We start from the raw sequence: 57,671 nt of genomic DNA, 5'->3' as shown, positions 1-57,671 counted from the left end.
GTAGATTTCCAGTAATATGACAGCCGTTATCGCGCATGATTTTACTACCAAAGTTTATTCGCCCTGGGCTATCATGGTTGCCAGCAATAGCCAACACTGGTGTTTTTAGCTGTAGCACAATTTTATCCAACGTGTCATTAAGCAAATGAACAGCATCGGTTGGGGGGACGGCTCTGTCATAAAGATCGCCGGCGATAATAACGGCATCTGGTTTTTCCTCTTCAATTGCCTGAACAAATTGCTTCAGTATGTACTCCTGGTCTTCTGTCATGTACACACCTTGCACAAGTTTCCCAAGGTGCCAGTCTGCTGTATGAAAAATTTTCATCGGGTAGTCCTCCTTTATATCTATCTTGTTTAGTTACATTGTGTTTGGGGAGCTCATTAAGTGTGGGGTCTAAGAAAAGGGTACTAAAAAAGAATGATTGCACAAAGGCATCACATTTAACCATTGTGCAATGATTAGCTATGCTGCTGTTTTAATTTGTAAATTTCTTTCTCAAGGTGAAGCGTCTTATCTGCCCAGAAGGCTGTCTCTACAAGAGGCGTGAAATTTTGTGTTATGTCTTCCTTTTGATTGGTAATGATTTCAACAAGATCCCGATATGCCTGTGTAGTTTGCGAAGTTAGCAGCTCTATCTTTTCTTCTACCTTGTCGAGGCGTTTTTCTACTTGCGCAAAACGCTCTTCCATTTGTACAAAGCGATTTTCCACCTGTGCAAATTGCTTGTCCACTTGACCAAATCGTTCTTCCATTCGCGCAAATTGCTTGTCCACTTGGCCGAATCGTTCTTCCATTCGTGCAAATTGCTTGTCCACTTGGCCGAATCGTTCTTCCACCTTTGCAAAACGTTTTTCCATGTTGGCTTCTAATACTTCTATTTTTTTATTTGTTTCGACCTGATTATCAAGAATTTGCTGTAATATTTCGTTCGTCTCCAACTCATCACCTCCTATATTTATTATAAAGTGAAACTTCAATCTGTGGGGGATTTTTGTTCTACTCCCACTGATTGTTAGTTGAACCAATCAGGGTGTTAGCATCCGTTTACTGCCACTCAAAACTACGGCTTCACTTCATGTTTTAAAGGGATGACTTACGGACGCTTACACCGGGATAAATTAATTTTCATCCACACACCATATCAATCTACGAACCTTTTGCCAGTTATAACGAGATAAAACTTCTAGTTCTAACGTTAAGCTATTCTAGTAAAAATGTAAAATGAATAAAAGGCCATTTCTCCGTCCAATTTTATCCTTAAAATACAATTATCTATTAGGGAAAACAACAAAATGAGAGTGCCTAATTCCTTTAAAATAAAAAGATCAATCTGCACATTTTATTAGTTACCATTACCAAGCTTTGCGAACCCTTTCTCCTCAAAATAAAAAACAGAGAAAAGCAACAGGCAGCCTCTCTCTGTTTGTACGTTATTTCCTATCATTACCCAATAAAGTGAAACTTCAATCAGTGGGGGTTTTCATTCTTCCCCCACTGATTGTTAGTTGAACGAATCGGGCATGTTAGTCCGTTACTCCCACTAAAAACGAACTGTTTCACTTCATGTTTTGAAGTGGGAGTCTTACGGACGGTTACTCCGGGAGAAATTTCACACACACAACTTCTGGTACATCTATTACTTCATCTGTCTGCGTTAATTTCCCAGTTGATTCGTCTCGTTTAAACAATACGACATTTCCGGTATGTTGATTGGAGGCAAGCAGGAATTTTTCGGTTGGATCTAGTACGAAATCCCGTGGCCAGTCCCCTCCTGAAGGAGTACGCTCAACTAGAGAAAGTTCACCTGTCTCTTCATTAACAGCAAAAACGGCAATACTGTTATGTCCTCTATTTCCTGTGTAAACGAATTTCCCATCTGAAGTAACGTGAATTGCGCTAGCATCATTTGTTTCGTTGAAATCTTCCGGAATCGCTTTAATATACTGCTTTTCGGTAAAGCTTCCAGTTGCTGCATCATAATCCAAAACAATAACTTCTGAGCGAAGCTCTGTAAGCAAGTATGCTGTCTTGCCATTTGGATGGAAGGCAATATGACGTGGGCCACTTCCCTCTTTGACAGTCAACGTGTTTACATGAACCAGCTCGTCCTTTTCCTGTTTATACGTGACAAGCTTATCAGTCCCAAGATCAGCCACTACTATATATTTTCCATCTGGTGTATAGCCTGTGAAATGTACATGCGGTTTCTCCTGGCGATCGTGTGGGCCACTTCCTTCATGTTTTAAAAACTTACCTTGCTCCAGTTCATGATTGCTGTCAACCTTGTGGAGCCCGATTTCCCCTTTATGATAATTTCCTGTTACGACTACTCCGTCCTTCTCGTCCACATGACATGGTGGCGCACCTTCGACAAGCTGACCATTGATCGACTTTAGTTCACCTGAATCCCGCGCAATTTCATAGGCATGAATCCCGCCCAAGTCTCCATCCTGAGCAACAGAATATAGATACTTTTTATCTTCACTAATGGTTAAATATGTAGGACTACCTACCTTAGCGGCAACCTCTGCTTTGCTCAATGTTGCTTTTTCCGTATCCAGTACAAACCGATAGATACCTTCGCTCGTCTTTCGTGTGTATGTTCCTGCATAACCGATAAATTTTGCTGTCATACGTATCTTCCTTTCTAAGTTTGTTGAGTATAGACTAATTGTATCATGTTACCCTCTAACTAACGAAAATATCGCTCGCTTTTTGTTATGATAGTAGTATGAAAGAAAATGGAGGGGGTCAATTTGAATCACATTGGAATTGATGCAGGAGGAACTCTTATAAAACACAGCAAAAAGCCATGAACTTTAAACGTTACATGGCTTTTTTCTTCTAAAAATTAATCCAACGCTAATGCCAAGGACCCTTTTAAACCAGCTTGGGAACCAAGACCAGGCAAGGAAATATAATCCTCAATATGTTCAGTGATTTGAGGCTTTTTGATATACCCATTCAAAAGTTCCACTGTTTGCTTTTGAATCTGCTCTAGCAAACCTGGGTGCTGTGATACTCAATGAATCGCTTTTGGCTTAAACATCTATTCGTAACGTATTGGGATAATCCCATACTTTTTCCACATTTGTGCCATTCACGTTCCTACTCTTTTCCCTATAGTAAGACCACACGCATAAAGTGAAACTTCAATCAGTGGGGACCGTTTTTTAAACCACTGATTGTTAGTTGAACGAATCGGACTTTTACTAGCAGTTGACCCTCTTAAAGTTAGAGGTCTTACAGACAGTCTAGCCGAGATAAATCAGCGAAAGATGGTGAAAAGGATGGAATTACTAAGCTTTCAAGGACTTTGTCATATCGTTGGAATCCCTCAGCAAACAGGGAAACATTGGATAAAGGAGTTCTCGATGTACATTCCAAAGACCCAACAAGATGATACAACCTACTTTCTCACTGAAGCAATTGATGTGATGCGTTTCATTAAAAAGTGTAAATATCAAAATATGGGAACCACAAAAATCACAAAACAGCTTGCAGGGAGAAGTTTTCCAATGCGTGTAGACAATTCACAAACCGAAGTTTATATAGAATGCGAACATAAAATTAATTATGATACTGCTAATATTGCAGCATTTATGCGTAATATCGGGACAACCATATCGCATGTGGCAGCACATAAAAAGATGCTTCAAGATATAGAAGAAACACAAATTCATCATCAGGAACAGATTAGAATAATTCAAATTTATAAAGAAGAAATCCGTCAGTTAAAGAAAGACAACTATCTGTTAAAAAAGCAACGTATGTTGGCAGATGAGAATACGTTGAAGAAGCAGCAGTTAGCAAAATTGTTTGAACCAACAAAAAGTTAAAAACAAATAATTTGAACCCACTTTCCTAAGAGAGTATATTGAATTTGCTTAAGTAAAAAGTAAATTAGAAGTATTCCTTAATCTAAAATCGGAGGTAGAAGATATGGAAACAAACACTAAAGTAGCCATTGTGACTGGTGGCGGAAGTGGACTAGGAAAAGAAACAGCATTGAAACTTGCCGAGAATGGGGCTTCCATTACAATTGTTGATGTATCTGAGAAAAGTGGTAAGGAGACCGTTGAACTAATTAAAGCTAAAGGAGGAGAGTCCATTTTTGTAAAAGCGGATGTTAGTAAGGCGGAAGAAGTGAAAACATATGTAGAAAAAACAGTGGCAGAGTTTGGGCGGATCGATATGTTCTTTAATAATGCAGGAATTTCCGGACCAGGTCTAAAATTAGCTGACCACACTATTGAACAATTCGACCAAATCATTGACATTAATTTAAAAGGTGCCATTTATGGTATGAAGTATGTTATTCCGGAAATGCTTAAAACAGGCGGCGGTTCGATCGTAAACACTGCTTCAACTGCAGGTGTTGTTGGTGTCTCAAATGTTAGCCCATATGCAGCAACCAAGCACGGGATTGTCGGACTAACTAAAACGGCAGCAATAGAATATGGTAAAGAAAACATTCAAGTGAATGCAATTGCACCAGGAACAACCGAAACACCAATGGTAAAAGAATTTGGGGAACAAAATCCGGAAACAATGAAAGCCACGGTTGATAGCATTCCAGCAGGACGACTAGGAAAACCAGAAGAAGTTGCAAATCTAGTGTCCTTCCTGCTTGGAGGACAAGCACCTTACATTACAGGTGTGGTTGTACCAATCGATGGCGGTGTAACAGCACAATAATTGATAGGAGTGGAAAATTTTGCAATTTAAAGATAAAGTCGTACTTATTACAGGCGCTGCCGGCGGTATTGGAATCGCAGCAGCAAAAGCTTTTCAACAAGAAGGAGCAAAACTTGCCCTTGTGGACTTGAAGAAAGAAGCATTAGAAGAGGCTGCAAGCTCTCTTGAAGACTCTAATGTCCTACTCCTTGATGCCAATGTAACAAAAGAAGAAGAAGTTAAAAATTATGTAGAGAAAACAAAAGAACATTTTGGCCAAATTGATGTGTTCATCAATAATGCCGGGATTAATGGAGCGTTTGGAAATCTTACAGAACAAACAGCAGATAACTTTAATGCTGTATTTGGTGTAAATGTGATGGGCGCCTTCTTTGGCTTGAAATATGTGCTAGACATAATGAAAGAGCAAAAATCTGGTGCTGTCGTGAACACCGCATCAAATGGTGGATTACTTGGTGCTCCAGGCATGGGAGCTTATGCTGCTTCTAAACATGCAGTCATCGGTTTGAATAAAACTGCTGCATTAGAAATGGCAGAATACGGTGTTCGTGTTAATGCTGTTGCTCCTTCTGGTGTCGATACAGCAATGATGAAATCTATTGAAACAAACGCAATGGGTGAAAACACCGAAGAAGCCAGAAAACAATTTGAAGCATCTGTTCCAATGAACCGGTATGCAACAGCTGAAGAGATTGCAGACTTAATGGTCTTTCTATCATCTGATAAAGCTTCCTTTATTAGTGGTTCTTATTACAGAATTGATGGCGCACAAGGTGCTACATCTGTATAATATGAACAAGTTCAACCCCCAGTAGTTTTTAGCTGCTGGGGGTTTTTAAGAATTTTTTCGTTCCACTATGTTTTTATGGCGTTTTCCGTTTTATTCTTAATTACCTGGTGGTCGATTACGCTTGTATTTGTTGTCGTTTTTCATGTCATTAATTTCTTCCTTGCTTTTGTTCTTTGTTTTTGTTTTTCCTTTTGCCATCTATTATCCCTCCTTCACTTCCTTTCTAGTCTGATCCGAATTTTAAAATTCATGTAAAGTTATATTGAGAGGCAAACCCTTTAGTCTTTTTTCTTTAAATATCTATAATTTTCAGATTGCGTCCAGGATGAACAGGATAGAAGTTTAGACATAGCTAAAGCAGTCCATTAGACTGCTTTTTTATTTCGCCCTTATCAACCTGTTTCCTGGAAAAATAACTCTGCTGTATGTAAATGTTCTATTGATATTGCCTTTGAAATTTCTCTACCCAAGCAGTATCTATTGGACCATTTACTACCTTATAGTAATCTCCCCCATTATAAACATGAATTCGATCCTCATAAACGCCTGCAATCTGGGGTTTCCCGTTATTATAAATGGTAACCTCAAAGCCTTCTACTCCTGACACATCACTAAACCACTCGGCATCTTTCATCTTTTTCACTTCGTAGTTACTGAGAAAAGCAAATAATTCTTCAGCTGCTTTTCTTTCCTCCGTTTTCCAATAATTAAACTCCTCATGATTAGAAAAATACAAGTAATCAAAATTCGAAACATCTGAACCCATAACCTCTTCTAATCCCTTTTCTCTATATTCATTCACTAAAAAAAGACCATATAGACTAATGGGTACAACGGCCAAGAGCACAATAAATCTCTTGAAATTTCGACTCTTTTCCAGTCCATTCCCAAGACACAAAATAACCAGCTTCTCTGAAATAAATGCAGCAATGGGAATGATGATAAGCAGATAAAGCACAAAAAAGATAATAGTAAAAAAGGATGAATACCAGGATAAAAATCCATCTACAAAAGAAAAGGTACTATATGTAATGATAAAACTTAAAGTGATGAAAAATATCCAAAATAAAACCTTTCCTTTATTCATTTACTCAACTCCTTCTACGGCCTTTTTCATTTATTTTAACATTCGGATTATGAATCGTATACGTTACCATTTACTTTTTTTGGAATTTTTGTGAATTAATTCACAATCAGTTTAATCCACTTATAAAACAGGTATAGTACAATAGTACTGAATTCTAGAAGTTATTTTACTAGGAGGTCGTTGTAATGAAAGCAGCAGTATGGTATGACAAGAAAGATATGCGAATTGAAGATCGTGAATTGAGACCATTAAAAGATACAGAAGTAAAAGTAAAAGTAGCCTGGGCAGGAATTTGCGGAAGTGACCTGCATGAATATGAGCACGGACCAATCACTGTGCCAGTAGATGAAAAAGAACCACTAACTGGTGACAAAGCGCCTTTTACATTCGGGCATGAATTTGCTGGTGTTGTAGAAGAGATTGGCGTAGATGTCACAGAATTTAAAGCAGGCGATCGCGTCGCGGTGAACCCTACCTTAACTTATGGGAATAAAGAAGAAGGTTTGGACATATATGACGGGTTTGCATTTATAGGACTTCATACAGACGGCGGTTTTACAGACTACGCCAACGTGCCTGCAACAAACGTGTATCATTTACCAGATTCATTAACATTACAAGACGGTGCGATTACAGAGCCGACAGCAGTTGCAGTACAGGCGGTTAAAGAAAGTGAAATGTCCTTCGGTGATACAGTTGCCGTATTTGGTGCTGGTCCGATCGGATTACTCACTATCATTGCAGCCAGAGCAGCAGGTGCTACCAACATTATTGCACTTGATTTATCTGAAACCCGCTTACAAAAAGCAAAAGAACTCGGAGCAACCCACTGTATTAATTCGGGTGAAACAGATCCAGTCAAAGGCATTTTCGAAATTGAACCAGAAGGCGTCGATGTATCCTTTGAAGTGGCTGGCGTAGAAGCTACTTTCCAACAATCTATTAATGCAACAAAGCCACGTGGGATGATGGTAATCGTATCTATTTTCTCTAAACCAATCACATGGAACCCATTCCAACTAACTGGAAAAGGCGTGCGCATCACATCATCTGCAGCATATGCGCCATCTACTTTCCAGAAAACCATTGACTTGATGGCAGCAGGACAGCTCAAGCCACAAGGTGTGATTACAGATAATATTAAGCTTGATGATATTGTGGAAAAAGGTTTTGAGGCTTTATCCAATGATAAATCCCAAGCGAAAATTCTTGTGGAGTTAAGTGGAGAGAAATAAGTAGAGAATCTTATTTAAAGTAAATTTAACTTTCCTAAAATAGAAAGGGCAAGTATAGAAGTATACCTACTATACTTGCCCTTAGCTATTTAACATAATGTGCATTCGTCTATAATTATTGCTGCTTTTACTATTAACTCCTATCCAACATTCATTGTCTCAAGAGAATCTAGGAAAGGTGCAAAAATTTAAATATTTTCTTTACTAAAATAATAGCATATACCAGTTGCGCAAGTTGAAAAAATAACCATTCCTGTAATAAAGTCTCTATCAGAAAGAATATTAATTATTATTTGAGCAATGGTAGCAAGTAAAACCAATATAAACATTACATTAAATATTGATTTTGAAGTAATTGTCCAATTTCCAACTTTAATTTCCATTTTGTTCCCGCCACCCTTGGTAAATCGGATCTTTATTAAATAGAAGAACTCTAGAAAAATACCTAGTTCAAATAAAACAACAATTAGTTAATCAATACAAACCTCTAATTTTAAAACCAACTCTTCATAATGAAGAAAAAAGTCTTTAATCGGAAGAACAGCAAAATATGAGGAGAATTGGGTATCAGCTAATAAAGATTCATCATATATCAGACTTATCTTCAATCGGCTTTTTGGTTCCATTCTCTTTTGAAGCAACAAGTCTGAAATCTCTTCATATAATTGTTGTCCCTTTTCTTCAATAGACCTTTCAATTGCGAAATATCCAGCAAAGCTATTCCACCACACCTCGAATGTTTTATATGCCTCATGAAAGTCCATTAAACTAACTTCATCATTCACAAAAAGCCTTTGAAAAAATAAATCCTTCTCTCCATAAAATGGTGTTGGCCCATTTCTATTGTCGTTACCTATTCGTTCTGCTACTTCTTCCCAAAGTTCTTTATACTGTTTTTCAAAATCATTTTTAAACGCCATTCTTGTTGATAAATAAGGAAACCTTAATTTTTCTTCCTCTTCATTTTGATTCAAATATATATTTTGTATGTAAATTAAGAAGTTCAAAGCAAAGGATGTATCCGTCACCATCACGAACGAATTTTTCAAATGTCTCTCTCCTCCCTGATACTTTGATATATAAGCAAAATTATGCATAGAAAGAAAACAGGATTTCATATCCCCCCTTCAACAATTTCACTTCCCAACACTGCAATAATCAAAAAAGCAAAGTTGAGACTGCAATTGTTTTCCTGTTGCACCCGCTCACTTATTAACGACTTTACTTCGGAAGTTCCCTAAAGAATTTTCTAATGTCATCTGGTAATTCTTCTACCGCAAGAACCTTTAGTTTCTCAGTTCCTGGGGAAGTCATAACTACATATGACTTATCCTTATAATCAAAAAGAGAGAATTGTCTTACCGAGTCCGCTGTGTTGGCTTGAATAAAGTTGAAGTCTTCTTCTTTAAAATTAGCTTCGTAACCATCTAAAGTTAGTCCTTCCGCTTCCTCAAAACTCTCTGCAAAAGCTAATTCCTGATACAGTTCAAGTGAGTTTTTAGGTGTAAAGAAATATACGTAATACAATGAACCGACAACTACTATTAAGACTAAGGCAAAAAGAACAATCCAATTTTTCAGTATCTTTTTCTTGGGGACTACCAATTTCTCTCCCTCCTTATCTTGCACTAACCTGCCATTTTAGTACAATACTACCACTACAAAAGCAGCGTTAATCCTCCTGGAATTAACGCTTTCCTTAATCGCATCCACCGCTACAACTGAAATTCAAATCCTTTGTAGTTGAATATGTTTCTAAATCCTAATTTCTCTGCAACAGCAACGGAAGGCTTGTTAGACTCCATACAATCCCAATACGGTGTTAAGTTATGATTCAAGCAATCTTCTACAAAGCTTTGAGCAACTTTTTGCGCCAGTTTTTTCCCTTGATGTGCTTCTAACGTTTCAATGTCTATACAATGAACATTTCCAGCAACAAACCCTGAAAAGCAGACACTTACCATTTCATTTTCGTGAATCACACAGTAACCAACACCTTTGTTAAAAAACGCTTCATGAGTAGACCAAAATTCTAATATTTTGGAACGTAAAAACTCAATATTTTTAACAGCGTTACCCCTATTGTGAAATAGTGTTTCGTTCATTTTCAGAACCTTATACTCTGACCCGATATTCTGTTCAAAGTTGGCTTGATAATTTTCTTTTTTTAAAATATAAACCTTTTGGTCCCAGCAACCTAATTTTCGATGCTCAAATACATCCTTAATAACCTTATCCCATCCTTTATGATTCCCAACCATCTCAAACCAGGTTAGACCAACCTTCCTAGCTTCTGGAGTTAATATAGAATCAATAAAATCATTTAACTGGGTATGAAACGCTTCGTTTTTTTCATCTCCAATAAAGATAAAACCATCGTTATTACCTAACCAGATAAGTCCTGTGGATGCTGACTCCAGATCATCTACAAACACCCGCCCTGGGTTGGTGCCTTCGATAATAGCCTTTGCTTCCAATTGTCCTTGCTCATATAATAAACCTCTACACATATAGAATTTGGACTTATGTAATTCTGAAATCATAAGCTAACACCTCACTTTATCGCACACTGCATCTCGATTAGACACTTATTTTTCCTTATTCTTATTCCAATCATAAGGTATCTTTGTCCAATTATAAAAAAGAAAGATTAAAAATATAAACGTAACTTGAAATATATTTTCAAACCAGCGAATCTCTTGATCTTTAATAATCTGCCAAACTGTTAAAACAACAAAATATATTATTGGATATCTGATGCTTTCCTTAAACATATTGTTACCAGCCTTCCTCCCTCGCTAGTTATTTTACTCCACTCAATAATACCATAATTTTCAAATAATATTCCCGTAAAAAAAGCGACTGTTTCAATGAGCGTCTTGATAAGCCCTTGCATCACCAAGTGATGAAAAGCTGAGACGCTATATGAAGCAATCGCATTGTAATTAAAGTTTTTTTACAAGGTCGTAATGATCGGACCTTCTTTTGTTAGTATAATCGTATGCTCGTATTGAGCGACAAAGCTTTCATCGGTTAGATAGGTCCACCCATCATCAGATTGAAAAACTTCCTCTTCTAATGTAGAGATAAAAGGTTCAAAGGCAATTACCATACCCTCTTTTAAAATTTCGTCGTCCCAGCGAGTGCTGTAATTGAAGATATGATCTGGTGCTTCATGAATGGATCGCCCTACACCATGCCCAGTAAGGTTTGTGATCACCGTTAAGTTATGCTGTTTTGCTACACTTTGTACAGCTTTCCCAAGTGCATTCTTTCTTGATCCCGGTTTTGCCTTCTTTAGTCCAGTGTCGAATGCTTCTTTTGCAACATCACATATCTTTTGTAAAATGGCCTCTCCCTCTCCAACTACAAAAGAAACCCCAGTATCTGCGAAATAACCGTTTTTTGAACCGGAAACATCAATATTAACAAGATCCCCTTCCTGGATGATTCGATCACCAGGAATGCCATGCGCTACTTCTTCGTTTACGCTTATACATGTATATCCGGGGAAATCGTATTCCCCTTTTGGTGCAGATTCGGCACCTTCTTTATCAAACATCTTTCCCGCTATTTCATCGAGTTCTTTCGTGGTTACTCCAGGTTTAGTAGAACGGACTAATTCATTTCGAATTGCTCCACATACTTTTCCAATTTCTTTTAATCCATTAAAATCCTCTTCTGTCTTTGCAATCATCGTATACCCTCACTTTTGAAGTGTTTTATGATCTGTACTTCATTTTAATTTTAGTATAGTCATGGTTTTATTATACATGGATATATTAATCCATGACAGTTGCTTTTAATTAAATGAAATAGTTGTTCATCATCTACCGGTTGGTGTCGTCACTTTCGCTTGGTGTTGCGCCACTTCAGGTCATTGGTGCGTCACTTTGACTTGGTGTTGCGCCACTTCAGGTCATTGTTGCGTCACTTTGACTTGGTGTTGCGCCACTTCAGTCATTGGTGCGTCACTTTCGCTTGGGGCTGCGCCAATTCAAGTGATTGGTGCGTCACTTTGACTTGGTGTTGCGTCACTTGAACCGCTAATCTGTGTCGCTAACAATATTCCTGCTCACCCCCACTTAATTTCTAAATAGCGACAAAGGTGAACAAACTTGGTAAAATGAATACCATTATATTGGTTAGAAGGTGTCCTTTTGGAAAATATTGTTTTAGTAAGTATGGTTGTTATTCTCGTAGTCGGTATTTTTTCGCAATGGCTCGCATGGCGGATTCAGTGGCCATCCATTGTCATTATGTCGATAGCAGGATTATTGCTCGGTCCTGTCTTTGGTCTATTCAATCCCCAGGAGGCATTAGGTGAACTATATAGTCCACTTATCTCGCTTGCCGTAGCCATTGTCCTATTTGAGGGCAGCTCAACACTTGATGTTAGAGAAATAAAGGGTGTTTCTAAATCTGTATTCCGGATTGTGACAATAGGTGCTGTTATTGCCTGGATCTTTGGGGCACTCGCAGCGCATTACATTGCAGGTCTCAGCTTGGAAATTTCCTTCATCATTGGTGGGTTATTTGTAGTTACAGGCCCAACTGTAATTATTCCACTGTTACGGAATGCTAAGCTGAGTCCGCGGATTGCTGCTGTTTTTAAATGGGAAGGAATTATTGTCGACCCATTCGGTCCATTGCTTGCCCTGTTTGCTTATGAAGTAATTAAAGTCATCAACACAGATGGTTTGCATGCAGATTATATACTTACCTTCTTCTTCAGCGCATTAATTGCCATTCTATTAGGATTAGGCATTGGATTGTTAGTAAGTATCATGGTAAGCAAAGGGGTTTTCCCAGAATATCTTAAGTCACCAATTATTTTAGCCTTTGTCCTACTTTGCTTTACCGTAGCTGAGGTCATTATGCATGAGACGGGAATGCTCGCTGTAACGGTTATGGGGTTAACGATGGCGCGCACAAAGCGATATGTTTCGTCCATTGGTAATGTGAATCATTTTGTGGAAAATATATCAGTGCTTTTGACCTCCACGATCTTCATTTTACTAACAGCATCTCTTTCCAGAGATACAATAGCAGAAATTTTCACATGGCCCATTATTGGGTTCGTACTCGTGATGCTGTTTCTCGTTCGTCCATTATCTATCTGGCTTTCGACCATTGGAACAGAGCTGACGAAACAGGAGAAGACGTTAATTGGGTGGGTCGCTCCCAGAGGTGTGGTTGCACTGACCGTTTCCGGTTATTTCGCTGCAATTTTACTTGAAGACGGGCATGAGGGTGCAGCCTTATTAACAACGCTAACCTTTGCCTTAGTTTTCATCACGGTTTGTGCCCATGGCTTCACGTTACGTCCTATGGCGAAAGCACTTGGACTAGCAAACAATGCACCACCCGGCGTTCTTATTGTAGGTGCAAGCAGCTTTTCCGTTGCTTTTGCCAAATATATTAAAGAACTAGGCATTCCTGTTCTAATTAGTGACTCTTCCATTGGGAGGTTGCAGGCAGCTATCGATAAGGACATCCCGTTTTATCACGGCCAGATTTTATCAGAGCATACGCAATATGATGTAGATCTTACGCCATATGAAACGATATTGGCGATGACAGGGGATATGGCCTACAACGCTCTTGTCAGTCAAACGTACGCTCCAGAATTTGGTTTTAACAATACCTTCTCCTTACCAGCAGGAAGCACTTTGGGTAAAAAGGAAATAACTACATCCCATAAAGCACATCTGCTATTCGAAGAGAATGCCATCTTCACTGAGCTAAATCGGAAAATAAATACAACGTATGAAATAAAGCCTATTGCAATTAAAGAGAATTGCAAGCTGGACAAGGACGCTATACCGGAGGAATCTACTCCTCTCTTTGTTCAAAAAGAAAACAAAACGATCCAGCTCGTGAGCTTGCGTAAGAAAATCAACTTAAGCAAGGGAGAGCAACTTGTTTTATTGAAAAGAAAAGATAGCTAGAGACAGCGCCCATTGCTTGAATGCATTTGGGCGCTTTTTTGATGGATTTGAGTTGCATTGCTATGGATATGACAACTTTCCAAAAACCGAACATTAATTAGTATATAAATTATAAGATTCGGTATTGACTCGAATTTTGTCGAATGCTAAGATAATAACAGGCTTTAATACGTTAGCGTGATTATCGGAGGTATAAACTATGATTTTTAAAAATCAATACGATGAAATCAAGAGTATTGCAGAAGACATTTATTACCACCCAGAACTTGGATATAAAGAAACAAGAACGAAAGGAAAAGTAGTGGATTCCCTTAAAAAAGCAAATCCGAACATTCAACTAGAAGAGTTCAGTACAACTGGAATTAAGACGACACTTGGAAATGCAAACAGTGATACACATATCGCTTTCATAGCAGAGCTAGATGCTGTTTATGCACCAAGTCATATGTATGCTGATAAAAATTCCGGTGCAGCGCATAATTGTGGCCACTATACGCAGGTCGCTATTGCCCTTGCCCTATACAATCACCTTTTTAAATCTGGAGCACATGAGAACTTAACGAACAAAATTAGTTTTATCTTTATACCCGCTGAGGAATATTTAGACCTTGATTATCGGGATGGTTTAATTAAAGACGGTACAATTTCTCATTATGGAGGCAAACCTGAAGCAATGAAGCTCGGCATCTTTGATGATATTGACCTTGGCATTTGTGTACATGCCATTGGCGGGGAATTTGAAAAAAGGACAGTTGAAATAAATTGCGATCTGGCTGGATTCCTTTATAAAAAATATACATTTGAAGGAAAAGCGACTCACGCCGGGTTTGATCCTTTTTCAGCAAAAAATGCCTACAGCATGTCAACATTATTTAATACAGCAGTAGCACTTGGTCGCCAACAATTGGATGAGGCAGAACATGTAAGAGTAAACCCAATCGTCATGCAATCCGATATGTCGACAAACGTTGTACCTAACCAGATTACAGTAGGTACGGACTTACGTACAAAGACAGTCGATTATCTAAAAGCAACTGCGATAAAGCTTGATGATGCTGCAAACGGAAGTGCGCTTGCGCTTCAAGGCAAGGTGGATACACATACGCAAATGGGCTACCTTCCATTTGTGCAGGATAGGTATTTATCTACTTTTGTAAAAGAGGCATTCGATGAATCCGGTGAGATAGAAGAATTGTTAAACAACAACTTTATTAGCGCTGCTGGGGATATTGGAGACCTTTCTTACATGATGCCATGCATTCAAATTGGCTATAGTGGCTTTACTGGCACCATTCACGGTGATGATTTTATTGATGTCGATCCAGAATATATTTATGAAACGTTCCCAAGGTTCCTTGCTAATGTACTAGAGAAAATGGACGGTAATATAGACAAAGAGAAACTTTACCGAAAATCATATGCAGAGTATAAGGAACTTATTGCTGGGATTGTAGAGTAACAAACTTCCTAGTTTGCACGAGAGTGGGAGGGTTATTTTCACGCGAGTTCGTATGGCTGTCACGCGCCTTTGTGGGGGACGCGACTTTGCGGTGCCTCACGCGACTCTTCAAGAATTTTAATCTACTGAATGAGTTACTCACTTAAATAATAGAGACATATAACGAAATCAACTAATCTATCTAAAAAAGAAATTTCCAGAATTGAGGGGTATACGGTGTTTAAAAACTTTTCTTATTTCCTTATTTTCATCTTTGCTGTCATTACCATTTCAGAGATGATAGGCTTTCAAAGCATACCAATCGGCCCTTTTAACATTGGGTTATTACCTTTAGTTTTTGCCATTATTATTACAATGGTTCTTGGCCTGCAAATTTTCCGAAAAGGTTTCTGGAAAAAGGTTTACAGTGATCGAAACATTAGCTTTGCCGGAAAGTATCTCATCTTTATTATGCTTCCATTGATGGCTAGATACGGGGCAGATGTTGCACCACAGATCAGAGAAATTCTTCAGGTTGGCTGGGTATTTATCATCCAGGAAATCGGAAATTTGGGAACCGTTCTAATCGGGCTGCCGATTGCATTGCTACTCGGATTACGGAGAGAAGCAATTGGGGCAACACTTGGCATAGGCCGTGAAGGTGAATTAGCGTATATCTCGGAAAAATATACACTGGAATCCAAGGAAGGCCGTGGCGTGCTTTCTATTTACATTATTGGAACATTGTTCGGCGCTATCTTCTTCAGCGTGTTTGCACCAATCCTGCTAGACCTTGGAATTCGTGTGGAAGCATTGGCTATGGCCTCAGGAGTTGGTTCTGGAAGTATGATGAGTGCAGCATCCGCTACTCTCGTTGCACGTATCCCAGAAATGGAGAGCACAATTCTAGCATATGCATCGGCTAGTCAGCTGCTTACCAGCTTTCTTGGAACATTCACAATGGTATTTTTAGCCGCTCCACTACAGCGATTTATGTATAAAACTCTCGTTAGAGGTGACAAATAATGAGCCCAGCTTTACGCAAATATATTAAATACGGACTGATTCTTTTGTTGAGTGTTTCCTTAATTTTATTCACTCAAGAAATCAAATTAATAAAAAATCCGGAGTCCACTCCTGTAACCAGCATGACATTCGCAGGTCTCGGCGTATTATGGTTATTTTCTATGATCGGAATTGCCATTTCAAACTTCCTGCAAAAATCGCCGGTTAAATTTATTCGTGAATTCCCAATCTTAGGTTGGGTATCTATCACGTCCTTGGTACTATGTCTAGTCTCAGACTTTTTTGTCCAAGCTATCCAGGCTGTTGACTTTCTTTCCATTACAACGCCTATCCTTACTTTTGCAGGGTTATCTGTTGCCAACCGCCTTGTTGATTTGCGTAACACTTCATGGAAAGTTGCCATTGTAGCGGTCTTCGTATTTACCGGAACTTATGCTGGAAGTGCATTACTCGCTCAGCTCGGTCTCCTCTTATCAGGAAATTAAGTCATGAAAAAATCCGCGCCATTACGGTGCGGATTTTTCTTTAAACTCTTACGCCGGCCTCATCTTCATTTTTACGGATGAAGCACATTAGTCCAGCAATCAAATATAGGATTGACTGAAATGCTACACCAGTGAATAAGAGCCAGCTACTAATGGCAGCGGAAGCAATAAATAATCCGCCGGCAAGCTTGGCGTTTTGCTTCACCTTTATAACAGCAATAAGTCCTAATATAAAACTAACCACACAGCTAAGCACTGGAAGCCAAAGTAAATTATTTATAATATACAGTACGTTGGATATAAAATCCCATTCCACGGTATTAATAGAGTTCCCAAACCAACCAATACCTGAGTTCACAATCAGGATGATAATAGCGCCTAGTATAGCGAACAGAAAATCCATAGCAATACCAACAGAACCTAAAATCCTTTCAATCGTACGATTCATCATCTCTTCTCCTCCTCCCATGAAATTAATATTTCTAACGTATCATACGGGAAACGCTCTACGTTGGTTTCAAATTCCCGACTTTTGAGATGATTAAACTGACTGGTTGTTTATTGGAGAAACATAGTGAAAAAAAGAATCTTTTGCATGACTAACGGTCCCCTAGTTATTCCACCCTAAAAATCCTCGTCTCTCTCTGCTCGTTTCCTTCTTTATCTGCAGCTAGAAAGGTGACAACATGGAATTTCTCTTTTAAGGACTCTATAGGTGTAAAAGATATGGTAGCTGTTTCCTTATCATACGTTGCCGGGTTTGGAATGCCATCCACGATAACTTCTAAACTTTCCATATCGAGTTCTGTTCCTTCCTCCACCTTCAGTTCCGCAGTTAGGGTAGGTGTTCGCTCAATAAGATTTTCTCCCATTTCTACTTCAGGAATGATAGAAAGCCCCTGGGCACGATTTATTTGGTCAGCCGCCCCCTGGATCTCATTTAGCACTCTTAATGTATTAAGACCCATGATTTTGCTGACCTCTTCCTCTGAGTATCCTCGTTCGGTCAGTGCTTCTTTTATTTTTCCAATTTCACTGGAGTCGTTTAAATCACTCGGCAGTTCGGCTCCATCAAAATCAGAGCCGATCGCTACATGGTTTACTCCCATGATATTAACAGCATGATCAATGTGATCTACTATATCAGAAATCGTGGCTTCACCCGAATTTGTAAGAAATTCCGGATAAAAGACAATTCCGATAACACCGCCATTTTCTTTTAATGCGACGAGTTGCTCATCTGTCAAATTACGTTGATGATCTTTTAATGCCTTCACACCAGAGTGGGTAGCAATAACTGGTGCCTCCGTTGTTTCCACTACATCCCAAAACGTGCTCTCGGCCATATGAGAAACATCGACTGCCATCCCTAGCTTATTCATTTCTTTAACTACCTTCGCTCCAAGCTCTGTAAGCCCTCCTGATGAGGCTGTCTTCGCCTGGTCGTCAAAAATTTGATCTGCCCCTTCTCCAAGGGCGTTGGAATAGTTCCATGTAAAGCCCATGGTGGTGATACCAAGATCGTTATATTGGCGTGTCAACTCCAGTGCATTTTCCTCATTTAAGGAGTATGCCCCCTCAATTGTTGGGACAGCTGCAATTTTTCCACGATTTGCAGTGGCAAGAATATCAGGTGCGCGTGAAACAATTTGAAGCTGTTCGGAATTATTTTCTTCTGTCCAATATAGAGCAGAAATTTGCGCAAGCGTGTGACTTATACTCCGAGCATCATTTCCGTAAAAGCCCGGCGTATAGGCAGCGAAAAAAGGTACGTTTAATCCTCCCTTTTGTAGTTTCGGGATATCCACTTCAAAATTTGTTTCTTGCCCGATATCTGTAGTTGGCAACCAAGTCTCAGAGTCTATTGATTGATACATAGTATCCTGGTGCCCATCCACGATAATGTCTGCTGTGTTCGAACCCATCATCCCTTTTCCCCCCTTCACTTCGCTAAGCAATGCTCTCGAATTAGGAAGCACAAGGAAGATAGACAGGATGATATAGAATAATTTCATGTTCATGATGATGCTTCCCCCCTTTTTTGGTACTCTTTTTCTTTTGTTTCATGGATGAACTTGTTAGGAATCTGGATATGGATTCACTTTTAGATGTTCTCGATTCACTTTATCGTGTTCTCGATTCACTTTGCCGTGTTCTCGATTCACTTTATCGTGTTCTCGATTCACTTTGCCGTGCTCTCGATTCACTTTGCCGTGTTCTCGATTCACTTTGCCGTGTTCTCGATTCACTTTGCCGTGCTCTCGTTTCACTTTGCCGTGCTCTCGTTTCACTTTGCCGTGCTGTCGATTCACTTTACCTTGCTCTCGTTTCACTTTATCTTGCTCTCGATTCACTTTATCGTGTTCTCGATTCACTTTGCCGTGTTCTCGATTCACTTTGCCGTGTTCTCGATTCACTTTACCTTGCTCTCGTTTCACTTTACCTTGCTCTCGTTTCACTTTGCCGTGCTCTCTTGTCACTTTACCGCCCCTCCACCACTCATCATCTCAACAAGGACTCTGCTCCGTCAATGAATAGTTCGGTTCCTGTAATATGGCTGGATTTGTCGGATAGGAGGAAGTGAACAAGGTCTGCCACTTGTTCTGGTTTTCCTGGGCCATGTTCGAGTGGCTGGCCGCCTTCTGGAAACTCAATTGGTATCTCGACCTTTTTCAGGTTATCCTTTTCTGGAAATGTGTTCTTACCAATATTCGTTTCAATTGCCCCAGGGCAGATGATGTTGACTCGAATGCCATATTCCGCAAGCTCTAGTGCAGCCATTTTTCCGAAGGCCATCTGTCCCGCCTTCGATGAGCTGTATGCACTCATGCCAAACCCTGTGAAGGTACGATTTCCATTGATGGAGCTGGTGATCACAATGCTGCCGCCATTTTCTTTCATATATGGAATGGCGTATTTCACTGATAGGAACGTGCTCCGGAGATTTGTTTCCAATGTCTTATCCCATTCCTCTGGATCTAGATCCTCAATAGGCGCAACTGTGCCGTTGATCCCTGCATTGGCAAACACTGCATCTAAACGCCCCCATTTACTGGATACCTTTTGAAAGCTCGCTTTCATCTCTTCAGGCTTGGAAACATCTGTCTCACAGACAATCGCTTCCCCGCCTTCTTTTTCGATTTCCTGTTGTACTTTCGTTGCATTCTCTTCCTTAAGATCAAACAATGCCACTTTCGCTCCAGAACGAGCCAATTGTAAAGCAGAAGCTCGACCTATTCCGGATCCAGCGCCTGTAATGATTGCAACTTTATTTTCCATTACCGTATACCACCTTTTTTATAGGGAGTATACCCGTTTGGAGAAGATGTATGTATTTAGCTGTTTCTATCTTCCTTCAGCCATTTATCTAATATAGAATTAAAAAGAAGTGGGTTTACTAACGGAGCCCCGTGCCCTGTTTTCGCTAGAATGATACCCTGTCCGTTTTGACTGTTTGTTAAAATATCCTCCGCTGATTGCCTCATAATACCTCTTTCCTTCTCTCCTACTGTGACAAGAATTTTCGTTTTCGCATCCTTAAACTCTGAAGGTATTGAAAACGTCATATTTTCCTGCAAAATTCTTGTCAGTGTCTCTGGCGTCATTTTGATGCTTTCCTGAAAATAGGTTTCGAATAAATCCTTTGGAATGGCAAGTGTCTTAGCCTGTGCCTGAGCAAAGGAACGCCACTTGGTAAGAGGATGCGTCAGTCTTACAGTAGGACCTATGAAGGCTTCTAATCGCTTCATGGGTCTAACTAAGGCACTATTAATCATGGCATAGTCAATGAGATCTGGCCGCATACTGAGCATTTGTACGATAATTTGGGCACCAAGGGAAAAGCCGACCACGACCACTTTCTTTCCATCTGCTTTCTCTTCGATAACATTTAGTAACGATTCTGCACTGCTTTTTATTGAAAAGAGATCTGTCCCCGCGCTTTTCCCCTGTTCAGGTAAATCAGGTACGATGCAATGATAGTCCCTGAAGTAAGCTAACTGCTCCTGCCACATCCAACCACTAACTCCACCGCCATGGATAAAAAGCATTAGCGGGCCATCTTTATTACCTGTCCCTTTTATATAACAGTCCATCCATCTCCCCACTTCCCGTAAAACATTTCTCCCTTTTTATACGAAAAATAGAGAAAAAAGTTCCATTTAAATAGCGCCCCAATGCTTCAGACAATTGGGGCGCTATTTTTAATCTGAACTTAATTTGGCATACATGGCGAGGTCGACGAATCTACCCTTTGCTTTCTCGGCATCACGCAATGTACCTTCAAACGTAAACCCGAGCTTTTGTAACAATCGAATAGAATTGTCATTTTCAGGCTCCACCTTCGCTTCAATACGGTGAAGACCTAATTCTGTGAATGCATACCTGGAAAGTTCACGAATAGCTTCTGAGGCATAGCCATTGCCCCAATGTCCCTTTGCTAGTTCATAACCAAGCTCTGTTCTTTGGTTATCAAAATCGAGTACGTTGTAACCGCAACTCCCAATAATTTGTCCACTGTCCTTCATGCGGATAGTATACCGGAGAGCCTTATTTTCTTTCGCTAACGCAGCTAAAATGGTGATCATTTCTTTAGCCTGGTCTTCCCCAGTAAAGGCGGGAATGTTCATAAACCTGGTGACATCAGGATCTGACCAGACAGCAAACAGACCAGCCGCGTCGTTCTCTTGAATCTTTTTTAAAGTTAATCTTTCTGTAGTAAGGTCGTTCATCAATTTCTTCCTCCATTTTTTAGTAGAATATGAGAGTAGAATATTGATATCTGTGCATCGTTCAGTCCCTTCATTTTACATCTTCTTCTATTATATACGTTTTCATGCTTATTACATCAAAAAAAAGCTACCGGAAATCATTCCGATAGCTTCCTTTCTATGAAACAAAGAAACTAATTGTGAATACAACAGCGAACCCAACTAACCCAATAATTGTTTCCATCACTGTCCAGGTCTTTAATGTCTGTTTTTCTGTCATGCCAAAGAATCTATTTACAAGCCAGAATCCAGAATCATTAACATGAGAGAAAACAGTGGCACCACTTGCGATGGCAATAACGATTAATCCAAGCATTGGTTGAGAAACTTCCATCATCCCGATGATCGGTGAAACTAATCCTGCTGCCGTAATCATTGCAACTGTAGCAGAACCTTGTGCAACACGAACAAAGGTAGAGATTAAAAATGCGGCCAGTACAAGTGGCATGCTGGATGTCGCCATCATTTCACCTAATACATCACCAACACCGCTGTCGATTAACGTTTGTTTAAATACGCCACCAGCACCTGTAATTAGAATGATAATCCCGGCAGGTTCCAATGATTTGGTCGCAATATTTTGTACTTCCTCTTTTGTATAACCGCGTTTGGTTCCAAGTAGATAAAACGTAAGCAAGGTAGAAATAGTCAATGCAACGAACGGATGTCCAATAAATGTTAGCAAGGAATGTATAAACGTTCCTTCTTCAAGAATTAATCCGAATACTGTGTTGATCAGAATCAATACGAGTGGAATCATAATTAGAGTCGCAACCATTTTAAAACTAGGCATGTCCCGATCATTTTGATCCACTTGCTCTTGTAATTGCTTTTCCGTAATATAAGCCGGAGCCTCTAAATGTATTCTCTTCGCAATAAACTTCCCAAACATAGGTCCCGCAATAACCATTGCCGGAATACCAGCTAGCACACCAAATAAAATGACCCAGCCTAGATCTGCACCTAAAATAGAAGCTACCGAGATTGGTCCAGGTGTTGGAGGCACGAAGCTGTGTGTAACAGCTAGTCCTGCTAAAAGTGGTATCCCGAAATAAAGGAGTGATTTCTTCGTCTTTTGTGCTAAGCTGTACACAATTGGAATTAAGATAACGAGCGCCACATCAAGAAATACTGGTATGGCAACAATAAATCCAGTCAAACCAAGTGCCCATTGTACTTTTCCGTCCCCAAATTTATGAATTAAAGTGAGAGCTAGTCGTTCGGCACCTCCTGAGACTCGTAACATTTCACCGAACATGGCCCCGAGACCGACCACAACGGCAATAAATCCAAGAGTTCCACCCATTCCTTCTTCCATGGTGGTTAGAATCTCGGTAAGCTCCATTCCGGACAAGACACCGATAAATAAACTCGATATGAGCAAGGCTACAAACGCTTGCAATTTTGATTTCATTACTAAAAACAGTAACAACGATATACCAAGTATTGTAACTAAGATTAACATTGTCGTATTAGACATTCTCTCTCCCCCTTATACTTTAGCGTTTTCATTAAGTGAAACTTCAATCAGTGGGTTTTCTTTTTCCCCACTGATTGTTAGTTGAACGGATCGGGGTGTTAGCGCCCGTATCTCCCACCGCTTCAATTCATGTATTGAAGTCGTAGTCTTACGGACGGTTGCACCGGGATAAATGGACTTATTCTACCATTCGGCAATCGAACCGTCTTGATGTCTCCAAATTGGATTTCTCCAATGTGTGGCTTTTTTCTCCATTTCTTTAACATGCTCTTCATTTACCTCGATACCTAATCCAGGTCCGTCTGGAATGTTTACAAATCCATCTTTATAGGTAAATACATCTTTATCCGTAATATAATCCAACAGATCGCTGCCGACATTGTAGTGGATGCCCAAACTTTGCTCCTGAATAAACGCATTGTGTGAGGTTGCGTCGACCTGTAAGCATGCAGCTAGTGCAATTGGTCCAAGTGGACAATGTGGTGCAACTGCTACATCAAAGGCTTCAGCCATCGATACAATTTTCTTACACTCTGTTATTCCACCAGCATGTGATAGGTCTGGCTGGATAATGTCCGCATATCCTTCTGTTAACAGGGATTTAAATTGCCATCTTGAAAACATGCGCTCTCCTGTAGCGATTGGTGTTGTTACATGATTCGCAATGTCACGAAGTGCTTCATTATTTTCCGGCAAAACAGGTTCCTCGATGAACATTGGGCGGAAGGTTTCGAGCTCTTTTGCTAATGTTTTGGCCATTGGCTTATGTACCCTTCCATGGAAATCAATTCCGATTCCGACATACGGTCCAACTGCGTCTCGAACAGCTGCAATTCGTTCAATAACCTGATCAATTTTTTGATGGGAATCTACGTATTGTAATTCCTCTGTTCCATTCATTTTAATTGCCTGGAATCCTCGGTCCACTACTTCCTTGGCAGCATTTCCTACATCTGCCGGTCGGTCTCCCCCAATCCAGGAATACACCTTAATGGAGTCACGGCATGCTCCTCCAAGTAATTGATGAACAGGAGCATTATAGTATTTTCCTTTAATATCCCAGAGTGCTTGATCAATCCCTGCAATGGCACTCATTAAAATTGGACCACCGCGATAGAATCCAGAACGGTACATCATGTTCCAGTGATCCTCAATCCGTTGTGGATCTTTTCCGATGAGGTTTTCCATTAATTCTTCTACCGCTGCTTTTACTGTCGCAGCTCTTCCTTCGATAACGGGCTCTCCCCAGCCAACGATTCCTTCATCTGTTTCGATTTTTAAAAATAACCACCTTGGCGGTACTTGATATAATTTATAACCTGTAATTTTCATTGTTCTTCCTCCCCTATTCTTGATTTACTGCTTGTACAAATGCCGAAGCTCGTTTTGTAAGTTCATTTAAAAATTCATCTGTTACTTTTTCCACAGAAGATACTAAAGAACTTCCAAGTCCTACTCCTACCGCTCCGTTTTTAATAAATGATGCAACGTTTTCTACTGTTACTCCACCGGTAGGCAACAATTTCAGCTGTGGAAGTGGACCACGTAAATCCTTTACGTAACTTGGTCCTAATGTAGAAGCTGGAAATACCTTAATGATATCTGCGCCTTCTTCAAAAGCGTTCAAAATCTCGGTTGGCGTATATGCTCCAGGAATACTCACCTTGCCATAGCGCTTCGTTAATTTAATCGTTTCCCTATCAAAGGTAGGGGACAAAATAAACTGAGCCCCTGCTGAAATAGCTAGTCGTGCTGATTCCGCATCCAGCACCGTTCCTGCACCTACTATTACTTCGTCTCCCAATTCACTACTAATTTTTTCAATCGTTTGAAATGGGGAAGGGCTGTTCAGTGTGACTTCTAATGTTGTTATTCCTCCCGCATGTAATGCCTTTGCAATGGCGATAGAGTCCGCCGTATTGTAACCACGTAGAATCGCAATTAGTTTTTTATCTTCAATCCAGTTAAGCGTATTCATTTCTAATCCTCCCTTTTACCTATCTGCTGACGTCTTCTTTAGTTCCTTGGCTTGTCTGCTCATTTAACTGCTTTCTATCGGGTAATCCCTCATAATCGCCAGTCATCATGGTAGCAACAGCGCCTGTCCAGCAAGCTCTTTCGACTGCCCCTTTGATGGGAATACCGTCAAGTAATCCAGATAATAACCCAGCCGCAAAGCCATCCCCTGCTCCGATTGGATCCACTACGTCGGAAACAGGATATGCTTCAACGTGCCCTTCTTCCTGCTCAGCTTTATAAAAGGCTCCTTTTTCACCTAACTTCACGACAGCAAGTTTTGCACCTAGTTCTATACATGCTTGTCCGATTTCCTTTTCCTGTCTGCTACCAAATAAGAATTCCCCTTCACTAACCCCTGGTAGCACAATATCAGACTGCCTGATTATCTCAGTTAAGGTTTCTTTTGCCTCTTTTTCTGACCAAAGCTTTCGTCGAACATTCGGATCGAACACGACTTTAACATCATTCTTTTTTGCCAATTCAATTGCATGAAAAACAGTCTCCCGACATGAGGGGCTTATAGCTGGTGTTACGCCAGATAAATAGAGATAGCTTGCTTTCGCTATATATGCTTCGTTTAAAAAGCTAGGCGTCATTTGACTTGCTGCAGAGTTTTTTCGATAATAATAGACTCTAGCATCTGAACCGTTCACGATTTCTTTAAAAAATGTTCCCGTGCTGTTTTTGTTATCAAACTCCACTAAAGAGGTATCCACACCCTCTCCCCGAACTTCCTTTAGGATTTTCGCTCCCAGCTCATCTTCTCCTAATCTACTAACCCAGCCTGTTTGATGCCCTAATCTACTTAAACCAATTAGCGTATTTGTTTCCGCTCCTGCAACTTTCGGAATATAGGAAGTGGCATTTCTCATAAGCCCTCTTTGGTCTGGAGTTAGGGATACCATTGTTTCTCCAATTGCAATAACATCCATCTGTTTTTCCTCCTTCCATTATCTAATTTCCACTATAGCCAATACCACGTGATATGTTTAAGGCCGTTTTCATTACCTGTTGTGCTATTTCTTCTTTTTGCGTGAGCATTCGTTGCTTCGGACCTGCTACACTTATAGCTGCTGTGATGTGCCCTTCGTTGTCATAAATCGGTGCTGCTAAGCAATATAGCCCTTCTTCATTTTCTTCATCATCTATACTGTAACCGTTCTTCTGAAACTCCTCTAATTGTGCTTCTAATGCCTCTAAACTCGTTACCGTATGTTCTGTAATCGGTTTTAGCTCCACGTTATGTAATAGTGTTTTTCTACGTTCCTCCGGCATGAAAGCTAGAAATGTTTTCCCCAGTCCAGTACAATATAATGGCTTTCTGTATCCAGGCTGGGCCGAGGTCCTAATCGAGCGATTTGTATCGATTTTTGCAATGTAAACCAATTCCTCATTGGATAATACCGCCATAAAGATCGTCTCTTGTACAGAATCCTTTAATTTCTGTAAATGTGGGAAACCTACAGAATGAATATCCAATGATTCCATCGCTCTAGTACCTAACGGGATTAACTTTTCCCCTAGGCGATATTTTTTTATCATATCCTGTCGTACATAACCTTCATCTTTCAATGTTTTTAACAAATTGAATGTACTGCTTTGTGGTAAGTTTAGTTTCTCGCTAACCTCTTTTATCGTTAAACCCTCCGAATACTGGGAGAGAACTTCAAAAATTTCAAATACCCTTTTTGCTGACTTTACCGACATTATTACACCTCCTTTAATTCACATATATGATTTTGAATTACATATGTGAATTAACAAAATCAATATATCATGTGAAAGCGTTTCAGTCAACTAGAAAAAAATAATAATAGATTGGTTAAAATGGTTAGAATTTTTAATAACACAGCACTTTACAATGAAAAAAGGGAAAGAAATCGCGTTTGATTTCTTTCCCTTCGAACTTTTTATAATTAATGTACTTCAATTCCGCCATCAATGTTAATTGCTTGTCCTGTCATATAATCAGAGTCAGAAGATGCTAGATAAGAAACTAAGTTTGCAACATCCTCTGGCGTTTGGGAACGTTCTAGCGGGATTCCGTTTACTTGCTCCTGCCAAGCTTCGCCTTCTTTCAGGCCTTTATATTCAACCATTCCTTTATCAATACGATCCCACATACCTGTACCTACAATACCTGGGCAATAGGCATTTACTTTAATGTTAAATTGAGCAAGCTCCTTAGCAGAAACCTGTGTCAATCCGTGTACAGCAAATTTCGTCGCAGAATAAGCTCCTAATAATTCAAAGGCTGTTTTACCAGCAATACTGCAGGCATTAATAATTTTACCGCCATTTTCTTGCTCTTTCATCTGCTTCGCCGCTGCCTGTGTACCATAAACTGTTCCGTACACATTTACGTTAAAGATTTTGTCGAGACTTTCTGGTGTTACATCTTCAATTGCTTCAACCTGGTCAATTCCAGCGTTATTTATAAAGACATCAACTGATCCAAATTCATCAACCGCTTTTTTAACTAGATCGAATTGATCTTCTTGTTTCGCTACATTTCCTTCTACTGCAATCGCTTTAATATTATTCTTTTTAAATTCTTCTACCGTTTCCTGAGCTAGGTCAATATTCATATCATTAATAACAATATTAAATCCATCGTTCCCTAATCGCTCAGCAATTCCTTTCCCAATACCTTGTGCTCCACCTGTAATGACTGCTACTTTACTCATATATTTCACCTCTCCTAAAATTTTGTTTGTAGTTTATCTACCCTAGTACTTTACTCACAAAACGTCATTTAAAAATACAGAGACAAATTCCTTTTGCATAGAACTTAACGAACTGGCGCACCTTATTATTAGAAACTACTTTAGAATGGAGTTCGTTTTGTGGAAGAAGCCCTCTTCATCCTTTACCGTACCCCAATTGCTTTTATCGCAATTCTGCTGTTTTTTAAACTAACTGGCAAAAAAGATATTGGAGAAATAAGTGTTTTAGAAATTGCGGTCACGCTCATGATTGCTGATTTAGGCGTTATTGTCATTGAAGAACAGGAGAGATCTCTGTTCATCGCGCTCCTGCCAATCTTTCTCCTTGTTCTTATTCAATATATTGTATCCAAAGTTACACTTAAAAGCCAAAAAGCCCGGGACCTTATTGACGGAAGGCCATCCCTTATTATTGAAAATGGTAAGTGCCATCAACAAAACATGCGGGATAATGGGTATACAGTTGACGACCTTTATACGCAGCTGCGTGACAAGGGTATCGCAGATATTTCAACCGTAAAATACGCCATGATCGAAGCGTCGGGTGCTTTTTCTGTCTTCGATTACGACACCCCATTTAGCCTCCCCGTCATTGTTGATGGGATAGTGCAAGAAGAGCAGCTTGACCTTCTTCGTGTAAATAAAGAATGGCTATTTAGCCAAATTGAGCAACGGGGACTTACAGTAGAGGATGTATTTATTTGTAGCTATACAGACGGAGAAATTTATATAGAAAAAAAGGAGTAGAATCCCCCTCATTCAGGTGATTCTACTCTTATAATTTTCCTGTATTTTGCCAAACTAATGCTGCAGCCCCGATCAAGCCTGTGTTGTTTTCAAGCTTTGAAGGGACCACACGTGTTTCTCTTCCTAATGGACTTAACGCGTACTTGGAGACATAGTCATTAACTGCTTCAAACAGCGCTTCCCCTACATTTGATACGCCTCCACCTATTACAATAAATTCGGGTTCAAGCGTATTAATTAAGGTAACACAACCCATACCAATTCGTTCAAACACCTCTTGAACCATGGAAGTTATGTCAGGGTCCCCCTCATTATATAGTGCAAAAACGTCTATGGAGCTTAGTGGTTTGCCCATTAGCTCTGTTCCAAGTCTTGCTATCGCAGTACCTGATGCGACATACTCGAAGCAGCCTTTTTGTCCACAATCACAAGTCCCTTCCACACGTGTGTCTACCGCCATATGGCCAATATCCCCTGCATTCCCTCTAGCTCCCGTGTAGAGTTCACCGTTTAGAATAAAACCTGCGCCAATACCTGTGCTGATTGTCATATAAGCAAAGTCATTAGCCGATGTACCAGCACCGATCCATTTTTCTGCAACTGCAGCTGCACTTGCATCATTGGCCAGCCATACAGGTACGGAAAATTGCTGATTGAACTGGTGAACAACTGGGATATCAACCCATTGTGGTAGATTTGGCGGACAGCTGATTAATCCATTTTTCACATCAAGTGGGCCAGGAGCACCAACCCCTATCCCGGTAATATCCGATTCTTGTAGGCCATTATCTGTTAAAAGTACCTTAATAGAAGCGATTATTCTATCAATCATTTCTGCTGGTACAATTCCTTGATCTGTAGGAATTTTAGTATGTGACAAAATTTTGCCCGCATGATCGATTATTCCAATCGCTGTTTTTGTTCCACCGATGTCTACTCCTACTGCTAAACTCATTTCAATACCTCCAAACGTTTCCTTTTTTCCCTTAACCAGAGAAAGGACTTGCCGTGACAATTCGGTGATATTTATTACCACCTAATTGCCGATCAGGCATAGAGAACGGGGCATCATGGTAAAGTCTTTCTTCATGAAGCTCTTCCAGTGTCTCGACCTCTCCGTCTAGCCATTGTTTCAACCGATGTATAGATGATTCTAATCTAACGATAACGCCTCCATAGCGTATATCTAACACTTCCCAGCCGAAAGCTTTATTCGTCCAAAACCACATTTCTCTATGGAAGGTACGGAGTGTATCTACTTCCCTTTTTAACTGTGTCATGTCATCTATAGCATGGTGTATTTTCGTGATATTCTTTTCTTCGTATGCTTGTTTTATCTTTATGCCTAATTCTGATTTTGTGCTTAACACGTTTGCCAGTTGTGTATAATATGTAAAAATTGGTTGCCATAAAGTGGCTTGTTGTACCTGTTTTAATTTTTCGTATAAAGTAGTGTAATGCTTTGCCATAGGTAATCCCTTAATATTCTCATCAAACAAGCCTAACAAGGGATCTTGCCATAACATGAATTTAGAAGGCTGGCTTGTTTCTAAATTATTCTCACCTACTCCGGGTGTTTCATCAAATTGGCTTAACAGAAGAAAATCATCCATGTTTCCTCCAGTACAAAACGCAAATCGCTTTCGAAGCACTTCTTCGTCAACTTCTTGTTGATACCCATGCTCGGCATACAGTTGTAGACCAAGGAGTCCCGAAAAAGTTGGTGTTTCCGCCCCATTATCTCCCCAAAACGTGGCAAAGACTTCCTTCACGCCTGCTTCTTTACAAGCTGAAAGTGCTGCCTCAGTAGTAGAAAAGGTCTTTCCATAATTCGGTGCAATGCCATTCCATGTCCATACTCCCCCAGCAAAGATAAGCCCCCTCTTAAGGTCTTGGTGTTTTTTGATAAACTGCCGGTAAAAATCTTTGTCGGAGTGGTAATAATCCCAGTAGACGAGAGAAGCCTGGTTGGGAATCTCTGAAGCGATTTCCTTCGGGACAACGGAATTGAGATCATAATAATTTTGCTCTTTAGAGCCTAGTTTAAAATACATGTCACTCCAATACATTGGCTCTAACCCATATTTATCGGTAATCTCTGTGACCTGGTTTACATGTTCCTTCATAATAGAAAATGTATCTGTGTACGGGTTATGTTCCAAATAGTTTCCTCGACCGAGCTGATGCGCTTCATCCATCCCAATATGTATTCTATTAGTGCGAAAAGGACTGCTTGCAGACTCAATTAACGCATCTAAAAATTGGTACGTTTTCTCCGAACCTACTAAAAGTATATCTTCCGTATCTCGAAGCTCTTCAGCGTAATTCCATTTCAATGCCTCTGTTAGATGTGCTAGAGTTTGAATACAAGGCACCATTTCTATTCCTAAACAAAAAGCCACATCATCCATCGCACACAATTCTTGTTGCGTATACTTTCCGCGCATATAACCGAAATATGGAAAATCCTTTACAGAAAAGGTGTCCTCTGTATATACCATTAAAACATTTAATCCCATAACAGCCATTCTCCGAAGCAACATTTTCACACCTTCGACAGTTGGAACAGCATTACGTGAAGCATCAATCATCGCACCGTTTTTTTCAAATTGAGGTGTTTCAACCAGGTGGAAGGACTCTTCCGTTTGAAAGGCTTCCAGCCATTTACCTAAGGCGCGAAAAAAGTGAGTTTTTTTATCATAGAAAATATAGCCTTTTGTCTCATCACAGCCCAATTCAATAGGTCCCTGTCTTTGCTTCACTTCAATTGGAAAGCCTGAAGAATGAGAGCTAATCTGCAATATCTCTTCTAATAACGTAATTCCTTCATGGAGCTCTTCCATATCTCCAGAAAAATGAATTCGCATGAATATCCCTCCATTACTAGATTTCAGCTGCTGTTTCCTTGCTTTGAAGATGGGCATAAAGTGCGCCAATTAAATTTGCCTGGTTACGAAACTGACAAACCTCTACATGTGGCATAACGTGTACAAGATCGTCGAGCTGCTTAAAAATGACCTCTAATTGCTGCTTCACTCCAGCTAACACGCTCTTTTGTGCACTTATTCCCCCGCCAAGCAGGATAACATCTGGATCATACAAATAATGAATATTATAAACGAGTGAAGCTAATGTGAAATAGAAGGTGTGAATGACCTCTTTTGCGGTTTTTTCACCCATTTCGGCCTGCTCGAAAAGCCATTCTCCTGAAATACTGTCCACATGCCTTCCCGTCTTTGCAGCATAATTTCGAATCATGGCCCGGGTAGACGCCATCTGACTAACTTGCCCTACCGTTCTCTCTTCCGGATTCACGGTAAGCAGGCTATACCCAATTTCTCCACCCAGTAAGTGGCTGCCTTTATGTAATTTCCGATCCTTTACTAGTGCTCCACCAATTCCTGTACCGACTATGATTAACGCAGCATCGCTTACATTTTGCGCAGCTCCTTGCCAAACTTCTGCAAGGGCTGCACAATTTGCATCATTTTCAACTGTAGTATATAGTCCAGTTGCCTGTTCCAATTCCATTTTCAAATTCCCATGATGGATAAAGGGAATGGCACTTGTACCTCCAACTTTCCCATCCGGAAAAACTGTTCCAGGAGAACTAACAGCTATTCCATCCAAATTCCCATTGGCTTGTTTCTGTAATGTCACCACATACTGAAGGAGATCCTTTAATGATTCGGGCGTTTTTACTTTTTGCTCTTGTTCTATAGTTCCTTCTTCGGTCATAAATGCTGATTTAACAAACGTTCCACCTAAATCGATTGTTAAGTACATCACGATTCCTCCTGTATGTTAAGGGGTAATTTGCAGGTTGGCTTTCATTGTCGCATGGGAATTTCCCCCAACAAACCATTGTATTAGACCTGGCTCCACAACATATTCCATCTTGTTATTCCAAATGGAAAGTTCTTCTTTTCCAATCGAAAACGATAGGCTCTGTTTTTCTTTTGATTTAAGGGGGAGCTTTTTAAAACCTTTTAACTCTCTTATTCTACTCGTTACAGAAGCTTCCGCATCATAACGATATAGCTGTACAACTTCTGCGCCATCTACAGCACCCGTATTTTCGATAGTGACCTCAAGCGTGACGGTTGCGCCCTCATTTAATTCGTCAAGAGAAATAGAATCTCGTGATAATTGACAGTCATTCATGTTAAAGGTTGTATAGCTCAAACCATAGCCAAATGAGAAAAGTGGCGTTGCTTCCATATTCCGATAAGGTAGAAGCTTTCCCAAATCTTTATGATTATAATACACAGGCAACTGTCCACTAGACCTTGGAATAGAGACTGGAAGCTTACCACTTGGGTTTACATGGCCAAACAAGATTTCTGCTATAGCTGTCCCACCCTCTTGCCCAGGATACCAGGCACAAAGAACACTTTGACATGATTCTACGAGGGTCCCTATTGCATGTGGTCTTCCTTGTATGACAACACCTACCATCGGCTTACCTAGTTTTCCAAGCTCTTCTATTAAAGTCTCCTGCATTCCACCTAAATTCAAATCAGCGAGGTCCATTCCTTCTCCGCAGTCCATATCTGCTGGTTGTTCGCCTGGAATGGCAGCACCATTGGTATCAAATCGAATATCAAAGTCTCGAGAGCTACTGCCACCAACTGCTAGAACAATTACATCAGCATCTTTCGCTTTTTCAATCGCCTCTCTAATTTCCTCCGGTGATCCCTCTCTAATCCCACACCCTTTGGCATACACTATTTCTGTTCCATTCGGGGCAATCTTCTTAATTCCTTCTAAAACCGTTGTTCCTTTTCCTGCTTTTTGGGTGGAGGTATAGTCTCCAAGCTGATTGTATATGGAATCTGCATTTGGACCAATCACGGCAATACGCTTATGTTTACTTTGTAATGGTAATTGGCTGTTCTCATTTTTAAGCAGGACTACTGATTCACGAGCAACCTGAATGTTTGCTTGGCGTACCGTTTCGTTATCATTACTTGTCGTAATGCTTTCTTCTTCCACATATGGGTTCTCGAATAGTCCAAGCGAAAACTTTAAGGATAAGACCCGTCGAACCGATCGATCGATGTCCTCTTCCGTTACAAGTCCAGTTCTTACTGCCTCTTCCAAAGTTGTAAAAGACTCATCCCATAAGCTTACATCCACCCCAGCATCCAAGGCTGTCGCAGCTGCCTTTACATAACTGCCTGTTTGCATTTCCAAGCGATCAATTGCTACACCGTCTGCCATGACAATTCCTTTAAAGCCCCATTCATCACGCAAAATTCCCGTCAATAGACCTTTGTTTGCATGACATGGAACGCCGTCAATTTCGTTATAAGCTGCCATACAGCCAGCAGCACCCGCTTCTGAACCTGCCTTCATTGCCGGCAAATGGATATCTCGTAATTCTCTTTCGCCAATTATTGCTGGTGCAGCATTAATACCGCCTTCTCCAGCTCCTTGGGCACTAAAATGCTTTAAGATAGCGCCAATTCTATCAGAACCAGCCAATTTCTCAAAAGAACCACCCTGTAATCCGTCTACTGCAGCTCTGGTGAAAGAAGCGGCCAGGAACGGATCTTCTCCAAAGCACTCCTCAGACCTTCCCCAACGAGGATCACGCAGAATATCTAGTGTTGAAATGAGACCAAGATGTGCTCCTCTGCTTCTCATCTCTTTTGCTATATGCTGGTACATTTGCTTCATAAGCTGTGGGTTCCACGTTGACCCTACCCCAATATTTGTAGGAATCATGGTCCCATCTAATGCTTGGTGGCCATGTGGAGATTCCTCTGACAAAAGGGCAGGAATGCCTAGCCTCGTATTTTCTATAATATATTTTTGGATTTGGTTTGCCAGCTTCGGACTTTCCGACGCAGTAATTCCATTTTCATAGGTTCGTGCAGACCAAGGATCTGCACGAAACAAGCCATAAAGAACGCCAATTCCATTCCAGCGACGTACCTCATCTGTAAAGGTTTCGGTTAAGGTAATGTCACTACCGGTTTTCTGATAGGCTTCCCATCCATATAACTTTTGGTTAAGCTGGCCTACCTTTTCTGTTAATGTCATTCTACTGATTAAGTCATCCACTCTAGTTTCGATTGGATAACTAGGGGATTGATAGATGGCCATTATTCTTGATCACCATCTTCTGTTCTCAAACGGAAGGTTTTAATCTCATAAGGCTTTGCCGTCGTTTCGATAACCCCATTTGAATGTAGACCCTCCTGAACCTTTTCTTCTAAGAGATTTGTTTCTTCTACTGTCGTCACTTGGAAGTTTGGTTTCAGCACAACATTTTTCCTTGAACCAGTAGCTTCATAAAGGCGTACAATCAAGCCTTGATTATCTTCTGCTTCTTTGATTGTATCTACAATGACTTGATTTTCTTCCATATTGATAAATGAATGAGAAGCAGGAAGGCTACCACTATTTTGATTCTCACCCTCAACTACTACGCTAGGCTGGTTAAGTTCATAACCCTGCTGGACTGTCTTAGCCTGTTGCCAGCTTCCTTCATGTGGATAAAGGGAATAAACAAATTGGTGTGTTCCCATGTCTGCTGTTCGATCAGGCCATTTTGGTGCACGTAACAGGGATAATCGTAGTACTTGCCCCTTAATGTCATAGCCGTACTTAGAATCATTTAATAAACTAACACCATAATCTCCTTCTGATAGATCAGCAAAACGATGACCACACACTTCAAATTGGGCTTTTTCCCATGATGTATTCGTGTTAACAGATCGCTCAACAGTACCAAATGGAATTTCATAGGTAGCATGAGAGGCTCTCACATCTACTGGAAACGCTACTTTAAGAAGCTTATGCTCTTCCTGCCACTCTACCTCCGTTTTAAAATCTATTCGTTTATGAAAATGAGAAAACACAATGTGCTGGGTAATCGTTGAATTAGAAAGCTTCCATGTAAAACTTAAAACATCTTGAACAGAACCCTGCTCAATCACATCTACTTTTACCAGTTCTGCTTCTTCTGCTGGATGCTGTTCAAACTCTGGATCAATATCCCATGCGTCCCATACCAATGGTTTATCATGGAAGAACTGTAATTGATTTGCTACTTGGCCAGACAGTACAATCTCTCGTCCTGCTTGCTTATCAAATAACGAGGTCATTTCTCCCTTTTCATTCCACTCCACGTGATAAAAGTCAGTATCCCACTGATAATCAAAGGTTTTCTCGGTCAATTCCTGCTCCTCAGACTTTCCTTCTTCCAACCAGATCGTCGTATAACCCATTGCAGGGATATCTGATACGTATATAGAAGCCACATAGTTTTCCTCCCTGATCATACGCACTGTCATTGGGAGTACGTCACCATTTTCCGTACAAGCAGTCTGGTTTGCCAGCTCTATACCACCGTGAATTTCAATTGTTTCATCGCGTTTCCATGAGAGACTGTTAAATAGAATATATGCCTTTCCTTCTCTTTCAAGTTGTATCTCTTCGGCTATCGCCTGTAATGCAGTTTCTCTAGCTCCTTGGCCAATTTGGAAAATTTCCTTGTAATCCTTTGTGGACTGCTCGTATACTTCCGGAATCGAGGTTCCAGGGATAATGTCATGAAATTGATTAAACAACAGCGATTTCCAGCCTGTTTGCAGTGTACTGTTATCTACATTCTTTCCAGAAATGTTAGCAAAAGCGGTCCAGATCTCTGCTTCACGGTATAACCCTTCTGCAAAACGATTTGCCTTCTTGTTATATGCATGGGTAGTATAGGTGCCACGATGTAGCTCCAAATACATATCTCCACTCCATGTCGGTAACGGTGGATTTGCTTCGGTAATACCTTTAAAGAAAGCATCTGCTGTACTGAATTCTACTTTAGGTAATCCCGGCAGTTCCTCTGAATGCTCAGCATAGGCAAGCATTTCCCTCGTTACACCGCCACCTCCATCGCCATGACCATATAAAAGCATTTGCTCCTCGTGCACGTCCTTTTGCTTAAAGCTTTTCCAGTGTGTATCTATTTCTTTAGGATGTGTATGTTCATTTACCCCATGATTTAGATAGGAAAGAATACTCGTACCATCAATTCCTTCCCAATAGAATAGATCATATGGGAATTCATTGGTATCATTCCAGTTCATTTTTGTAGTCATAAAATAGTTCATTCCGGCAAGTTTGAGAATTTGTGGTAAAGATGCACAATAACCAAATGTATCAGGAAGCCATTCTATTTCCGGCTTTTTACCAAACTCATTCTTGTAAAAGGTTAAGCCATAGAGCAGCTGACGAACAAGTGATTCTCCGGACGGGATATTTAGGTCCGGCTCCACCCACATTCCCCCAACTAATTCAAAACGTCCTGAATCAATATGCCCTTTAACTCTTGTGTAAATATCTGGATAATGTTCTTTAATATACTCAAAGGTACTTGGCTGACTTTGCGCATACGTAAAGTTTTCATCTGTTTCTAATAACGTACTCATTGTAGAATAGGTACGACTTACCTTACGAACCGATTCTTTTGCAGGCCATAACCATGCTAGGTCAATATGTGATTGCCCAACAAGGTGAATTTTTCCTTTGTTTGAAAAGTCCATGCTAGCTAATTCCTGTTTCAAAGCTTCCATTCTTTCGCTAACCCAGCCTTGATTATTCCACTGATCTGCGGAAACATGCTCTACTGTTTTTAAATGGGAGTTTAGAACATTTCCTACAGTGATTCGGTCCATATCCACTGCTGGTAAGAGCTCGATTGCTTCTATGTATGCTTTTATTAAATAGATATATCTTTCAAGTGCTTCATTTTTCACAACAAGCGCATTTTCCAAAAAGTAAACCTCTGGTGGTGCGTATTCCGCTGGTTCGTTTTGTTCGTTTAACATGTCTTTTGACTGGGCTATCGGGTTGTATAACTCCACTTGAACATCCCATTTTCCTTTATCTGATAGAGGGAGTGGTGCAAAGCTACGGTTTCGGTCTATTCCGTGATAGGGTTTTCCGTTGATAGAAACGAGTGCTTCGTGGTTTGTCGGTTTTCCATCTGCTCCAAATAAAAGATGCAACCCAATTGATTCACTATTATTCCACTCTGTAGGTTGTGTAATCGTTTGGTTTAAAAAAATAGTCTCCCTAGTTGAAACAAGGGAATCTCCTTTTTTAACTGAAAAGTTTTCCTTTGTCCACGTATAGGAGACTGGTTTGTCATAAATTCCTTTTTTTGCTTCCCATGATCCTAGTTCTTTTGTTTCTGTATGTACAAATTTAGATATTTTCGATAAAAATCGGTGGATTCTTTCCATAATGTCCTCCGTTTAATTCTGGTATAGTTTTTTTAAAAGGGGGCTGGGACATCACGTTCCTTCCCTTTTCAGGAAGTCGAACAATAAAAGACTGCTTAATCACCGCTTCGGAAAATACTGCGCTTTCCGTGGGCACGGCCTCAGTCTCCTCAGAAGCAAAGATCGCTTCTTGCGGGGTCTTCGGACTCGTGCTGTTCCCACTGGAGTCTACGCATTTCCCTTCGCTAATAAGGCGCATTTAAAGTCTTTATACTATAATTCGAGCGATCGTCCGGTTGTTTCTTTTTTTGTTACGTCCCAGCCACTAAATTTAGTCGTTACATGATTATTGATTTATTATTTGTGTCTCAGTCTTTGTCTAGATTCGGACACTCTAGGCTTTTCTTATTCTCCTACTGTTTCTTTCCACTCGTCATATTGTTTTTGTACTTCGTCGATTACTGTTTGAAGTCCTGCTTCGTTATAACGTTCTATTGCCATTGGTACATGCTCTTCTGGATCGACACTTCCCGTAAAGATTGGTGGCATGAATTCACTTGCTACGTTGGATACGTTGGCAATTTCTGTTCTAACTGGTGATGGATCAAAGTGGAATCCTAGAGATGGTGAACGAACACCTGAATCGTTAAACTCTTGGAATGCTTCCCATTTGTCATCTGGGTCATTTTCAAACAGATCTAGAATAAAGTGATTTCCTAGTGCATACTGAGGCACTGAATAGCGTTCCCCTCTTGCTGGTAAATTCACTATTTTACCATCCTCATTTTTCTCATAGTGCTCCCCTTCGATTCCGTAGTTCACTAGATTACGAGCAAACGGATCAGTGTTTAGCAAGTTAAGAAATTCCATTGCTTCTTCTGGGTGTTTAGATGTAGCAGATATAGCCATCAGAGAACCCGTAACCGCTTCGTTATTAATAATTGGGTCTGTTAGGGGTTGAACTTTAACTGGATAACCAGCATCACGCTCCCAAAGAAGCTCAGCATATGGGTTATATCCTTCAATTCTTACAAACCAGTTTTCTACATTGTATGGCCAAGGATCTGTTGAACTTGCAGCATCAGAAGGAACATATCCTTTCTGATAAAAATCACGCATTACTTTAAATGTTTCCATTGCTTCATCTGTTTCAAGAAGATTTACAGCCGTTTCGGTATCTCCGTTAAATGGAAATACAACTGGCATGTTCCAACCTAATACATAATCAAATGGCATAACAGGTCTGAACATACTTGCCGCTGAGATTGGTGAGAAGCTAGGCTCGTTGTTTTTAATTTCTTCTAACATTGGCTCCAGGTCTGCGAATGTTTCAATACTTTCCGTATCAAAGCCATACTTTTCTACTAAGTTATCATTAAAGACAAGAACACTTTGGTTTCCAATCTCTTTATTTGCTGGAATTCCATAAAGTTCCCCTTCTATGCTAGCACCTTCAATTAAATCAGGGTGAAGCGCTTCTTTCACATCTTTCCCGTGGGAATCAAGTAAATCGTTTAGGCCCACGTATGCTCCTCTTTGAGCATTTAATGTATACGTACCACCGGAGACGAAAGCGATATCATAATTTTCACCAGAGGAAGTAATAATTCGCATTCTTTCCTCATAATCTCCCCAGTCAATTTGTGTCATATTAACACGGACACCAATTTCTTCTTCTGTATAATCACTTAACTCTTCCATAACCTTGTCTGTATCAGGTTGTGGTGTTCCTATCATATACCATTGCAGTTCTACTACATCATCACTATCTTTACCATCAGATTCCCCACTAGCATTATCATCACTACATGCAGCGAGCAACAATATTGCAAATAAGATAAATAGTCCAAAAACCTTTTTCATCTTTTAACCTCCCTATTATTATCTCTACCTTATGATATTACGAAAAATACTATATTCTAAAGAGCCGCGGTTCTCTTTAAAAACATTGATAAAAACCATTTCAAAATTCTTTAGCTAATGGAGGAAGCTTATTCTTTTACTCCCCCAATAGTTAATCCACTAATAAAGTACTTTTGGAAAAATGGATAGGTCAGTGCTATCGGCAGTGTTGCGATCACGACCATTGCCATTTTTGCAGCATCTTGTGGAACGGTCGCATAAATTTCTTGAACGGCTCCACCAAGCTCTGTATTTTGCCTAATAAACTCAAGGTTGTTTTCAATACGCATTAAAAGAGCCTGTAATGGAACCAAATTGGGATCATCGATAAATAACAGAGCATGGAACCAATCATTCCAATATCCCAGTGTGCTGAATAGCGCAATAGTTGCTATTCCGGGAACAGCAAGCGGTACACTAATCTTAAAGAATATTCTCCATTCACTGGCTCCATCAATTCTGGCTGATTCCAAAATTGCTTCCGGTATGGAACGGACGAAGAAGGTCCGCATAATAATAATGTAAAAAGCATTCATTGCCAGTGGCAAGATTAATGCCCATATTGTATTTCGCAAATCGAGAAATTGATTCATTACGATATATAATGGAACCAATCCTGCATTGAACAACATTGTAAAAAAAGCAAAAAAGGTAAAGAACCCTCGGTAACGGAATTGCGGACGTGAAATGGCGTACGCATACATGGTAATCATAAGAACACTTATAACAGTACCAAGAATAGTAACTAAAAGAGAGATACCAAAGGATTGAAATAGCTGTCCACGCATATTCCATAGATAAGAATACGCATCAAGTGACCATTCTTCTGGAATAAGTTTGTATCCATACCTAATCAGTGATTCCTCAGATGAGACGGAAATAATAATGACGTACAGGAATGGGAAGATACAGAGAAATGCGGATAATCCCAATAAGACGGTCATGATTATATTTGTTTTCGGACTAAAATGGTGAGGGTTTCTTACTTTTTTTCTTCTCTTTTTTGATAAGTTAGCTGGTTTTTCTTCAGCTTTCATTGCTAATCCCCCTCCTTCACTTACATAAATGGCTTAGAACAGTGCATAATCTTTATCAATTCTCTTCACTATATAATTCGTTAATAAAACAAGGATCAACCCTACCATTGATTGATACAAGCCTGCTGCCGTGGTCATACTAATATCTCCCATTTGCATTAACCCACGATATACATAGGTATCAATTACATTGGTAACCGAATATAATGTCCCTGAATCTCTTGGTACCTGGTAGAAAAGTCCAAAATCTGCTCGGAATATCTTACCTATATCCAGAATGGTCAAAATAACCATTAACGGCATCAATGCAGGTAATGTCACATGCTTAATTTGCTGCCATTTACTTGCTCCATCAATCATTGCCGCTTCATAGTAATCTCGATTTATACCAGCTATAGCAGCTAAGTAAATAATGCTAGAGAAACCTACTGTTTTCCATACATTCATTGAGGTTAGGATATATGGCCAATATTCTGGTTCGTGGTACCATGAAATTCCACTCATACCGAGTGATTCCAGGATATTATTAAACAAGCCCTTATCCATACTAAGGAAACTGAAAACAAAATAACTTACAACTACCCATGATAGGAAATGTGGGAAAAGCATTCCTGTTTGATATACTTTTGCAAGTCGCTTATTTGCCAGCTGGCTTAGTAAGATTGCGAGTGCAACAGCCAAGGCTAACCCAAGTAAAATAAACACTAAATTATAAAGGATGGTATTTCGCGTAATAACCCAGGCATCACTTGTTGAGAACAAGAATTTAAAGTTATCGAACCCTACCCAGTCACTATGTATAATACTTGCAATGAAACCTTCAGGATGAATGGTGTACTCTTTAAATGCAATAACATTACCCGCCATCGGAATATAGGCGAGGAGGATAAACCATAACGTACCTGGCAACACCATTAGCAACCAAGTGCGATTTTCCCAGAGATTTCTAAAAAACTTCTTCATTTATACGTCCTCCCTCCTACTGTATTAACCAAAAAGAAAACCCTTACATTTATTCTACCAATTACCCAATCGATTGAATATTTGATAATTCATAGATTTAATGGATTAATTTTGTGAAAAACTTCGATCCGTCTTACCTGGCAATCCCCCCACTCCAAGAGGCCATTAAAAAGACGAAGCAGGGGATCAACCTAACAGGAAAGGTACGATTCGTTCAACTAGCAGTTGGGAGGAGTTAGAGAGACCCCATACGAAGTTTCCCTTTATTTATTAATTGTTCTATATTCGTTCGGTGTTACCCCATAATGTTTTTTAAACTGCTTATAAAAATAAGTTGGATCAGAATAACCGGCCTTCTTTCCGATTTTCCCAGCTTTTTCATGTGTATGGAGTAATAGATCCTTTGCTTTTTCTAAACGCATTTCATTTAAATATTCCGAAAAAGAGATGCCTATTTCCTTATGGAAAAGCTGTCCGAGATAAATTGGGTTTATGTAAAATTTTTGTCCAAGCAACTTAAGAGAAATCTCATCACTATAACCTGTCTGTAAGTACTCAATAACATCCTCAACCAAGGAATGATTGATTTCTTTATCTTTCTTCATGTGTAAGATTGCATTTTCAATAATTGTGTCGATTTGATCTGACAATTCTGCTATCGTTCTACTTTTTAGCATTTCATCGATAACCTTAGACAGCGTAACACGCTCTAAGGCAGCTGAGTGTGCATTGATAGCCATAACAACTTCTAGTGCGCCACTTTTCACCTGGTCAGAACTGCTCGTGTTCACTAACAACGTCTTCGAAACCCAATCCTTTGCTTGCCGAGTATCTCTTTCATTGATCGCTTTTAATAATGCTTCCATATGGATTGGTTTTAATTGGTTATTCACCTCATGAAAGGAAGCTTCTGAAGTAATTTTTATATCATTGAAAAAAGCATAATGGTCACGATGGGAAATCGCCTGTGACAAGCTGTTTTTTAATTCAGCTTTCGTCTCCCCTTTTTCTCCCATAAATAGGATGTATGGCAAACGTATGGACTCCTCTACAAAGTGAGAAATCTTATTGTCTACTTTTTGGTCAGTTATTTCGTCAGTAGGGAAAAGCAAGAGAAAATCGCTCTCCGGTGTTATACAGCAAATTGCATTTTCAGTTTTAAAAGCCTGCTCCAACTGGTTTTGAATAGCAGAAAACTTCTCTTCCGAAAAAGTATGCACTTCAGGAAAAGTTAAAAATGCTAGCTTTCTGTAAGAATTAAAGGGGCCCATATCCGAAATTTCCATCCTTGCCTCAAATTCTTCTTGCTGTATTTCATCATGAAGATATGACCAAATTGCATTATCCCTAAGCACATATTTTCTAATACTTTGCTGATTAGAAAGATACAATTTTCTTTTTACTTGTTCTACCGTTCTCACAAGTTCCTCTTCATTTACAGGCTTAACTAAATAATTTTCGATTCCTAATTCCAGGCCTTTTTTAACATAATCAAATTCCTGATAACCTGATAATACAATCCACCTTGTGCTAGGTTGGAATTGCTGCCATGCTTCAATTAATTCAAGCCCACTTTTACTGGACATTCTAATATCGGTGATGGCCAAATCGCATGCCGTGTCACTGTATGTCTTTAACGCCTCTTCTGCACTATTTGCGGTACCCACTATCCTACACCCAAGGCTCTCCCAATCAATTAATGCCTGTAATCCTTCTACAATTAGAGGTTCATCATCTATAAGTAAAACATGCAACATTGACTTATCTCCTTCCCACACTATAGTCCTTTTTATATCAACTATTTTCATTATAATGTCCCTGTCAATGAAAGCCCTTTCATTCATCATATCAAGTAGACTTTTTCTTTAACATTGAAAAAATCATAGTTTGATTGGATTAAATAAAGTAAATTTCATTTGTTGGTGGTCTTACTTCCAGTTTAGAGGGTAAAACATGGGGTTGTTTAAAAAGCAAAAGCCGAGCCAGACTCGAACCTTAAGATTCGAATCAGCTCGGCGCTTGCACCGACTATATTATATTGTTTTAACTTATTTGATTTCCTCTAACCATTTCTTTAATAGGTAGGCTCCACTACTCTTTAACACATTTTGCGTATCGTTAGATAGATCACCTAGTTGCTTCCCATCAAATTTGGAGAGGTATTTCTGTAAATGATGCTCAGCCTGTTTCCATTTCCCTTTGTTGTAATGCTTCTCAGCCGTTTTTAACGTGTTCGTTAATTGTTTTGATGCTGCATTGGATAGTTCTCCATCCTTCGTGTATTGTTCTATATCCACGTACAGCTCTTCTAACGTCGTTCTCACTACTGTTTTTGCTGTATTTCCTGCATAATCCTGTATAACAAATTCCAGTTTACTATCTGTGGATGCAGTCTGGAATTCAAGTTCTGTTAAATGTGTTCTACCTCTTATAATATAAGGCTTTGCTCCTTGACTATACGTTGTTTGGAAAGTTAACGGTTCACCATCTTCATAAACATACAGGTAATGCCAATCCCTTTGAGTTGGTAGCTCCCACGAAACATTCTTTCCATCAAGGGTCACACTCTCTGCAGGATAAGCTTCGATTTCTTTATCAACAAACGTATCCGAATAACTTACCCAATTTCCATCATCCACCTGGATTTGGATAAGGTATTTATCGCCATTTACTGGAGTATTGTTGAAAGTAACCTCTGACTCCTCGTTTTGTAATACAGCACGTTCGTCAACTTTTTCGGTTTCATCATATTCGGTTGAAAGCTTTACTGTTATTTGTTCCTCAATAGAAGCTGGGTTTTCCCACGAAACATTCATCTCACCGCTTGAAGTCTGTGTTACCGCTATATCTTGCACACTTTCTTCAAAGTTATAAGGAATGGTGACAGGATCACTTTCCTGTCCATCTTCACTTACAGCAGTTACGGATACATTTCCTGATAGGCCTTGCATGTTTTTAATATAGAAAACCTCATCATATATGCCACCAACATACACGCCATTATTATAAACGTTATATTGTTTGACCTGCTCGTATGGTGCGATGTCCCAAGAAATATACATTTCCTCAGAAGCTGTAAATGCCTTTGAAATCTGCAGGCCTGTAGGTGCATTTGGCTTCTCAATTGAATGATCAGTAAATTTCACTTCGCCAAGATTAACTTGGAAGTTATCAATCTGTTCATTATCCTGTGGGTCAAATACAATACCAAAGGCAGCAACCGATTTACCAGCATACTCAGAAAGGTCCACGTTTTGTGTAACCCATCCTTCTGACTTCTCATCCGAGTTTGGTATCGCTATTTTTTCTACTTCATCTGGAGATTCCTCAAAAATCACCCCTAAATGCATGTTCGACGCATCATTTGAGCTCTTATTATATGTTAAAGAGAATTCGGAAGTCTCATGAAGATCTATATCTGTTTTATAAAGTCTTAAGAAATTCTCGGCATCCAATGTTCCATTTACAACAAGTGAATTACCACCCTCATAAGCACCAATTTGTTCATAATCATACCTTGATCCAGCATTGTAATCCGCTCCGAAATCATAGTCCACATGTAATTCTGTGCCCGGCGTATCGATCCACCATTGCCATGTCACAGGTACGTCTTGTATATTAATATTTGACCATTCTTCAGGATTACTGATTTCGCCATTTTGGTAGTAGTGTAACCCTCTGCCAAGATTAAAGTGAGAGACGAAATTTCCACCATCAATAACACTTCGTTCTGCGATATATGCAGCTACACCGTCCCAGTTACCTCCCTGTGCACCAACATCTGATAAGGAAGCCTGCGAATCTCTTCCTGTGTTTGTTGGATCTAAGTTCGGACCTGACCACCAAGCACGGTCACGAATGAACGACATCCATTGATAATCGTTGTCAAACCTTCTTAGCGTGTCTTCTCCCCCTAGGTCTTCATCCAAACCATGATGAGTAAAATCAGCACCAAGCATGGCTATGCTGTTCATTGGGTTACCATTCTGATCTAGATTATTCTGTAGATTATTTCGGTGTCTTCCAAACCTATCTGCACCTGCTTCCACACCTGCAAATACACTTTCAAGTGGATCTAATCCTAGTTCTTCAGCATGTGCTTTTGAATTTTCCATTCTTGTCCTGTTCCAGTTATAGTTCAAGAAAATAGAATGAGCAATATCTCCGTATTCTGCATCCCGTAAGAATGGACTGTTTGCTTTATTAAATTCATTTTCATAATATAACCGTCCAGAATCATTCTTTGTTGAATCATACCATTGGACATACAATCCTTGTTCACGGATGTACTTCATAAATTCCTTATACTCGGGAATATCTTCTAGTTTTATTCCTGTCAATTCCTCTTGGTTAAAGAAGTAACCATCGAATCCAAAATACTCGGCGATTTCCACTAGCTTGTCTGCTACTGGGAAATTGCCATCCTTATCCCTTTTGACCATCTGTGTATACGATTGTGGGCCTCTATCGTTGCTTGAGAAGAAAATAACACCAAGTGATTCAACTCCATTTTTATGCGCTGCATTGGTATAGGCTGGGTTGGGAACATTCAACACCCCAAATTCAAACCATCTTTCATACCAAGGGAGTTCAGGATCATAAAGATCTCTCGGCACATCCGCTGTAGCTGTCCCATGCCAATAAGAATAATAATCAACATATTGCCAATAAGGAAACGTGTATTGGCCAAACTTATTGGTATAGGCAGTGCTATCCATAAAAGCGTTTCCATAATCGCCTGCTAAATTAAACATTTGTGTTTCAGCAGGTAATTCAGGGTTGGCCTGTGTGGCAGCAAAAGGCTCATTTCGTTCTTGTAGTGGTACCCGAGAACGAAACATATCGGCAAATTTATCCCGGTCTGGCTCCCATTTTAAAATATCATGAGAGGTATAGCCATGCTGTGTTGGTTGCTTTTCACCAGTCGCACTTTGCCCAGTGTATGGCAGCGTGTCCCCAGCAAATGCTACCGTTGCAAACATTTGCACCATTAAAACGGTGGCAACCAATATAACGAATGTCTTTCTAAATACTTTCTTTCGATGAAAACTTCTCATCCAATCACTCCTCCTTTTTTGTAAGCACTTACATAAGTCTAGCAAGATATTTAAAATCCTCCTATTGGATAAATGTTAGAAATAATGAAAAAACTATATGAAGAACTCAAAAGTGTAAGCATCCGTTTAGAAACGTAGTGACTGGAACGAATTAACTGAGATAAAGGAATCACGGTGAGGATACGAACCGATGATGACTTATCGTAGGGCAATTTGTGAAGTCGCCTAGTTTCTGGGTGCTGAAACTGGACGTGAGTCCCCTGCGTTTAACTTTTAAAAGAGACGAAACCCAACTGAAGATTTCGTCCCATAAAATCGCCCTCTATGTGTACAATGGCCTATATAATTAACTTCTTTTATTCTTGTCCAACAGGTAGAATTAGTGTAACTTCTGTTCCTATATCTTTCTCACTTTTTATAAATAGACCATATGGTTTTCCGTATTGTAACTGAATTCGTTGATGGATATTAGATAGCCCAATGGATTCCGAGGAGGTCCCTTCTTCTCCATAAAGCTTTTCCTGAATGGAATGTAACCTCTCTATTTCAATCCCTTTTCCATTATCACGCATGGTGATTGCAACCTTACGATCTTCCAATGCTTTAACCTGGATTTTTAACTGGTTTCCTTGTTGGTCCGCCTTGAATCCGTGGATGATATAATTCTCTGCCACCGGCTGCAATATGAACCGTAGGACTGGTAAGGTTAGCAATGATTCGTCAATCTCGTACTCTACTGAAAGTTTACTTGCAAAGCGATACTCCATAATTTTCATATATTGCTTTAAATGTTCGAGCTCTTCCTTCAATTGTACCTGCTGTTTATCTGACAGAGAATATCTAAGAGTTGTGGCGAGATGGTAAGTCATAGCTGCCGTCCCTTTTGATCCTTCGATTACTGCTTTCATTCGAATAGATTCCAACGTGTTATAAAGAAAATGTGGGTTTATTTGCGACTGCAATGCCCGCATTTCCGCCTCTCTTTTCTTCATTTCTAAGACGAAGGCTCTATCAATATAAGAATTCAGTTCTTGAACCATGCGATTAAAGCTGTTTGCTATGGTTGATAATTCATCCTTATCCTGCTCGGACACATTTACACGTGTTGTAAAGTTCCCGTCCTGTACTTGAAGCATATGGTACTCAATCTCACGCATTCTTCTAGCATATTTTCGAATAACTACATAGCCTGTTAACACGACCATAATCGCTAGGAATATAATGGCTAGAACCGTAAACCAAAAAGTAAACGATATCCCTTCAATTTCATCTTCTGGTACAACCCCAACATAGATAAAGCCTAAATTATAATCTACTCTGTGATTTAAATAATAAGTTCCGTCATCGTGGCCCCATTCTATTTGTTCGTTATTGGACATCCCAGTAGGTACTGGGACGTTTTCCAATTCATCAACCGAGCTGAATAGAAGCTCTTTATCAAGGGAATAAACCTGTACTCCACCAACTTCACTGTTTCCTAATATTTCCTCATCATTATTCAACTTGTCCAAACTATAATAAGCCGTAAAGGTTCCAATACTTTCAGGTGAAACACCATCATGGATAGGTTTAGAGATTGCGATCCCATTCTTTATATCCGGTAGAAAGCTGTCCTCTTTCTCCATCCGCATTTGACTCCAGTTGTAATGATTAAAAATATAATTAAACGAGTTCCCGGTTTCCAGGCTGGAAATATTAATTGCATCAATATCCTGATCTGTTAAATACATGGTGTTGACAAACGAATCAATGGTTGTCGGTACAAAGGAATTACTTTTCATGTAACTATCTAGTCTATATTCCCAGTAATCCTCGCGATTGTTTTGCAGCGCATATGCTACCGATTCAACGAGATCATTATTATAATAAAGCCTCAGTAAATTTGCGGAAAGATTTTGGTTCCTTGAATCAAAATAAGTCTCTAAACGATCAAGTGTGTGGTCATTCGCTCTCAATGCTTGTTCGACATACTCTTTATGTAAAAAGTGCCCAATAAAGAGAAGCAGAAGAGAAATCACAATCACGATTGTCACGGAGTAGATAAAAAGTATTCTACTGAAAACCTGATGCCATAATTTGCTTATCGAAGAGAATATTTTATGCTTTTTAAACCACACCGGCTAAACCCTCTTTCAAACTGCAGTAGTCATGAAACAAAATTAGCCTCCTGAATCTTCTTTTCTAGTATACCAAATCTTTTTTTGCTTACGATACTGCTCCAATAAGCCGGAAAGACTCCTAAGAAGAATAAGGTTAGTCCTGGCACTTGATAAAATAACCATATAATGAGCCCTAAACCTATGGATGTTAATACCATCAAAGCAGGACTTGCTACTGTAATAGCAATAGACTGCTGTACATATTGCTTGAAAGAATCATAGTGATAATGATTATACACGTTAAAGAAAGTAATCAGACTCATAAGAAGAATAAACAAAGCAAATAAAATAAAGTAATAAACAGCCATCATCACTGTTCCCTCAACAATAGAAGCAAATCTTAAGTTTACCAAAAGAAAAGATCCTACCAGCACAAATGCTGCCCCAACAAGGTTCTTTTTTATAAAATTTTCACGGTAAGACTGAATAAATCGCTTTATAATCGGTACTTCCAAGTCCCCATGAGCCCATTTTCTCGTTATATCATGCATCGCAATTGTTGCTGGCATAAAGCCAAATAGAACAAGCCCAACAAGCAAACCAATGACCCAGCACAAATTCAGTAACAACAATCTACTAATCCACTGACTTATTTCCGTAAATACTCTGATCATATTCGCCACTCTCCCTACATGACATTCTCTTTAAGACTAGCTAATGGGCTCCCTTTAATCGTTTCACCACAAAGATCAAGAACGAATTCACTAAATAGAGAATTAGACCAAGCAAACCAATCACGTGTGAATTTATTTGGATCTGAAGCATTGAAGCCCTCATGTAAATACCCTGTGTCGCCGTCCGTAGCTTTTATTAATTCTAAAATCTGCTGTTTCTCTTCTAACGTTGAAGCTGTGAGTCCCTGCATACTTAATGCAATATGCCAGATGTAATGGTCTGGGGTATGGGGACTGCCAATTCCATTTGCAACTTCACCTTCATAATAAAACGGATTCTCTCTTGAAAGTAATAGTTTTCTAGTGTTTTGGTAGCGTTCTTCATTTTTCTCACAAAATCCAAGGTATGGTGCAGCTAGTAAACTCGGAACATTGGCATCGTCCATAAATAGTTTATTTCCATTACCGTCGACTTCATAGCTATAAACTTCACCATAGTATGGATGATCTGATACAGCAAAACGCTGAATTCCTTCTAAAATCTCATCCCTTAACTCGTTGGATTTTGTTTGAAGTTCACTGTCCTTCCAAACCTGTTCACTGACCTCCGAAATGTAACCCAACACGACTGTTGCAAACATATTTGACGGGACTAAATAGCCATAAAGACAAGCATCATCACTAGGACGGAACCCACTCCATGTCATTCCCGTGTATGCTGTCTTACTACCTTTTCCATCACGGTTTAATGTATCAGACTGCCTTACATCCATCCGTTCAAATAAGTAGGGTGAATTTGTTTCATGATACTGTTCCGTTTTCCAAAGGTCTATGATTACCTGCACCGCTTCTTTAAATTGGCTATCAAAATGCGCTGTGCTTCCTGTCTGTTTCCATAATAGATACCCTAGCTGTAATGGATAGCATAACGAATCAATTTCATACTTCCGCTCCCACACTCCTGGATGCATTGTTGTTTTATCAGATTGGAAGCCTTGTCCGTTGCTTTCTTTATTAAATGCATTAGCGTAAGGATCCAGTAGCACAAATTCGATCTGCTGTTTCAATACACCAGCAAGCATTTTGGCAATTTCCGGGTCCTCAGCTGCTAACAGGTAAGGTCGCACCTGTGCTGTAGAATCGCGAAGCCACATAGCCGGAATATCACCCGTAATGACAAACGTTTTATCGTTTTCACTTTCCTGCAATGTCGTGGTATATGTATTTAGAAAGGTATTGGCAAATAACTTATGTAACTTTTCGTCATTTGGAAATTTCTTTTCTACTTTTTGAATTAATGCTGTTAAAGCTTTTGGTATTTGTTTATGCTCCATTGTTCATTTCCCCTTTACTTTTTACTGGCTTTTCTATTAGAAACCATTGTTGTCAATTACTTCTTTAAACCACCAACCACTTTTCTTCACGGTGCGTTTGCCTTGCTGTGCTAGATCAACGGAAACAAACCCATACCTATTTTTGTAGGCATTTAACCATGACCAGTTATCCATAAACGTCCATAGATGATATCCGTTTACATTACAGCCTTCTTCCATTGCTTTATGTACCCATTTCAGATGATCCTGGATAAAATCAATCCGATAATCATCTTGGATAACGCCATCCTCATTTAAGAATCTTTCTTCACCCTCAACGCCCATTCCATTTTCCGAGATGAAGCAGCGAATATTTCCATAGTTGTCGCGAAGGTTAAGTAGAATATCATAGATTCCTTTTTCATAGATTTCCCAGCCGCGGTGTGGATTGATCTTCTTCCCTGGCATGGAGTAATGGTCAAAAAAGTGCTCCATCGTAAATGGTGCTTCTGGATGTGGTAAATATTCCTTAGCCTTTACTCGACGAGGCTGATAATAGTTAACACCTAATAAATCGACTGTATTTTCCTTGAAAATTTCCAGATCGTTTGGTTCTGTTTTTGGCAGGAAATCCAGATCTTTTAAAATCTGTACGAGTTCTTGTGGAAACTCTCCCTTAACAGATGGATCAAGAAATGCCCTATTAAAAAACAAATCCGCTATACGAGAGGCCTTCTGATCAGCAGGATGCTTACTCCTTGCATAAGCCGGGGTCACATTTAAGATAATCCCAATTTCCCCTGATTGCCCTGTTTGTTTATATGCTTGAATTGCTTTAGCACTTGCGAGTAGCGAATTGTATGCTACCTGTACTGCTTTTTTAAAGTCGAGCTCATTTGGATAATGCATATCATATAAATAACCAGCCTCTACTGGTACAATAGGCTCGTTCTGGGTAAACCATGTGTTAACTCTATCTCCAAATAAGTTAAAGCATGTATTCGCATATGCTGCAAACGCTTCTACAACCTCACGATTTTCCCATCCTCCTTTTTCCTGTAACGCCAGAGGCATATCAAAATGAAATAGATTAATAAATGGTTTGATATCTGAAGCAAGCAGTTCATCAATAACATCGGTATAAAATGTGACAGCCTTCTTGTTTACTTCACCAGTACCATTCGGTATTAATCTAGACCAGGAAATAGAAAAACGGAAAGAATTGTGGCCTAGCTTCTTCATTAGTGCTATATCTTCTTTATATTTTTTATAAAATTGAGAGGTCTTCCCTGGTCCCACTCCATCGAAAAATCGATTGGATTCAATCTCAAACCAGTGATCCCAAATGTTTTTTCCCTTTCCATCCTGATCAATGCTTCCCTCCATTTGCGTTGCAGAGGCAGCAGAACCCCACCAAAAATCTTTTGGAAACGTGTAGTCACCCATTTCTATTCCCCCTCTATACTAGCTTTCTATTATTTTAAAAGAATGCGCTTTCTTTAATTAAATCATTCCTTTGCTTAAATGAAAACTTGAAAAAATTAATGAATTAATTTTAAAAGTAAAAGAAAGTATGTAAAAAAGAAAGCATGAATTCAAATTCATGCCCACTCTGTCTTCTTATGTATAGTCAGCCCAAGCATTTATCAGTTTGTTACCATTTTTCAAACTCATCTATACCTTTATCTATGACCCTATGTTAACATGGGTTTTTAAGCCTAAGACAAATTCACCGAAATATAAATCGAGGAAGTAAATACACATGAAAATCAACAGTACGTTTTCCCTAACAAAAATCCTATTTTTCATTATAATATCCTTGTCCGTTCTAACTGTGTTCCGACTAGCATGGGAATCTTTTTATACGCCTCCAGAAGACTACTTTGCAGAAGATGGTGCAGTGGATTTAAATAATGCAAACTTCGAAGCTGGCACCATTATACATTTAAATGGTGAATGGGGTTTTACGCCGGGCGTGTTACTAGATCCGAAATCCCCCTCAGCACCTGCCTCTTACCTTGAAGTGCCGAGTAATTGGAGTACTCACCTCAACTCAGATGAAGAGAATGAGACTTTCGGTTATGGTACCTATCAGCTAAAAGTTAAGCTTCCTAACAGAGAACTTTCTAGTTATGGCATACGTTTTGAAAGAATTTCTACAGCTGCGAAAGTTTTTGTAAATGGAAAATTGGTTAACGAGTCAGATCCTATTGCCACAAATGAAAAGTCCTCAGCAGCAAGAATGCATGGCCCCTTTTTAGGATACTTCACCACAGATGAGAATGAACTTCATATCGTTGTCCACCTATCAAATTATGAAATACCGCTATTTGGCGGGTTAACGAAGTCAGTCGAGATTGGTTCTTACGGGGCAATCAATAAAAAAGAAACGCAATCTATTTTTTTACAGTTGCTCATTGCCTCCATTTATTTCCTACATGCTGGATATGCGTTCTTTATCTTCTTTCTTAGGAAGAGTAATTTGGAAAAAGAGCTATTATTTTACGGACTGCTTGTCTTTCATTCTGCTATTGTTTTATTATTCGATCAAGAAGTCCCTATTAAACTACCGTTCGAGGCAGACACGACATACAAACTCATTATCTTTTTCTATATAACAGCCCTGTTCCTGATTGGGAAGTTTATTCAGCATATTCTAAAGTCAACTCGAAAAGCATATCGCTATATGGGTTATTACTACGCAGGCTTAGTATTCGTAAATCTTCTCCTGCCCTTAGACTATTTTTATTACTTTGCTATTTTTGTTTTAAGTTTCTTCATTATAACAGTACCGTTTCTGTTTTATGACACGATTAGAACGGTACGGAATGGTTACAAGGATGGTCTGTTTGTGTTGCTGGCATTAACTGGTTATACGTCAAATATGCTATGGGGAAGTGGGATAAAACTAGCTGGATTTGAAGCTCCTTATTATCCGTTTGATACAGTCGTCACTATTATTGTCTTAGCCTTTATGCTCTTAAAAAAACAAATCTATATTTCCAATCAATATTCCCTACAGGCCGTGAAGTTGCAGGAAGCTGATAAACAGAAGGACGACTTTCTAGCAAGAACATCTCATGAATTACGCAACCCGCTGCATGGGATATTGAATATTGGCCAATCCCTTTTAGAACAAGATATCAGGGGGAAATCACGTCAAAATATTACCCTGCTTCTACAAATTGGTAGGCAGATGAAACATACCCTAAATGATCTCCTCGCCATTTCGCAGTTAAAAGATGGACGGATACGTTTAGAAAAACAAGCAATCCACATACGTTCCGTTGCTGCAGGAGTTCTCGATATGGTTCGATTTATGACAAACGAGCAAAATGTGTCTTTTCACTTAAATGTCGCGAATACTTTCCCACTTGTTTCTGCTGACGAAAATAGGATGACACAAATTGTATTTAATCTCGTCTATAATGCTGCTCGGCATACAACAGATGGCTTCATTACGATTAGCGCGAGACAAGAAAAGGCAATGGCACTTATTTCGGTTGAAGATACAGGAAAAGGAATAAAGCCGGAAGATCAAAATCGCTTGTTCGAACCATATGAACAGGTGGAAACCGATACAAATTCTACTGAAGATGGAATCGGCCTTGGCCTTTCCATTTGCAAAGAGTTGGTCGAGCTGCATGGAGGGGAAATAACGCTGGAATCCACAGTAGGTTTTGGAACGAATATTACATTTAGTGTTCCCCTTGCAACCGAGGGGGAAGAAAATAAGTCATCCCATGTGGAATCAGCATCTGTATTAGAGAATCTCCAAGAAACAGAAGCTTCCCAAATCGAACAGCTTAGCCTACCAAATGGGCATGCACCTACCATTCTATTAGTGGACGATAACCCGGTGAATTTAAAAGTATTAGAGAATATTCTAGAAACGGATTACAACATTTTAAAAGTGGTAGATGCGAAGGAAGCATTAGAAATTATCGAGCAGCAACACATTGATCTTTTGATAGCAGATGTCATGATGCCAAGCATGTCAGGCTATGAACTAACGGAAGAAGTCAGGAAAAAGCATACACTCACCGAGCTTCCTATTCTATTACTAACAGCCCGACATCAGCCTGAAGATTTACGAATCGGGCTTTCAATTGGGGCAAATGATTATGTGACAAAGCCTGTGGATGCAACGGAATTAAGAGCCCGTTTACATGCACTTATTGCATTAAAGCTATCCGTAGCAGAACAACTAAGGACAGAAGCAGCATGGCTACAATCGCAAATACAACCACATTTCTTGTTCAACACACTGAACACCATTGTGTCACTACAGGAAATTGACTCTGACAGAGCTACACGGTTGCTTGAGGAGTTTGGCAGCTATTTAAGAGGGAGCTTTAAAGACCAACATGTTAACAGAGTTGTTCCACTTGCTGAAGAACTAGAATTAGTTCAGTCCTATTTATACATTGAAAAAGAGCGCTTTGGCAAGCGGATTTCAGTTGATATGGATATACCGCACAAGGAAATGTACCTTCCTCCCTTTACCATTCAACCGCTTATCGAAAATGCATTGAGACATGGCATCTTGAAACGAAGCAGAGGCGGAACGGTTGGCCTCTATGTGAAGGACGCTGGCAATTTTTATAAAGTCATCGTAAAAGATGATGGTGTCGGAATGGACCAAGGGAAAATAGGAGAAATTCTTCAAGCTGATCACTACACAGGTGGAGTCGGTGTGTCGAATACACATCGAAGATTAATCCAGCTGTTTGGTGAAGGTCTCACCATTACGAGTGAAGTCGGTAAAGGAACACAAGTTAGTTTTCGAGTACCGAAGGACCTTTCTAAGAATTATTAGCAAGCATAAGAACACAGAACACCCCGACTACATTTGTAGGCGGGGTGTTTCTACTTTCTATTATTCTACTTCACGCTTTCTTCTTGCATGAGGTAAATTGATCCCCCTGCTAGTAGTAGACCTAAACCGATTTCTAACTTCCTCTTAAAAGGCAGCATCTTTCTTGATGACTAAATAGTGGGAGTCTTACGGACGGTTGCTCCGGGATAAAATACTCATTTAAATCAAAATGGTACTAGTCATGTTGTCTGTTGTATATAAATTGTAGAGTTGGGCCATATATACTGAATTCTTGGATACGGATAAGACTATCCAAATATTTTTTTCGGAAGGAGTAGTTTAATTGAACAAAAGACTAAGTGTTCTATTTATTTTCATGCTAGTCTTTCAGACGATTTCCAGTAGTCTCATTTTACCTTCACAAATTAGTGCAGAAGGTTCTGAGCAAAGCATTTTCACTGGTATATCGTTTACAGATGAAGAAGGCAAAACAATAGAACTAGATGAAGCAGTTGAAGAATCAGCAGTGAACGTGCACGTTGATTGGTCAATTGATGGCATTGATGTTAAGGAGGGAAGTACAGAATCCATTATTCTTCCATCTGAATTAAGTGTTTCAGATGAACAATCGGGTACTTTAGGTGATGCAGAAGCCGATGTGGGTACTTACAAAATAACAACGGATGGTAAAGTGACTGTTTTGATTAATGATTCCGTTGTGAATAACCCAGAGGCAAATGGCACTTTTGAAGTAGCAGCTACTGTGGTAGTTGAAGATCTCGGAGATAAAGCTACCGAAGCTGATGAAAAATCTAAAGGGAATACGGAAGAAGATGTAGATGCTGCAAAGGAAGATACATCTAAAGAGAATACTACTGAACCAGATGAAGCGACTGATGACAAAGCAGATGATAACAGTTCTAACGATGAAGAAAAACCTGAAGATCAGTCAGTAGTTAAAGATGAAGATAAACAGAGAACGATAGATACTTTCGCGGAATTACCAGAGAATATATTTACTTTTAAAAGATTGACTCATAACGGTAATGACATTGAAGATGGTTCAATTATCGACATTAGTGATGGGACACAAGTAGAAATTGAATTTTCTTGGAATACTGAGGGGCTTGGTGTTAAGAGTGGAGATACTGCTTCCATGCAGTTACCTGAAACTTTTGTACAGGTTACGACACCTGAAATACCTCTTGTTACGAGTGGTATCACAGTAGGTACTTACAGTATTCAAAATGGTGAGTTAGTATTTAAATTTAACGACAATATTGAAGATGGTGATGTTTCCAACGGGATAGTTGGTTTAAATTTAAACTTTAATTTACAAAAGTTTGAAGAAAACATTGAACAACTGATCCATTTCAATGACTCAACTAACAGAGAGATGAATGTTGTGGCTAAGCCCTATAATAATGCAGAAGGTGTTACAAAAGAGGGGCATCCGGACCAAAGCCACAACGCAAGTGAGATTACGTGGACTATCGATGTAATGAACAACAGTGGTGAACCAGTATCTGATGCGACATTATCAGATATTTTACCAGCGGGCTTAGGTTCACCTGAGAATTTCGTTATAACAGAATTATCAACTGGATTGCATGGTGACAAAATTACAGGAGAAACAGTTGAAATCCCAGTAGATGTTACGGATAACACATTCGATATAGCGTTTGATAATTTAGAGCCTTATCATGGCTACCGCGTACAATATACTACGTCTGTTGATGATAGGGATCAAACAGAATTTACAAATAACGCAACATTCTTTAATGGCGAGTCTGATTTACCTGCAGATGCAACTGTATCCAAACTGACAGCTAGTAACCCAGTTGAAAAGTCTGGTGAATATAATAAAGAAACAGGTCAAATTGACTGGACGATTGTGGCTAATGAGAATGGTTTTAACATCGGAAATACCATCATAGAGGATGTGTTACCAAAAGGTTTGACTATAGATGGGGAGACATTTACAGTTGAAAAATTTGTTGATGGTTCTAAGGATGAAAATTTCACACTTGATACAAATGATTTCCCACTTAATCTTGGAGAAACAGCTGCAAATGAACATTATGTAATCAATTTCAGTACAGATATTGATTATGAACAGGTT

46 protein-coding genes (2 of these 46 running past the window's edge) are annotated in these 57,671 nt (G+C 39.6%); 11 read left to right on the top strand and 35 right to left on the bottom strand.

The genetic code is table 11. The annotated features are described in order from the left end of the window. The 3 genes from BN985_RS07105 to BN985_RS07095 form a co-directional block, all read right to left on the bottom strand. Nucleotides 1–328, bottom strand: partial view of an exonuclease SbcCD subunit D gene (locus BN985_RS07105; protein WP_042222114.1) — the start only. 866 nt of this gene lie to the left of the window's left edge; 328 of the gene's 1,194 nt are visible here — the first part of the coding sequence; its start codon is at nucleotides 326–328; its stop codon lies beyond the left edge, outside the window. Between the two features lie 134 nt (nucleotides 329–462). Then, on the bottom strand, nucleotides 463–942 hold the full coding sequence (locus BN985_RS07100) for a hypothetical protein (RefSeq protein WP_052360634.1): 480 nt from the start codon (nucleotides 940–942) through the stop codon (nucleotides 463–465). A gap of 654 nt (nucleotides 943–1,596) precedes the next feature. Continuing rightward, nucleotides 1,597–2,637, bottom strand: a complete 1,041-nt coding sequence (locus BN985_RS07095; RefSeq protein ID WP_042222113.1) for a lactonase family protein — start codon at nucleotides 2,635–2,637, stop codon at nucleotides 1,597–1,599. 741 nt (nucleotides 2,638–3,378) lie between these two features. Between BN985_RS07095 and BN985_RS07090 the strand changes: the two genes are divergently transcribed. From BN985_RS07090 to BN985_RS07080, 3 genes are all read left to right on the top strand, one after another. Further along, entirely contained in the window at nucleotides 3,379–3,843 is a 465-nt protein-coding gene (locus tag BN985_RS07090; RefSeq protein ID WP_232225552.1) for a hypothetical protein, read from the top strand. A 103-nt stretch (nucleotides 3,844–3,946) separates the two neighbouring features. Continuing rightward, nucleotides 3,947–4,702 (top strand): SDR family NAD(P)-dependent oxidoreductase, encoded by a 756-nt coding sequence (locus BN985_RS07085; RefSeq protein ID WP_042222109.1) that lies wholly within the window; start codon nucleotides 3,947–3,949, stop codon nucleotides 4,700–4,702. A 19-nt stretch (nucleotides 4,703–4,721) separates the two neighbouring features. Beyond that, complete coding sequence (locus tag BN985_RS07080; RefSeq protein WP_042222107.1) at nucleotides 4,722–5,492, top strand: SDR family NAD(P)-dependent oxidoreductase; 771 nt, start codon at nucleotides 4,722–4,724, stop codon at nucleotides 5,490–5,492. A 436-nt stretch (nucleotides 5,493–5,928) separates the two neighbouring features. Here the strand turns inward: BN985_RS07080 and BN985_RS07075 are convergent, their stop codons facing one another. Beyond that, nucleotides 5,929–6,579, bottom strand: a complete 651-nt coding sequence (locus BN985_RS07075) for a hypothetical protein (protein ID WP_042222106.1) — start codon at nucleotides 6,577–6,579, stop codon at nucleotides 5,929–5,931. Nucleotides 6,580–6,764: 185 nt separating this feature from the next. Between BN985_RS07075 and BN985_RS07070 the strand changes: the two genes are divergently transcribed. Then, nucleotides 6,765–7,814 carry a 2,3-butanediol dehydrogenase gene (locus BN985_RS07070; protein WP_042222104.1) on the top strand — a complete coding sequence of 350 codons (1,050 nt, stop codon included), beginning with the start codon at nucleotides 6,765–6,767 and terminating at the stop codon, nucleotides 7,812–7,814. A 188-nt stretch (nucleotides 7,815–8,002) separates the two neighbouring features. On the opposite strand, the gene BN985_RS07065 is transcribed toward BN985_RS07070, so the two are convergent. The 5 genes from BN985_RS07065 to map all read right to left on the bottom strand — a co-directional run bounded on the left by BN985_RS07065 (nucleotide 8,003) and on the right by map (nucleotide 11,511). Further along, nucleotides 8,003–8,197 carry a hypothetical protein gene (locus tag BN985_RS07065; RefSeq protein WP_042222103.1) on the bottom strand — a complete coding sequence of 65 codons (195 nt, stop codon included), beginning with the start codon at nucleotides 8,195–8,197 and terminating at the stop codon, nucleotides 8,003–8,005. Between the two features lie 87 nt (nucleotides 8,198–8,284). Beyond that, complete coding sequence (locus tag BN985_RS07060) at nucleotides 8,285–8,863, bottom strand: hypothetical protein (RefSeq protein ID WP_042222101.1); 579 nt, start codon at nucleotides 8,861–8,863, stop codon at nucleotides 8,285–8,287. Between the two features lie 172 nt (nucleotides 8,864–9,035). Then, on the bottom strand, nucleotides 9,036–9,419 hold the full coding sequence (locus BN985_RS07055) for a hypothetical protein (protein ID WP_232225551.1): 384 nt from the start codon (nucleotides 9,417–9,419) through the stop codon (nucleotides 9,036–9,038). A gap of 110 nt (nucleotides 9,420–9,529) precedes the next feature. After that, nucleotides 9,530–10,357 (bottom strand): GNAT family N-acetyltransferase, encoded by an 828-nt coding sequence (locus tag BN985_RS07050; RefSeq protein WP_042222098.1) that lies wholly within the window; start codon nucleotides 10,355–10,357, stop codon nucleotides 9,530–9,532. A 413-nt stretch (nucleotides 10,358–10,770) separates the two neighbouring features. Continuing rightward, entirely contained in the window at nucleotides 10,771–11,511 is a 741-nt protein-coding gene (map, locus tag BN985_RS07040; RefSeq protein WP_042222094.1) for a type I methionyl aminopeptidase, read from the bottom strand. Between the two features lie 463 nt (nucleotides 11,512–11,974). On the opposite strand from map, the gene BN985_RS07035 reads away from it, so the two are divergent. The 4 genes from BN985_RS07035 to BN985_RS07020 all read left to right on the top strand — a co-directional run bounded on the left by BN985_RS07035 (nucleotide 11,975) and on the right by BN985_RS07020 (nucleotide 16,714). Then, entirely contained in the window at nucleotides 11,975–13,765 is a 1,791-nt protein-coding gene (locus tag BN985_RS07035) for a cation:proton antiporter (RefSeq protein WP_408634661.1), read from the top strand. 199 nt (nucleotides 13,766–13,964) lie between these two features. Next, nucleotides 13,965–15,224, top strand: a complete 1,260-nt coding sequence (locus BN985_RS07030) for a M20/M25/M40 family metallo-hydrolase (protein ID WP_042222092.1) — start codon at nucleotides 13,965–13,967, stop codon at nucleotides 15,222–15,224. A gap of 276 nt (nucleotides 15,225–15,500) precedes the next feature. Then, nucleotides 15,501–16,229 (top strand): DUF3100 domain-containing protein, encoded by a 729-nt coding sequence (locus BN985_RS07025; RefSeq protein ID WP_084157507.1) that lies wholly within the window; start codon nucleotides 15,501–15,503, stop codon nucleotides 16,227–16,229. After that, nucleotides 16,229–16,714, top strand: coding sequence for a hypothetical protein (locus BN985_RS07020; protein WP_042222088.1), 486 nt, complete (start codon nucleotides 16,229–16,231; stop codon nucleotides 16,712–16,714). Before BN985_RS07025 ends, BN985_RS07020 begins: the two co-directional genes overlap by 1 nt. Nucleotides 16,715–16,754: 40 nt before the next feature. Here BN985_RS07020 and BN985_RS07015 read toward each other — a convergent pair whose 3' ends face one another. The 12 genes from BN985_RS07015 to BN985_RS06960 form a co-directional block, all read right to left on the bottom strand. Continuing rightward, entirely contained in the window at nucleotides 16,755–17,165 is a 411-nt protein-coding gene (locus tag BN985_RS07015; RefSeq protein WP_042222086.1) for a DUF4064 domain-containing protein, read from the bottom strand. Nucleotides 17,166–17,328: 163 nt separating this feature from the next. After that, nucleotides 17,329–18,735 carry a dipeptidase gene (locus BN985_RS07010; protein ID WP_052360633.1) on the bottom strand — a complete coding sequence of 469 codons (1,407 nt, stop codon included), beginning with the start codon at nucleotides 18,733–18,735 and terminating at the stop codon, nucleotides 17,329–17,331. 57 nt (nucleotides 18,736–18,792) lie between these two features. After that, nucleotides 18,793–19,194: a hypothetical protein gene (locus tag BN985_RS07005; RefSeq protein ID WP_042222084.1), complete on the bottom strand. Its 402-nt coding sequence runs from the start codon at nucleotides 19,192–19,194 to the stop codon at nucleotides 18,793–18,795. 22 nt (nucleotides 19,195–19,216) lie between these two features. Next, entirely contained in the window at nucleotides 19,217–19,993 is a 777-nt protein-coding gene (locus tag BN985_RS07000; protein ID WP_042222083.1) for an SDR family oxidoreductase, read from the bottom strand. A gap of 56 nt (nucleotides 19,994–20,049) precedes the next feature. Next, nucleotides 20,050–20,808, bottom strand: a complete 759-nt coding sequence (locus BN985_RS06995) for an alpha/beta fold hydrolase (protein WP_042222081.1) — start codon at nucleotides 20,806–20,808, stop codon at nucleotides 20,050–20,052. A gap of 108 nt (nucleotides 20,809–20,916) precedes the next feature. Beyond that, nucleotides 20,917–21,447, bottom strand: coding sequence for a GNAT family N-acetyltransferase (locus BN985_RS06990; protein WP_042222079.1), 531 nt, complete (start codon nucleotides 21,445–21,447; stop codon nucleotides 20,917–20,919). A 154-nt stretch (nucleotides 21,448–21,601) separates the two neighbouring features. Beyond that, nucleotides 21,602–22,963, bottom strand: a complete 1,362-nt coding sequence (locus BN985_RS06985) for a GntT/GntP/DsdX family permease (RefSeq protein WP_042222078.1) — start codon at nucleotides 22,961–22,963, stop codon at nucleotides 21,602–21,604. Between the two features lie 183 nt (nucleotides 22,964–23,146). Next, nucleotides 23,147–24,295 carry a galactonate dehydratase gene (dgoD, locus tag BN985_RS06980; protein WP_042222076.1) on the bottom strand — a complete coding sequence of 383 codons (1,149 nt, stop codon included), beginning with the start codon at nucleotides 24,293–24,295 and terminating at the stop codon, nucleotides 23,147–23,149. 13 nt (nucleotides 24,296–24,308) lie between these two features. Continuing rightward, nucleotides 24,309–24,941 carry a bifunctional 4-hydroxy-2-oxoglutarate aldolase/2-dehydro-3-deoxy-phosphogluconate aldolase gene (locus BN985_RS06975; RefSeq protein WP_042222074.1) on the bottom strand — a complete coding sequence of 211 codons (633 nt, stop codon included), beginning with the start codon at nucleotides 24,939–24,941 and terminating at the stop codon, nucleotides 24,309–24,311. 19 nt (nucleotides 24,942–24,960) lie between these two features. Further along, nucleotides 24,961–25,914 (bottom strand): sugar kinase, encoded by a 954-nt coding sequence (locus BN985_RS06970; RefSeq protein ID WP_042222072.1) that lies wholly within the window; start codon nucleotides 25,912–25,914, stop codon nucleotides 24,961–24,963. Between the two features lie 22 nt (nucleotides 25,915–25,936). After that, entirely contained in the window at nucleotides 25,937–26,689 is a 753-nt protein-coding gene (locus BN985_RS06965) for an IclR family transcriptional regulator (protein WP_042222070.1), read from the bottom strand. Nucleotides 26,690–26,898: 209 nt separating this feature from the next. Beyond that, complete coding sequence (locus tag BN985_RS06960) at nucleotides 26,899–27,669, bottom strand: acetoin reductase (RefSeq protein ID WP_042222068.1); 771 nt, start codon at nucleotides 27,667–27,669, stop codon at nucleotides 26,899–26,901. 159 nt (nucleotides 27,670–27,828) lie between these two features. On the opposite strand from BN985_RS06960, the gene BN985_RS06955 reads away from it, so the two are divergent. Beyond that, nucleotides 27,829–28,455: a DUF421 domain-containing protein gene (locus BN985_RS06955; RefSeq protein WP_042222066.1), complete on the top strand. Its 627-nt coding sequence runs from the start codon at nucleotides 27,829–27,831 to the stop codon at nucleotides 28,453–28,455. 28 nt (nucleotides 28,456–28,483) lie between these two features. Here BN985_RS06955 and BN985_RS06950 read toward each other — a convergent pair whose 3' ends face one another. The 14 genes from BN985_RS06950 to BN985_RS06885 all read right to left on the bottom strand — a co-directional run bounded on the left by BN985_RS06950 (nucleotide 28,484) and on the right by BN985_RS06885 (nucleotide 52,176). Further along, nucleotides 28,484–29,410 carry an ROK family protein gene (locus BN985_RS06950; protein WP_042222065.1) on the bottom strand — a complete coding sequence of 309 codons (927 nt, stop codon included), beginning with the start codon at nucleotides 29,408–29,410 and terminating at the stop codon, nucleotides 28,484–28,486. Nucleotides 29,411–29,441: 31 nt separating this feature from the next. After that, the gene (locus BN985_RS06945) at nucleotides 29,442–31,322 is read right to left on the bottom strand and encodes a beta-N-acetylhexosaminidase (RefSeq protein ID WP_052360632.1); all 1,881 of its coding nucleotides are present in this window, start codon (nucleotides 31,320–31,322) and stop codon (nucleotides 29,442–29,444) included. Nucleotides 31,323–31,338: 16 nt separating this feature from the next. Then, a complete protein-coding gene (locus tag BN985_RS06940; protein ID WP_042222063.1) occupies nucleotides 31,339–32,241 on the bottom strand; it encodes an ROK family protein in 903 nt (300 codons plus the stop codon). 18 nt (nucleotides 32,242–32,259) lie between these two features. Next, nucleotides 32,260–34,566: a glycoside hydrolase family 3 N-terminal domain-containing protein gene (locus BN985_RS06935; protein WP_042222062.1), complete on the bottom strand. Its 2,307-nt coding sequence runs from the start codon at nucleotides 34,564–34,566 to the stop codon at nucleotides 32,260–32,262. Continuing rightward, nucleotides 34,566–37,706 carry an alpha-mannosidase gene (locus tag BN985_RS06930; RefSeq protein ID WP_042222060.1) on the bottom strand — a complete coding sequence of 1,047 codons (3,141 nt, stop codon included), beginning with the start codon at nucleotides 37,704–37,706 and terminating at the stop codon, nucleotides 34,566–34,568. Before BN985_RS06930 ends, BN985_RS06935 begins: the two co-directional genes overlap by 1 nt. A 384-nt stretch (nucleotides 37,707–38,090) precedes the next feature. Further along, nucleotides 38,091–39,548, bottom strand: coding sequence for an ABC transporter substrate-binding protein (locus BN985_RS06925; RefSeq protein WP_042222059.1), 1,458 nt, complete (start codon nucleotides 39,546–39,548; stop codon nucleotides 38,091–38,093). 128 nt (nucleotides 39,549–39,676) lie between these two features. Further along, nucleotides 39,677–40,531 carry a carbohydrate ABC transporter permease gene (locus tag BN985_RS06920; protein WP_408634673.1) on the bottom strand — a complete coding sequence of 285 codons (855 nt, stop codon included), beginning with the start codon at nucleotides 40,529–40,531 and terminating at the stop codon, nucleotides 39,677–39,679. A gap of 126 nt (nucleotides 40,532–40,657) precedes the next feature. Continuing rightward, nucleotides 40,658–41,587: an ABC transporter permease gene (locus BN985_RS06915; RefSeq protein ID WP_042222055.1), complete on the bottom strand. Its 930-nt coding sequence runs from the start codon at nucleotides 41,585–41,587 to the stop codon at nucleotides 40,658–40,660. Between the two features lie 263 nt (nucleotides 41,588–41,850). After that, complete coding sequence (locus BN985_RS06910) at nucleotides 41,851–43,344, bottom strand: response regulator transcription factor (protein WP_042222054.1); 1,494 nt, start codon at nucleotides 43,342–43,344, stop codon at nucleotides 41,851–41,853. Between the two features lie 291 nt (nucleotides 43,345–43,635). Then, nucleotides 43,636–46,644 carry an endo-beta-N-acetylglucosaminidase gene (locus BN985_RS06905; RefSeq protein WP_084157466.1) on the bottom strand — a complete coding sequence of 1,003 codons (3,009 nt, stop codon included), beginning with the start codon at nucleotides 46,642–46,644 and terminating at the stop codon, nucleotides 43,636–43,638. 356 nt (nucleotides 46,645–47,000) lie between these two features. After that, complete coding sequence (locus BN985_RS06900) at nucleotides 47,001–48,761, bottom strand: sensor histidine kinase (protein ID WP_042222052.1); 1,761 nt, start codon at nucleotides 48,759–48,761, stop codon at nucleotides 47,001–47,003. A 29-nt stretch (nucleotides 48,762–48,790) separates the two neighbouring features. Next, nucleotides 48,791–49,417 (bottom strand): YesL family protein, encoded by a 627-nt coding sequence (locus tag BN985_RS06895; RefSeq protein ID WP_042222050.1) that lies wholly within the window; start codon nucleotides 49,415–49,417, stop codon nucleotides 48,791–48,793. Nucleotides 49,418–49,431: 14 nt separating this feature from the next. Next, nucleotides 49,432–50,751, bottom strand: a complete 1,320-nt coding sequence (locus BN985_RS06890) for a glycoside hydrolase family 125 protein (RefSeq protein WP_042222048.1) — start codon at nucleotides 50,749–50,751, stop codon at nucleotides 49,432–49,434. A gap of 36 nt (nucleotides 50,752–50,787) precedes the next feature. Continuing rightward, nucleotides 50,788–52,176, bottom strand: a complete 1,389-nt coding sequence (locus tag BN985_RS06885) for a glycoside hydrolase family 1 protein (protein ID WP_042222046.1) — start codon at nucleotides 52,174–52,176, stop codon at nucleotides 50,788–50,790. Between the two features lie 316 nt (nucleotides 52,177–52,492). Here BN985_RS06885 and BN985_RS06880 point away from each other — a divergent pair, with 316 nt between their 5' ends. Together BN985_RS06880 and BN985_RS06875 are read left to right on the top strand one after the other, a co-directional pair. Continuing rightward, entirely contained in the window at nucleotides 52,493–55,549 is a 3,057-nt protein-coding gene (locus tag BN985_RS06880) for a hybrid sensor histidine kinase/response regulator (protein ID WP_042222043.1), read from the top strand. 343 nt (nucleotides 55,550–55,892) lie between these two features. Further along, nucleotides 55,893–57,671, top strand: the start of a protein-coding gene (locus tag BN985_RS06875) for a Cna B-type domain-containing protein (protein WP_052360631.1). The gene runs 6,186 nt beyond the window's last position; the window shows 1,779 of its 7,965 coding nt (coding positions 1–1,779); the start codon lies at nucleotides 55,893–55,895; its stop codon lies off the right edge, out of view.

The organism is Oceanobacillus manasiensis (assembly GCF_000724085.1).
GTDB classification, from domain to species: Bacteria; Bacillota; Bacilli; order Bacillales; family Amphibacillaceae; genus Oceanobacillus_B; species Oceanobacillus_B manasiensis.
Note: the sequence above shows the minus strand (reverse complement) of the source record. Positions and strands in the feature narration are given on the sequence as shown.

Bases quoted from the DNA above. Each gene is read 5' to 3' on its own strand.
- BN985_RS06925 (WP_042222059.1), bottom strand. From the start codon at position 39,548: ATGAAAAAGGTTTTTGGACTATTTATCTTATTTGCAATATTGTTGCTC.
- BN985_RS07025 (WP_084157507.1), top strand. From the start codon at position 15,501: ATGATAGGCTTTCAAAGCATACCAATCGGCCCTTTTAACATTGGGTTA.
- BN985_RS07020 (WP_042222088.1), top strand. From the start codon at position 16,229: ATGAGCCCAGCTTTACGCAAATATATTAAATACGGACTGATTCTTTTG.
- BN985_RS06915 (WP_042222055.1), bottom strand. From the start codon at position 41,587: ATGAAGAAGTTTTTTAGAAATCTCTGGGAAAATCGCACTTGGTTGCTA.
- BN985_RS06930 (WP_042222060.1), bottom strand. From the start codon at position 37,706: ATGGAAAGAATCCACCGATTTTTATCGAAAATATCTAAATTTGTACAT.
- BN985_RS06995 (WP_042222081.1), bottom strand. From the start codon at position 20,808: ATGGACTGTTATATAAAAGGGACAGGTAATAAAGATGGCCCGCTAATG.
- BN985_RS07095 (WP_042222113.1), bottom strand. From the start codon at position 2,637: ATGACAGCAAAATTTATCGGTTATGCAGGAACATACACACGAAAGACG.
- BN985_RS06965 (WP_042222070.1), bottom strand. From the start codon at position 26,689: ATGTCGGTAAAGTCAGCAAAAAGGGTATTTGAAATTTTTGAAGTTCTC.
- BN985_RS07090 (WP_232225552.1), top strand. From the start codon at position 3,379: ATGTACATTCCAAAGACCCAACAAGATGATACAACCTACTTTCTCACT.
- BN985_RS06975 (WP_042222074.1), bottom strand. From the start codon at position 24,941: ATGAATACGCTTAACTGGATTGAAGATAAAAAACTAATTGCGATTCTA.
- BN985_RS06945 (WP_052360632.1), bottom strand. From the start codon at position 31,322: ATGCGAATTCATTTTTCTGGAGATATGGAAGAGCTCCATGAAGGAATT.
- BN985_RS06960 (WP_042222068.1), bottom strand. From the start codon at position 27,669: ATGAGTAAAGTAGCAGTCATTACAGGTGGAGCACAAGGTATTGGGAAA.
- dgoD (WP_042222076.1), bottom strand. From the start codon at position 24,295: ATGAAAATTACAGGTTATAAATTATATCAAGTACCGCCAAGGTGGTTA.
- BN985_RS06885 (WP_042222046.1), bottom strand. From the start codon at position 52,176: ATGGGTGACTACACGTTTCCAAAAGATTTTTGGTGGGGTTCTGCTGCC.
- BN985_RS07030 (WP_042222092.1), top strand. From the start codon at position 13,965: ATGATTTTTAAAAATCAATACGATGAAATCAAGAGTATTGCAGAAGAC.
- BN985_RS06935 (WP_042222062.1), bottom strand. From the start codon at position 34,566: ATGGCCATCTATCAATCCCCTAGTTATCCAATCGAAACTAGAGTGGAT.
- BN985_RS07065 (WP_042222103.1), bottom strand. From the start codon at position 8,197: ATGGAAATTAAAGTTGGAAATTGGACAATTACTTCAAAATCAATATTT.
- BN985_RS07000 (WP_042222083.1), bottom strand. From the start codon at position 19,993: ATGGAAAATAAAGTTGCAATCATTACAGGCGCTGGATCCGGAATAGGT.
- BN985_RS06920 (WP_408634673.1), bottom strand. From the start codon at position 40,531: ATGACCGTCTTATTGGGATTATCCGCATTTCTCTGTATCTTCCCATTC.
- BN985_RS06940 (WP_042222063.1), bottom strand. From the start codon at position 32,241: ATGTACTTAACAATCGATTTAGGTGGAACGTTTGTTAAATCAGCATTT.
- BN985_RS06985 (WP_042222078.1), bottom strand. From the start codon at position 22,963: ATGTCTAATACGACAATGTTAATCTTAGTTACAATACTTGGTATATCG.
- BN985_RS07010 (WP_052360633.1), bottom strand. From the start codon at position 18,735: ATGAACATGAAATTATTCTATATCATCCTGTCTATCTTCCTTGTGCTT.
- BN985_RS06970 (WP_042222072.1), bottom strand. From the start codon at position 25,914: ATGGATGTTATTGCAATTGGAGAAACAATGGTATCCCTAACTCCAGAC.
- map (WP_042222094.1), bottom strand. From the start codon at position 11,511: ATGATTGCAAAGACAGAAGAGGATTTTAATGGATTAAAAGAAATTGGA.
- BN985_RS06910 (WP_042222054.1), bottom strand. From the start codon at position 43,344: ATGTTGCATGTTTTACTTATAGATGATGAACCTCTAATTGTAGAAGGA.
- BN985_RS07075 (WP_042222106.1), bottom strand. From the start codon at position 6,579: ATGAATAAAGGAAAGGTTTTATTTTGGATATTTTTCATCACTTTAAGT.
- BN985_RS07070 (WP_042222104.1), top strand. From the start codon at position 6,765: ATGAAAGCAGCAGTATGGTATGACAAGAAAGATATGCGAATTGAAGAT.
- BN985_RS06895 (WP_042222050.1), bottom strand. From the start codon at position 49,417: ATGATCAGAGTATTTACGGAAATAAGTCAGTGGATTAGTAGATTGTTG.
- BN985_RS06905 (WP_084157466.1), bottom strand. From the start codon at position 46,644: ATGAGAAGTTTTCATCGAAAGAAAGTATTTAGAAAGACATTCGTTATA.
- BN985_RS06950 (WP_042222065.1), bottom strand. From the start codon at position 29,410: ATGAGTTTAGCAGTAGGAGTAGACATCGGTGGAACAAAAACAGCGATT.
- BN985_RS07015 (WP_042222086.1), bottom strand. From the start codon at position 17,165: ATGATGAATCGTACGATTGAAAGGATTTTAGGTTCTGTTGGTATTGCT.
- BN985_RS06880 (WP_042222043.1), top strand. From the start codon at position 52,493: ATGAAAATCAACAGTACGTTTTCCCTAACAAAAATCCTATTTTTCATT.
- BN985_RS07050 (WP_042222098.1), bottom strand. From the start codon at position 10,357: ATGATTTCAGAATTACATAAGTCCAAATTCTATATGTGTAGAGGTTTA.
- BN985_RS07085 (WP_042222109.1), top strand. From the start codon at position 3,947: ATGGAAACAAACACTAAAGTAGCCATTGTGACTGGTGGCGGAAGTGGA.
- BN985_RS06890 (WP_042222048.1), bottom strand. From the start codon at position 50,751: ATGGAGCATAAACAAATACCAAAAGCTTTAACAGCATTAATTCAAAAA.